Origin of the sequence: Microbacterium testaceum, from assembly GCF_006539145.1 — a bacterium.
In the GTDB taxonomy this organism is placed as follows: Bacteria; Actinomycetota; Actinomycetes; order Actinomycetales; family Microbacteriaceae; genus Microbacterium; species Microbacterium testaceum.
In genome coordinates, this window is the sequence record NZ_BJML01000012.1 from 57,672 (window position 1) to 112,550 (window position 54,879).

Here is a 54,879-nt window from a genome sequence, read left to right on the forward strand (position 1 = left end):
AATCCACATCGCTGACGAGCGATGAACGGATTCGGGTCTTTTTTATTGCCCGAAACACCCGGCAGCGTCGCCACAGAACATTCGAACAGGCCGCATCGATGCGGCGAAAGGCAGGCGGTTCCGATGGCGGATCACGCGAAGACGGCGGCGGGGGTCCTCGCCGGTGTCGGTGGAGAGAGCAACGTCCAATCCCTCGTGCACTGTGCGACGAGGCTCCGGTTCGTGTTGAAAGACGAGGGCAAGGCGGATGCCGCAGCGATCCGCGCCACGCCCGGCGTCATCACCACGGCCCAGGCGGGCGGTCAGTACCAGGTGGTGATCGGCAACGACGTGCCCGACGTGTACGCCGCGATCCAGTCGCAGACCACGCTCGGCGGCGACGCCGAAGGAGGCGAGAGCGGGGCGAAGGGCAACCTCTTCAACCGGTTCATCACGATGATCTCGTCGATCTTCACGCCGATCCTCTGGGCCCTCGCGGGCACGGGTCTGCTGAAGGCGTTCGTCGCCGCCGCCGTCACCTTCGGATGGCTGGATGCCACGAGCACGACCTACACGATCCTCAACGCGCTGTCCGATGCGTTGATCAACTTCCTGCCGCTGGCGCTGGCCATCACCGCGGCCCGCTACTTCAAGGCGTCGGAGTTCACCTCCTTCGCCATCGCCGGCGCTCTGGTGTACCCGACCATCACGGCGCTGAACGGTCAGCCCGACATCACCTTCTTCGGCATCCCGGTCACGATGGTCAGCTACGTCTCGAGCGTCATCCCGGTGATCATCATCGTGTGGCTGCAGAGCTACGCCGAGCGCTTCCTGCTCAAGGTCCTGCCCGGCGCGGTGCGCCGCTTCCTGGCCCCGATGATCGTCGTGCTCGTCGCCGTGCCGCTCGTCTTCCTCGTGATCGGCCCGATCTCGAGCCTCGTCGGCGGCGGCCTCGCGGCCGGCATCGGTTGGGTCTTCGAGACCCTCCCGTGGCTGGGCGGCGCGATCATGGGCGGGCTGTGGCAGGTCTTCGTGATCTTCGGTCTGCACTGGGGTCTCGTGCCGCTGTTCCAGCTCGAATACCAGACCACCGGGCAGATTCTGCTCCTCGGCCCCGTGTTCGCCGCCGTGCTCGCCCAGGCGGCCGCCGTCGCCGGCGTACTGGTGCGCACCCGCAACAAGAACCTGCGCTCGCTCGCCGCTCCGGCCACACTGTCGGGCTTCCTCGCCGGCATCACCGAGCCCGCGATCTACGGCATCAACCTCCCCCTCAAGCGCCCCTTCGCCTTCGGCGTCGTCGGCGGCGCGCTCGGCGGCGCCCTCATCGCGATGGGCGGGGTCTTCTCGAAGGCGTTCGTCGTGCCCTCCGGCCTGGCTCTTCCCGCCCTGCTCGGTAACGGCAACATGATCATGCTCGGCATCGGTCTGCTCGTGGCCATCGTCGTCCCGTTCGTGCTGGTCGTGGTGTTCGGCTTCACGGACCCGGTCGACGCGGCCGCCCCCGCCACCCCGGCGGCCACCACCGACACGGTGGTTCTCAGCCCCGTCGACGGCACCGTCGTGCCGCTCACCGAGGTTCCGGATGCCGCCTTCGCCGACGGCTCGCTCGGCAAGGGCGTCGCGATCCGTCCGACCTCGGGCGCGGTCTACGCCCCCTTCGACGGCACCGTCGTCGCGGCCTTCCCGACCGGCCACGCGGTGGGCCTGCGCGGAGCGGACGGCGTCGAACTGCTCATCCACGTGGGTCTCGACACCGTCAAGCTCGGCGGAGAGCACTTCACGCTGAAGGTGCAGTCCGGCACCGAGGTGAAGGCGGGCGACCTGCTCGTCGAGTTCGACGGCGACGCGATCGAGAAGGCCGGCTACGACCTGATCACGCCGGTCATCGTCACGAACGGCGATCTCTACCCCGACATCGCCGACGCGGCATCCGGTCCTCTCTCGCACGGCGAGACGCTGTTCCGCGCCGTCTCCGTCGATTCCCTCACCCCCGCCCGCTGACCCCTGGAGGCACAGAACATGACGAACACCCCCTTCCCCGACGGGTTCCTCTGGGGCGGTGCCACCGCCGCCAACCAGATCGAGGGCGCATACGACGCGGACGGCAAGGGCCTGTCCGTGCAGGACGTGATGCCTCGCGGCATCTCGGGCCCGCGCTCCGAGACCCCCACCGCCGACAACCTCAAGCTCGTCGGCATCGACCACTACCACCGCTACGCGGAGGACATCGCGCTCTTCGCCGAGATGGGCTTCGGGGTCTACCGCTTCTCGATCGCCTGGAGCCGCATCTTCCCGAAGGGCGACGAGACCGAGCCGAACGAGGCCGGTCTGGCGTTCTACGAGCGCATCCTCGACGAGCTCGAGAAGCACGGCATCGAGCCGCTCGTGACGATCTCGCACTACGAGACGCCCCTGCACCTGGCCGAGCAGTACGGCGGCTGGACGAATCGGGAGCTCATCGGCTTCTACGAGCGCTACGCCCGCACGCTCTTCGAGCGCTTCGGCAGCCGGGTGAAGTACTGGCTGACCTTCAACGAGATCAACTCGCTGCTGCACGCGCCCTTCATGAGCGGCGGCATCCCGATCCCCGAGGGCGGCGTCCCCGAGCAGCAGCTGTACCAGGCGATGCACCACGAGCTCGTGGCATCCGCCCGCGCCACCCGGATCGCCCGCGAGGTCGCTCCCGAGGCGAAGGTCGGCTGCATGGTGCTGTCGATGCCGATCTACCCGCTGACGCCGTCGCCCGACGACGCCGTCGCCGTCATGGAGGCCGACCACGGCAACCTCGTCTACGGCGACGTGCACACCCGCGGCGCCTACCCGGGCTACTTCCTGCGGACGCTCCGCGAGAAGGGCATCGAGCTCGACATCACCGACCAGGACCGCGACGACCTGACCCACACGGTCGACTTCGTCTCGTTCAGCTACTACATGTCGATCGCCGAGACCGCCGACCCCGCGAAGAAGGTCGCCGGCGAGGGCAACATCATGGGCGGCGTCTCGAACCCGACGCTCGAGGCGAGCGAGTGGGGGTGGCAGATCGACCCCGTGGGCCTGCGCCTGGTGCTGAACCAGTTCTGGGACCGGTGGCAGAAGCCGCTGTTCATCGTCGAGAACGGTCTGGGCGCGCGCGACCAGCTCGTCGAGGTCGACGGCGAGAAGACGGTCGTCGACGACTACCGCATCGCGTACCTCAACGACCACCTCGTGCAGGTCGGCGAGGCGATCGAAGACGGCGTCGAGGTGCTCGGCTACACCTCGTGGGGCTGCATCGACATCGTCAGCGCCAGCACCGCCCAGTTGAGCAAGCGATACGGTTTCATTTACGTCGACCGAGGCGACGACGGCACCGGTTCGCTCGATCGCTACCGGAAGAAGTCGTTCGGCTGGTACGCCGACGTCATCCGATCCAACGGCGCGTCCCTCACGCGCTGATCCCCTTCATCGGATCGGCCCCGGGTCCCCAGGTCCCGGGGCTGATCCCCTTCTGGAGTGCACATGACCCGCATCGCCTTCCTCGACGTCGACGGCACGATCCTCGAGCACGGCTCGGTGATCGCCCCCTCGACGGTGACCGCCGTGCGGAAGGCGCGCGAGAACGGCCACCTCGTGTGGCTCTCCACCGGGCGATCGGCGGGCGACATCCACCCCGAGGTGCTGGCGATCGGCTTCGACGGCGCGATCACCAACGGGGGCGCGTACGCGACCCGCGGCGGCGATCCCGACGAGCACGCCCTCATCGTCGAGCAGCCGATGCCCCGCGCCGACGTCGAGGCCCTCGAGCGCTACTTCGAGGCCCACGGCATCCACTACTTCCTGCAGACCCACGGGGGCGTGTATGCGAGCGCCGGCATGGGTCCCGTGATGACCGAGTACCGCCGCGAACGGCACGAGAAGCGCGCAGCCGAGCTCGAAGCCGAGGGCTTGCCGCCCGAGCAGCCCCTCTGGCGCGAGCCGCGCCCGGTCTCGGAGGTCGACCGCGACGCCGTCGCGAAGGCCGTGTTCGTCAGCCCGTCGACCGACACCGTCGCGCACGCGGCGGCCGCCCTCGGCGAGGGCTTCCACGTCATCCCCGGCTCGATCCCGCTGCCCGGCGGGTCGAACGGCGAGATCGGTCAGGCCGGCGTCACCAAGGGCTCCGCGATCACGGCGGTGCTCGACCAGCTGGGCCTGTCGGCGACGGATGCCATCGGTATCGGCGACAGCTGGAACGACGTCGAGATGTTCGAGGTCGTCGGCACCCCCGTCGCGATGGGCAACGCGGCACCCGAGCTGCAGCGACTGGCCGGTCGGGTGACGACCGCGGTGCTCGACGACGGCGTGCACAACGCGTTCACGGAGCTGGGCCTGATCTGAGTCCGGCTCACCTCCTTAAGGGTGCCCGCCTGCTCCGCCCGCGGGGCTGACTCGCTCCCCCGCCGCCCCCACGCACGCAGGAACGCGATCGACTCACGCGAACGCGAGCACAGCGCGTTCCTGCGCGCGAACGGCGTTCATGCGGGGAGAACCCCCGCGATCAGTCGAGGAAGATGTCCGGGTACATCGCCGCGTCCGGAGTCCCCGGCACGGCGGCGTACGCGTCGAAGTCGGTGACTCCGGCGCGCTCGAGCACGTCCTCGACGATCAGCGTCTGCCCGGTCAGCTCACGCGAGGGCGCGGTCAGAACCTCGTATGCGGCATCCGCGTAGATCTCCGGCGTCCGCGACACCGCCATGAGCCGGTCACCGCCGATGACGTTCTGCACGGCGGCCGTCGCGATCGTCGTGCGCGGCCACAGCGCGTTCGCCGCGATGCCCTCCGACGCGAACTCCGCGGCCAGGCCGAGGGTCGCCATCGTCATGCCGAACTTCGCGAGGCTGTAGCCGGTATGCGCGCCGAGCCACTTCGGTGTGACGTTCAGGGGCGGCGAGAGCGAGAGGATGTGCGGGTTCGCCGCGTCGCGAAGCTGCGGGACGGCGGCGCGCGACAGCAGGAACGTGCCGCGGACGTTCACGTCCTGCATCAGGTCGTACTTCTTCGAGGCGAGTTCGAGGGAGCCGGAGAGGTCGATGACGCTGGCGTTGTTGACGACGATGTCGATGCCGCCGAACTCCCCGACCGTCCGCATGACGGCCTCGGTGATCGATGCCTCGTCCCTCACGTCGCCGACGATCGGCAGCGCCTGCCCACCGGCCGCGCGGATCTCGTCGGCGGCGGTGTGCACGGTGCCGGGAAGCTTCGGGTGCGGGGTGTCGGTCTTGGCGAGCATCGCGATGTTCGCACCGTCGCGGGCCGCGCGCAGCGCGATCGCGAGGCCGATGCCACGGCTGCCACCCGACATGAGGAGGGTCTTGCCGGCCAGCGGAGCGCCGGACGAGGGCGTGCTCATGAGCGTCCTTTCGCGGAGGCGGCGGCGAACGCGGCGACACGCGCCTTCGCCTCGGGGGTGTCGAACGACGCGCCGATCGTGGCAGCCTCGTCGGCGAGGTTCTCGGCGAAGGTGCGTCCCGCACCCATCCGGACGAGGCGCGTGGCCTGGCCGAACGCCGCCGTCGCTCCGTCGAGCCAGAATCGCGCGATCTGCTCGACGCGCGTGACCAGATCCGCGGATGCCACGACCTCGGCCACGAGACCCCAGTCCAGCGCCTCCGCCGCGGTGAGCATGCGGTCCTGCAGCAGCAGCTGAAGCGCCCGCCGCTGACCGATCGCCGCGGGCAACAGGGTCGAGACGCCCAGGTCGGGCGTCAGTCCGATGTTGGCGTACCGGCTGACGAAGCGCGCGTTCTCGCTCGCGACGACGTAATCGGCCGCGAGCATGAGCCCCAGCCCGCCGCCCGCGACCGCGCCCTGGACGGCCGCGACCATCGGCAGCGGCGCTTCCGCGAACGTGCGGATGCCGTCGTGGATCGCATCGGCGGTCTCGGTGACGTCGATTCCGGACGCACCCGTCGTCGCCATCGCCACGACGTCGCCGCCCGCGCAGAACGCCGGCCCCGCGGCATCCAGGATCACCGCCCCCACCGCGGAGTCGGAGGTGACCTCGTGCGCAACCTCTTTCCAGCGGCGCGCCATGGGGAAGTCCATGGCGTTCAGGGACGAGGGCCGGTCGAAGGTGACGCGAGCCAGCCCGTTGTCGATGCGGAGCAGGATGCCGTCGGTCATTTCGGTGCCATTCTGATCGCGCCGTCGAGGCGGATGGTCTCGCCGTTGAGATAGCCGTTGTCGACGATCGCGAGCACGAGTCGTGCGTATTCGTCGGGGACGCCGAGCCGCGAGGGGTAGGGCACCTGCTGGCCCAGCGAGTCCTGCGCGGCCTGCGGCAGGCCCTTGAGCATCGGAGTCTCCATGATGCCGGGGGCGATCGTGACGACCCGGATGCCGTGGCGCGCCAACTCGCGCGCGATCGGCAGGGTCATCGCGTGCACGCCGCCCTTGCTGGCGGAGTAGGCGGGCTGGCCGATCTGCCCGTCGAAGGCTGCGACGCTCGCGGTGTTGACGACGACGCCGCGGTCGCCGCTGTCGGTGGGGCCGGTTCTCGCCATGACCGCGGACGTCTGAGCGATGACGTTGTAGGTGCCGATGAGGTTCACGCGCACGACACGTTCGAAGTCGGCGAGCGAAGAGGGGTTCCCCTCGCGGTCCAGGACCTTCGCGGGCGGCGCGATGCCGGCGCAGTTGACGACGACGCGCAGCGGACCCGCTTCGGCGGCGAGGGCTGCCGCAGCGGCGATCTGCTCGGCGTCCGTCACGTCGGCGGCGGCGAACGAGCCGCCCAGTTCCTCGGCGAGCGCGGCGCCGTCCGAGCGGGGGAGGTCGACGATCGTGACGTGGGCCCCGGCCGCGGCAAGCCGCCGCGCGGTGGCGAGGCCGAGTCCCGAAGCGCCGCCGGTGACCAGGGCGGATGCTCCTGCGATGTCCATGCGTTCTCCTTCGAAGCTGAAACCGAGTACCACTTTAGTCGAGACTCAGGACCGCGCCGAGCCCCTCTTCTTCTTGACCCGGACTCGCGGCCGGGTGCGGATCGCCGAGGTGGTCGCTCCGTCGACGAGCAGGATCGTCTGCTCGGGCTCCCACCCGTAATCCCTCCGCAGTCGATCACTGAGCACGGAGACCGCATCCGGCACGAGGGTCTCGGTGCCCCGAGGGACATCGACCGCGGCCGGGTCGAGGTCGCGCGCGGCGGCACGCAGGTCGGCGACGAGGCCGCGCACGCGGTCGGGGCCGTAGGCGGTGGATGCCAGATCCCAGTCCCCCACGACGACCACCGACCCCGCGGCACGCTCTGCGACATCCACGGTCACGCGCGGTCCGAAGCGCACGCGCACCACGGCCGCACCGATGGCGAGCACGGCCAGCGCGCCGAGGATCGTCGCGGGGGCGAACGAGAAGGCGACGCGGTAGAGCACGGAGTCCCATCCGACGACGAGGCCCACGATCGCCCGGAAGAGCGAGTAGACAGCGAAGACCCCGCTCGTGAGGGCGATGACGCGCAGCGGACCGAACGGCTCGACGCGCGAGTGGCTCGCCACCCACCCGCACGCGCCGCAGGTCACGGCGACGGCGACGGCTTTGGCCGCGAGCGACCCGGGTAGCGGCACCGTCGCGGTCACGAGGGCGACCGCGAGCGCGAGCGCCAGGATCGCGATCGACGTGTTGCGCGCCCGTCGCCCCTCGAGCGCGCTCAGCGCGACGATCAGCAGGGCGGGAGCGAGCACCATCGCCACGTCGCCCAGGACGAGGGGCAGGATGCCGCCCCCCGCGCCGTAGATGAAGTACATGGCACTGGAACCGGCCGCCGTCACACCCGCCACGGCGGCGAAGCGCAGGAACAGCGTCATGGGCCCCGGAGTGCCGATACGCGGCATGGCGATGAACATCACGGCACCCGCGACGGCCACGCTGACCGCGAGTATCCCGAACGACAATCCCATGGCATCCCCCGTGATCATTCTGCCGCCGCCGGGGGCGATCGGCCCGTACGCGCATTCCCTCCGGCCGCGGCCCGCACACCCCGGCCCGTGACCGCATCACCCCGCCGCGGCGCGCGCCTAGGCTCGACGGGTGAATCTCCCCGACTTCCGCATCGAGAAGGTCGACGTCGACGATCCGCGAGCGGTCGCGCTACGCGCCGTCTTGGACGCCGACCTCGATGAGCGGTACCGCGACGCCGATGCCGAGGACTCCCCCGAGGTCGCCGCGAAGCGCGCTGAGGCGCTCGCCGTCCACGCCGAGCAGGTCGTCGCCACCCTCTTGGCGATCGACACGGCCGACACCCCGCTCGGGCACGTCATCCTGCGCCGCCTCGGCGACGAGTGGGAGCTCAAGCGCCTCGTCGTCGTGGCCGCGGGCCGTCGACGCGGCATCGGCACGGCGCTCACCGCAGAGGTCGTCGATCTCGCCCGACGCGGTGGTGCCCGACGCGTGATCCTGCAGAGCGGGCGCATGCAGCCCGAATCGCTGCGCGTATACGCCGCCGCGGGCTTCACGCCCATCCCCGTCTACGAGCCGTATCTCGAGACCATGCCGCGCTCGCTCTGCTTCGAGTACGTCTTCTAGACACCCGCTCCGCGTCGGGCATCCCCCGCAGGCCGCATCGCCGCCCGGCCTCGCGGCGCCTTCGGCGCCCTCAGGGGGCTACGTCCCCACGACGCGGAACGCCCCCGACAACACCGCCGCCGCGAGTGCCACGACGATGAGCACGACCGCTGCGCCGAGGGCAGCGGCATCCCGAGCCGAAAGAGACGACGGGCGCGCCCACGTCCGTTCGACGTCGGAGCCGAACCCGCGGGCTTCCATCGCCGTGGCGAGTTTCGTCCCGCGACGCACGGCGAACACGAGCAGCACGAACGCCATCGAGAAGAAGCGGCGGGCCGCGCCGCGGTCACCCAGGCCCCGGGCGCGACGGGCCAGGCTCATCGTGCGCCAGTCATCGACGAACAGGCCGACCGTGCGGGCCCCCGCGAGCACGCCCAGCACGAACCGGCTGGGCAGCTTCGCCACCTGCGCGAGGGCGTCGGCGAGCTCGGTGGGGTCGGTGCGGGCGAAGAGCAGGATGATCGGCATGGCCAGGGCCACGACGCGCACCAGCACGGCGAGCGACAGGGCGATGGAGTCGTCGCTCACCGTGGCGAAGAGGAAGGTGCCGTAGACGGTCCCTCCCGGCCGGGCGTAGAGCAGCATGCTCACCGCGGCGACGGGGGCGAAGACGATCACCGGCACGAGACGTTTCAGGACGGTGGCGTACGCCACTCCGGTCAGCGGCACGCACAGCAGCTCCAGGAGCAGTGCCGTTCCCGCGCTCACCGCATCGATCGACGCGAGCAGGGGGACCGCCAGCACGAGGACCATCGCCACCTTCGTCACGGGATTCACTCCGTCGAGCCAGGCCGTTCGCGGGCGTTCGTCGACGAGGGCGGTCACGCGGCATCCCCCAGCCGGATGCGGTGCTGCCCGAGGTGACGCACCACATCGGCGTCGTGGGTGACCGCCACGACCGTGCGCCCGCGCGCGACCTCCCGCTGGAGCAGGGCGACGAGCTCGACCCATCCGCGGCGGTCCTGACCGAACGTCGGTTCGTCGAGCACGATGACGGCGGGCGAGGCGGCGAGCACCGTCGCGACCGACAGGCGTCTCTTCTGCCCTCCCGACAGCGTGAAGGGGTTGGCCAGGGCGAGGGATGCCAGATCGAGACGCTCCAGCAGTTCGTCGACGGTGCGGTCGACCTCCGCCGGCGGCCTGCGCAGGGCGCGGGGTCCGACGGCGAGCTCGTCGCGCAGGGTCGAGGCCAGGAACTGGTGCTCGGGCTCCTGGAAGACGGTGCCGATACGGGTGAGCAGCTCCGTCGATCGCCAACGCGAGGGGCGCCGGACCCCGCGCGCCGTGAGCTCTTCGGCGGCGACGACCTCGCCCGCGAGCTCGGGGAGCAGCCCCGCGAGGGTGAGCGCGAGAGTGGACTTGCCGGCACCGTTCGGCCCCGTGATCACGGTTGCTGCCCCGCGGGGGAGGACGACCTCGAGCCCGGAAGCGACGGCCGTGCGCTTCTCGCGCCCAATCGACAGGGCGGACGCCCGCAGCACGGCATCCGGCGTCGAGAGGGGCTCGGGCACGGGCAGATCGACCGGGCGTCCGGGCACCCACACCCCCGCCCCGGCCAGCGCGTCTCCGTACGCGGCGAACACGCGGTCGGGAGGCCCGTCCGCGAGCACTCCACCGCCGGGCGCGAGCACGACGACGCGGGTCATCAGGTCGGCCCAGACCGCCGTCCGGTGCTCGATGAGCACGACCGTGGTTCCCTCGCTCATGACGACGCGCTCCACCGCGGAACGGACTTCGGCGACACCCTCGGGATCGAGGTTGGCCGTGGGTTCGTCGAGCAGCAGAAGTCCCGGTCGCATCGCCAGCACGCCCGCCAGGGCGAGGCGCTGCTTCTGCCCGCCCGACAGCGCCTTGGTGGGGCGATCGAGGGGAACGGCGAGACCCACGGATGCCACGGCCTCGGCCACCCGCGCCGGGATCTGCGCCGCGGGGACACCGAGGTTCTCGCACCCGAAGGCGACGTCGTCGCCCACCTTCGACAGCACGATGCCGGCTTCCGGGTCCTGCAGCACGAGGCCGATGCGCCCGCGCTGGGCCTCGGGCACCTCCCCGTCGACGAGGATCCGGCCGCTGACCTCTCCCTCGTCGCTGCCGCCGAGCAGGCCCGCCAGCCCCGCGAGCAGCGTGGACTTGCCGGCCCCCGAGGCACCGAGCAGCAGCACGCGCTCCCCGGGCTCGATGACGAGGTCGACCTCGCGCGTCGCGGGGAGCTTACGACCGGCGTACCGCCACCCCCAGCCCTCGACGTCGACGCGTGCGGGGCCCGTCATCAGACGTCGCGACGCGCTTCCCGGCCCGCGGCGAAGCGGCTGAGCGCCCCGGTGGCGGCGAGGGCGCGCACCAGCAGCCAGCCGACGAGCCCGGCCAGCAGGGCACCCGAGACGGCGAGGGTGCCGAGGTAGATGAGGTTGAACTCGACGGACTTGGCGAGGTTGGGGGTGAGGAACAGCTCCAGCACCCACGCCCCGACACCGGCACCGACGCCCGCGAGCATCGCGACGGGGAGAGTGAACCGCAGGTAGAGGAAGGCCAGGAAGATCAGTTCGGCGCCCAGGCCCTGGGCCAGGCCCGAGAAAATGGTCGTGACGCCCCACACGTTGCCGATCAGGGCGGACACGATCGCCGCGATCAGCTCGACCAGCAGCGCCGCACCGGGCTTGCGGATCACGAGGCCGCCGATGACGCCGCCGATCAGCCAGACGCCGGCGGCGAGACCGCCCAGGCCCGGGGTGACACCGTCCATCGCGGTGAACCAGAGGCCGCCGACGGTGTTCCAGCCCCAGAAGAGCAGGCCGATCGCGACGCCCAGGACGGCGGCGACGACGATGTCGACGACGCGCCATGAGAAGCGGTTCGTCGCGGCGACCGACGAGCGGTTCGCGAGGGCAGACGGGGACGTGTGCATTTCTCTCCTCCCTGCGCCGGCATGATCCGGATCAGGTTCGACGGTCGAAGCGTGGATTCGCTTCCTCTCAGCCCGGCTCACCGGACTCCCGTGGTTGTCGTGATGAGTATAGAGGGGTGTCGCGGGGTAGCGTGGGCGGGTGCACGAGCAGACCCCGGCCTCACGGCGTGCGCTGCGTGCACAGGATTCCTCGCCGCGCGCGGCGACCTCCACCGATCTCGGACCCGCCCTGTCCACGACGGGCGACCTCGGTCCGGCCCTGTCGATTCCGGATACCACGGCCCCGGCCCTTCGTTCCGAGGGGACGGAACACGGTGATGCGGTGGCGGCTGACCCGATGACGCCTGCTGCGACGAGCGAACCGTCGCCATCCGTCAGCTCGCCCGGCGACGCGGGTCGCGCGACGGGTGAGACCGCGGCATCCGACGCCCCCTCCGGCGAGGCTCCCGCCACCGCGACCGGACCCGTCTCGACCGAGCCCACGGCATCCGGCGCCCCCTCCGGCGAGGCTCCCGCTACGCCTCTCCCGGTGGCGCTCGGCGCACTGCTCTGGGTCGATCCCGACACGGCGGGCGCCCCTCGACCGGCGCCGACCTTCGTGGTCTCGGGAGCCACCGCGCGCTCGGCCGACCTGCTCGCGGGCGCGCGTCGACCGATTCTGCGGCCCGGGACCGTCCTCCCCACGCTTCTTCTGGTGCTGATCATCGCCGCCTATGCCGCGACGACGCTGCTCTGGCCGCTGAACGCCGTGATGCCGACGACCCGACCGGTGGCCGTGCAGCCGATCGCCGCAGCGGCAGCGGTTCCGGCGTGGCCGGCCGAGGGCGAAGCGGCCATCGCTCTCGACGGAGTGCCCGGCACCCTGTCGTCGTCGGCCAGCGCTCCCGAGTCCATCGCGAGCATCACCAAGGTCGTCACGGCGCTCGTCGTGCTCGATCGGCAGCCGTTGGCCCCGGGAGAGCAGGGCAAGAGCTACACGTTCACGCAGGCCGACAGCGCCGACTACTGGCAGTACCGGGCTCGTGGGGAATCCTCGCTCGACGTCCCCGTCGGAGGCAGTCTGACGCAGCTGCAGATGCTGCAGGGCATGCTCATCGCCTCCGCCAACAACTACGCGCAGCGCCTGTCGACAGACCTTTTCGGCACGGATGCCGAATTCTCGGCCGCCGCGACCACGTACCTCGCGGAGCGGGGCATCGAAGGCATCACGATCGTGAACCCCACCGGTATCGAAGCCGGCAACACCGCGACCCCGGCCGCCCTCATCGCGCTGGCCGAGCGGGCTCTCGCCAACCCCGTGATCGCCGACATCGTGCGTACGCCGGAGCTGACCCTGCCCGGTGCCGGCACCTTCAAGAACGGCAACGCCCTGCTCGCCGACCCCGGCGTGGTCGGGGTCAAGACGGGCACGCTCGACGCGTGGAACCTGCTGACCGCGAAAGACATCACCGTCGGTGCCGCCACCGTGCGGGCGTACGCCGCCGTGCTCGGTCAGCCCGGTCCCGACAGCCGCAACCAGGCGGCCCGCGACCTCTTCGCCCGTATCGAGCAGGAGCTGCAGCCGAAGCCGTCGGTACCGGCCGGCACGCTCGTGGGCAAGGCCCAGACGCTGTGGGGTCCCGACATCGACCTCGTGACCGCGTCCGACGCGACCGTCGTGCTGTGGAACGGCGGAACGGCACAGACCTCCACGTCGTTCACCCTCGGCGACACCACCGAGGCCGGCTCGACCGTCGGGACGCTCACCGCGACCGGCCCGGTCGACGCCGACACCGTCGACGTGCAGCTCACCGGCGAGATCGAGCCGCCGAGCCCCTGGTGGCGCCTCACGCACCCCCTCGACCTTCTCGGCCTGAACGACTGAGCCATGAATCTCACCGTGGATGCCACCTCCTCGACGCCGCCGTTCGAACAGGTGCGGTCGCAGGTCATCGCGCAGGTCGAGGCGGGAGAACTCGTCGCCGGGACCCGTTTACCGCCGGTGCGCGCGCTCGCGACCGAGCTCGGCCTCGCCGCCAACACGGTGGCGCGCGCCTACAAGGAGCTCGAGGAAGCGGGATACGTCGAAACCCGTGGTCGCGCTGGCACGTTCGTGAAGGGCGCTGACGCGGCATCCGTTCGGGCCGCCGGTGCGGCGCGCGCGTACGTCGAGGCTGCGCGGCGCCTCGGGGTGTCGGCGGAGGACGCGATCGAGCTCGTCCGGGCGGCGCTGCGGGATCGCTGAGGGCGACCGACGCGCCGCGGCGCGGCACCTCGGGGTGACGTCCGAGGGCGCGATCGAGCTCGTGCGACCGGCGCTGCGGGATCGCTGAGGGCGACCGACGCGCCGCGGCGCGGCACCTCGGGGTGACGTCCGAGGGCGCGATCGAGCTCGTGCGAGCGGCGCTGCGGAATTGCTGAGGGCGACCGACGCACCGCGGCGTCGCGCCTCGGAAACACGTCCGAAGACGCCATCGAGCTCGTGCGAGCGGCGCTGCGCGATCGGTGGGAGCGGCCGACGCGCCGCGCTGGCGTTCGCTTTCGCTTTCGCGCGCGGGGGCCGAGCCTGGCGGAACCGCCGGTCGCGGCCAGGGCGGTACCCGCTCACATCCGAGGCGGCTGAGGTCGCCGAGGCCACCGTTCGAGCGCTCACGCGAGGCGGCGGAGTCAGTGATGACCACCGGTCGAGGCGGTTCGCGTCGCATGCGTGCGCCATCGTCCGGTCCTCTCCCTGGGGCCCCGTTCCTCCCCAGGGCGGCACCACGAGAAGTTATCCCCACCTGGGGTTTTCTGCGCGAACCAATGTCGGAGGTCACCGTTAGCATGCACACATGCACGATGGCACCTCCCCACCGAACACCGACAGGCCCCGCATCCTGTCGGCGCTCGTCAACGAGGTCCACCGCGCCAGCACCACTCTCGCCGCCGCGGAAGCCGCCCGCACTCGCGCCCTCGCCGAAGTCGGCCATCTCGCCCTCGACGTGATGGCGGGGCTTTGCGCGTCCTCCCGCGCCGCCGAACTCGCACTCCGCGAAGTGGCATCCGAGATCGCTGCGGCCGAGAACATGTCCGACCGCACCGTGCAGACGCAGATCACCCGTGCGATGACCCTTGTCGACGACTACCCCGAGACCCTGACCGCCTGGGAAGGCGGGCACCTCACCCGAGCCCACGTGGGAGCGATCCTCGACATCGGCTCCCCGCTCCCCGTCGATGTCCGCGGCGAGTTCGACGCCCTCGCGGTGACCACCGCCGAGGGCCTCAGCCCCGGGCGGTTGCGTTCCCGCCTCGCCGCGCTCGCCGAACGCCTGCACCCCACCACCCTCACGGAACGCCACCACCGCGGCCGCGACACCCGCAGCGTTCGCATCACCACCGGCCCCGACGGGATGTCGGACCTCGTCGCCACCCTCCCCACCGTTCTCGCGGTCGGGATCTACGACCGCCTCACCCACCAAGCCCGCGCTCTCATCGAGACCCGGCTCGACGACCCCGTCACCGCGACAGATGAACGCACGACGGCGCAGCTGCGGGCCGACATCCTCACCGACCTGCTGCTGACCGGCTCTCCCGAAGCCGACCCCACCCGCACCGGCGACGGACCCGGCACTCTCGGCGCCATCCGCGCGCGCGTTCAGGTCGTCGTGCCCGCGCTGACAATGTTGGTGCCCGACCGCGAGAACCACGACCCCGCCGAGCTCATCGGCCATGGCCCCATCGACGCCGAAACAGCCCGAACCCTGGCTGATGCCACCACCGTCCCCTGGGACCGGGTCGTCACTCATCCGATCACCGGCGCGGTTCTGCACACGGACACCTACCAGCGCACCACTGCCATCGACCGGCACCTCCGCGCTCGCGACCGCCACTGCCGATGGCCCGGCTGCACCGTCCCCGCCATCCGCTGCGAAGTCGACCACACCCACGACTACGCCCTCGGCGGCCCCACCGACGTCGCCAACCTCGCCCACCTGTGCCAGCGCCACCACACCCAGAAACAATTCACCCGCTGGGGAGTGGAGCAACTCCCGGGCGGAACTCTGCAATGGACCAGCCCCACCGGCCGGACCTACACCGACGAGCCGCTCCCCTACTCCCCCGCCGTCCGGTTCCTTCCCGACGACCCACCCCCGCCCGACCCCGACGCTGACGGATCATCGCCGCCTTTCTGATGCGCGATCGCGTTTTCCTCAGGCTGCCTCTTCGCGCGCGCCCGGGCTTGCGTGGCCATTACTCTCGACCCCATGCCTCTCGCCTTGGTAACCGGAGCAGCGCGCGCTGACAGCATCGCCGCGGGTATCGTGCCGCGTCTCAGAAGCGACGGCTGGGACGTGGTGACGAGCGACCTCGTCGACGGCGACTATCCCTGTGATCTCGCGAGCACCTCGGGCCCCACACGTCTCGTCGAGCGCGTATCGAGCGACCGCGGGCCGATACAGGCGCTGGTGTTGAGCCACGCACACGACATCGAGTCCGGCATTCTCGACACCACCGCCGAGAGTTTCGATCGCCACACCGCTGTGAACGCCCGCGCGTCTCTCCTGATGATTGCCGCGTTCGCCCGACAGGTAGACGCCACCGGTGGCGCGGTCGTTGCCTTCACGAGTGACCACACCACAGGCAATCTGCCCTACGGAGCCTCGAAAGGGGCTCTCGATCGGATCGTCATCTCGGCTGCACGCGAACTCGGTCCGCTACGCATCTCCGCCAATGTCGTGAATCCGGGTCCCATAGACACCGGATGGATGGACGACACCACCCGCGACCAGTTGCCCGCACACCATCCCCTGGGCCGACTCGGGACACCTCACGACATCGCGGGCATCACGGCCTTCCTCCTCTCCGACGAGGGTCGCTGGATCAGCGGTCAGCTACTGCATGCAGACGGCGGGTTCTCCGCGCGCTACTGACCGCATCGAGTGTCCTCTCTCGACGCGGGACCTGAGCAGCGAAATCACTGCCGCTCCGGGCACGTCGACCGCTGTGGATAACCGGCTTGCACATCACTGCACATGCGCCATCATGGAGTCGCAAGCGAAACCGGGGGGCGACGCTCATACCAGTCGTGAGGACCCCGTTCCCGCCCCGCGCGAGAGGAACAACCTGGACATGGTCGGAATGATCCGAGTCGAAGACGGAGTCGGCGATTATCACGTCTCGCGTATCCGCCGAGCAAGCGATGACCTGCCCGGCGACGCCGTGATCACTGTCGTCCACGGAAACCGCGAGGAGGACGCCCCCGAGGCGTACACGAAGAAACTCGAGGGGGTTGCCGCAGAAATCGCCGGGCGCATCCAGGAGGTGCGCGATTTCACCGCGCGCAATGCCGACGCCCTTGCCGACGCCGTGCGCCTGCTGGTAGAGCGCAACCAGATGAGCGCCGACGAGGCCCGCCGCATGACGGCGCTCATCGATGAGGTCGGCGCCGGCGCGTCGGCGACATCTGCACCAAGGCCTGCAGCACCCGATGCTTCCGCGTCCGATGCCGCCGCTTCACGATCCGGGTTCGGCGAATGAGCAGGCGACGTCTGCCCGGTCGGATTGCGGCAGCGACCCTCACTGCTCTGATTCTCGGCTGCGGCAGCGTCTCAGCTGCTGCTGCGGACACCCCGAAGACTTGGTGGTACGACGCCTACGGCATGGAGGCGATCCACGCAGAGGGGTGGACAGGGAAAGGCGCGAAGATCGCTGTGATCGACGGGAACATCAATCCAAATCTCCCCGCTTTCGCCGGTCGAAACCTCACCGTGGATACGCGATCGCTGTGCGCCGAGAACCCGCAGCCCACCACGGCGGAAGTAACTGAGGACTCTGTTCACGGAACCACTCTCGCGGCACAGATCATCGGGACGGGAGACGGTCCTGGAGGCGTCAAGGGGATAGCGCCGGATGCGGAAGTGATGTTCTACAGCTTTGGCACGAGAAACGGCGAGACCTGCACCGCGTCGGAGTACGCCGATTCGCTTAGCCCCGGCGCACTCGGGGTCCAACGCGCCATCGACGCGGGTGCGCAGATCGTCACCACATCTGTCCTCATCGCGGCGCGCCCAGGCGACGCAGACGTCATCGCTAACGCCATCGCGAAGGGTGTCATCATCATCTCCGCGACCCCCAATCCAACCACCGTAAAAGGTGCAGGCAGGGGCCTCGGCGGATTTCGCGGTGTGACGACGGCCGCCGCGGTCGACAGCACCGGAGCCCTTCAGAAGAGCCCCGATGGAACCCCGTTCGCGCTCTCGTGGACGACACTCGTCGCCCCGGGTGTCGACCTCCCGACCGTTGGTGATACCAACGGTTCGTGGAACCAGGCAGAGACCGCCTCCGGTTCCTCGTTCGCTGCGCCGCTCGTCGCCGGGATGCTCGCGCTGGTCAAGCAGAAGTATCCCGACGCCACCGGCAACCAGTTGATACAGAGCGCAATCCACAACACGGGCCAGAAGGACCATGAACTGGCATTCGATGCCGCAAGCGGGTTCGGGTACGGCCTCGCATGGCCGGCGCACTTTCTCCGGGAGAACCCCTCACAGTACCCCGACGAGAACCCGCTACTCGCGGAGGACGATATGCAACCGACCGACGCCAAGATCGCGTCCGCTGTCCAGCGTGGATCGACGTACCCGCCTGCCGTCCAGGCAGACTCCTCTGCGGGCCCGGCCGATCCTCGGTCGGGGGATGCCTCCCCGCAGACCCAGACGACCGACACGAGCTGGCTTCCCGCGACCATCTTCACCACTTTGGTCATCGCTGTCATCGCGGCAGCGGTTATCGCCCTCGTCGCGGTGACGAGGATCAGAAAAAAGCGAGCTGGAGCAGAACAATGACCGGTCCGTACGAGCAGGGTCTGATCAATATCGCGGAAGGCGGTGTACCGTTCGACATCCCTATCGTGAGCGATCTCGTCGCCAAGTTGGTCGATCTGCGTGACGTCGTCGACGCTGCCGCTCAGCAACCAGGAATCGAAGGCGAGTCCGCTGACACCGCCACGGCGACGTTCCATGCTGCGCGAACGACGATTGGAGAACAGATCGCCTACCTCGAGGGGGCTCTGCAGAGTGCGCTCAGGTCGGCCAACGGCGTTCGCGATGAGGCTCGCGAGAAACTCGCGAGCCTCCCTGCAGGCCAGTTGACGCCGGGGCAGGAATCGGCCGTCCGGACCGCCGCGGTGGGCACGACGCTCATCTTCGGGCCGATCGCGCTCTTGGCCGGCGAAGGAGCCCTGCAGGCGTTCAATGGCCAGCTCAGTCAACAACGTGAAGCCCGGGCGAAGCAGTACTTCGAATCCGTCAGCGCAACTCTGCAGGGTTTGAACCCGCCCTCTCCCCCTGGCGCCACATTCCAGAACGGGGCGGGCCCGAACGTCTTCGAAAAGAAGGAAACAAGTGCCGGCCAGACCGCTGGCGGGTCATCCTCCGAAATCAGCCGGCCTTCCCTCGGAGGCGGCCCGTCCGGATTACCGGGTAACTCCCCCACCTACGTTCCCCGCGGATACGACCCGGCAGACCCCGCCAGCACCATGCCTGTGCCAGGGCACCTGATTCCCGATCCCGATAGCCCCCGTGGCCCCGGCATCGACCTCGGACAGGTCCCCCCGCACTACACCCCGCCCACGCCCGACGGCTCGATCTCCGGCATCGGCACCCTGCCCGGACACATCTCCGGCCCCGGCTCCATCGGAGGCTCCTTCCCCGGCGGAATCTCCGGGGGTGGAGCAGGCCTCGGCTCGGGCCTCTCGGCGGGACTGATCGCAGGGGGCGGTGGCGCCGCTGCGTTGAGCCGGTTGAGCTCGGGAACGGGCTCGAGTACCGCAGCCGCCGGACGCACGATCAGCGGCAGCGGAGGCCTCCTGGGCAAGAGCGGGGCCTCGGCCACCGGTGCCGGACTCGGCGGACGCTCGGGCACCGGCTCCCTGGGCGGAGGTGCGACGGGCGGCACCGGCACACCCGGAACCGGCGCGAACGCCGCCGCGGCCGGAGGCCGCGGAGCCGCAACCCCAACCGGCGCCGGTGGAACGGGCGGCGGCACGGCCGGCGCCGCCGGCAGCCGCGGCGCCGGCGGCATGGGCTCGGGCTCCCGGTCCGACCGCCGCGACGAGCGACGCGGTCTCGGCGGCCCCATCGCGCCACGCCTCGAGGACGACGAAGAAACCGCACCGCGTTCCGAGAACGCCGCGGCGGGTTCACGCGACGACTGAGGACCGGCATCCGGAGGCCGACGACCTGCTAGCGTGCCAGGCAGTGACACGGGGTGCCCGCCAGGGCTGAGAACACACCCGTCGAACCTGATCTAGTTCGTACTAGCGAAGGGATGTCGCGAATGGTCGTTCGCACGTCGTCGTCTCCGTCCACCCCCACCGAAGCGCTGCGCGCGCTCCGCGAAGCCGCACCGCTGACGCAGTGCATCACCAACGCGGTGGTGACGAACTTCACCGCCAACGCGCTCCTGGCCCTCGGCGCCTCTCCCGCGATGTGCGACATCCCGGGCGAGGCCGGCATATTCGCCGGTATCGCAGGCGGAGTGCTCGTCAACCTCGGGACCCCCACGCGCGAGCAGAGGGATGCCGCCCGAGAGGCCGTCACCGCGGGAACGCCCTGGGTCCTCGACCCGGTCGCCGTCGGCGCCCTGCCCGTGCGCACGGCCCTCGCGCACGAGCTGCTCGACGCGCGCCCGGCGATCATCCGCGGCAACGCCTCCGAAATCCTCGCCCTCGCGGGATCCGGCGCGGGTGGACGCGGCGTCGATGCCACCGACTCCGCCGAAGACGCCCTCGACGCAGCACGCTCCCTCACGATCCGCACCGGCGGCACCGTCGCCGTCTCGGGAGAGACCGACCTCATCGTGGATGCCACCCGCACGGCGCGCGTGAGCGGCGGCAGCGCCCTGCTGACCACGGTCACCGGCGGAGGTTGCGCCCTCGGGGCCGCGATGGCGAGCCTGCTCGCCGTCACCCCCGCGTTCGACGCGGCTCTCACCGCCAGCGTGATCTGGGCCGTGGCGTCGGAGCGGGCGGCATCCCGAACGAGAGGGCCCGGATCGTTCGCGGTGGCGTTCCTCGACGAGCTCGCCGCGATCGCGCCCGCCGACCTCGACGAACGCGTCCGCGTCGACACCGAGGTCACGCGATGACCGCCGACCTGTCCCTGCACCTCGTCACCGATCACCGTGTGCCGTTCGCGCGCCTGCGCGACATCGTCGACGAGGCCGTCACCGCGGGCGTGAGCGTGGTGCAACTGCGCGACAAGGTCGCGAGCGGCAGAGAGCTGTTCGCCCGCACCCTCGACCTCGCCGACGTCATCTCGGGACGCTGCACGTTCGTCGTCGACGATCGCCTCGACGTCGTCCTCGCCGCGCGCGAGCGCCTGGGCCAAAAGCCCGGCACCCGCGGAGCCGGCGCCCGGGTGGACGGCATCCATCTCGGCCAGAGCGACCTCCCCGTCGACGCCGCGCGCTCCCTGCTCGGCCCCGACGCCCTCATCGGATGGACGGCGAACACCCCGGCGCACCTCGCGACGGCCGAGGCGTTCCTTCGCGGAACCGTCGACTACCTCGGCGTCGGCGTCATTCGGGCGACGACGACGAAACCCGATCATCCGCGACCGCTCGGCATCGACGGGTTCGGCGAGCTCGCGGCATCCACTTCCCTCTCGTGCGTCGCGATCGGGGGGATCGGCCTCGACGACGTCACCGCCCTCCGCCGCTCGGGCGCTGCGGGCGTCGCGGTGGTCTCCCTGCTGAGCGAGGACGACCACCCGGGCGGAGTCGTCCGGGATCTCCGCGCCGCGTGGGAGGAAGGAGCGTGATCCCCCGCGTCCTGAGCATCGCGGGCACCGACCCGACCGGCGGGGCGGGTATCCAGGCCGACCTCAAATCCATCGCCGCGTTCGGCGGCTACGGCATGGCCGCGGTCACCGCGCTGGTCGCCCAGAACACCCTCGGAGTCCGCTCCGTCCATGTGCCACCGACGGCGTTCCTCGACGAACAGCTCCGCGCGGTCAGCGACGACGTCGAGATCGACGCGGTGAAGATCGGCATGCTCGGCTCGACCGACGTCATCGCCACCGTCGACCGCTGGCTCACCTCGACGCGACCGGCGATCGTCGTCCTCGACCCGGTCATGGTGGCCACGAGCGGAGACCGGCTGCTCGAGGCCGACGCCGAAGACGCGGTGCGCGCACTGTGCCGACGCGCCGACCTCGTCACTCCCAACCTGCCCGAGCTCGCGGTGCTGGTGCGCGAACCCGTCGCAACGACCTGGGGGGTCGCGGTCGCCCAGGCCCAGCAGCTCGCCGCCTCGGCGGACACCGTGGTGCTCCTCAAGGGCGGACACCTCGACGGCCGACAATGCCCGGATGCCATCGTCGACTCTTCCGGTGTCCACGAGGTTCCGGGCCGCCGCGTCGACACCCCGCACACCCACGGCACCGGTTGCTCGCTGTCGTCGGCCATGGCGACCCTCGCCGCCCACGGCCTGCCCTGGACCGACGCGCTCATCCGCGCGAAGCGCTGGCTCACCGGCGCCCTCGAACACGCCGAGGCGCTGCACGTCGGCCGGGGCAACGGCCCGATCGACCATCTGCACGAGCTGCGCCCCCACCTCGACCTCGACCGATCCTGGAGCAGCGCACGGTGGGATGCCGCCGCCGCCACCCGCGCCGATGTCGACGCCTGCGCGTTCGTGCGCGGTCTGGCATCCGGGGATCTCGACCGCGACGCCTTCGCCTGGTACCTCGGGCAGGACCTGCTCTACCTGCGCGAATACGCACGGGTGCTCGCGCGCGCGGCGGCCCTCGCTCCCACGGTCGAGGAGCAGCGGTTCTGGGCGACGGCCTCGGTGTCGTGCCTGGTCGAGGAGGCGGCGCTGCACCAGTCGCACGTCGATCCGGCCGGGCTCGAGGCAGCCCCGGCGACCTGGGCCTACACCGATCACCTGCACGCGGCAGCGGCCGCTGGGTCGTACGCGGTGCTGGTGGCCGCGATCCTGCCCTGCTTCGTCCTGTACATCGACATCGGCGTGCGCTGGCGGGGCACCTTCGACGCCGACCATCCCTACGCCGATTGGCTCACGGCCTACGGCGACGAGACGTTCGCCGCGTCATCCGCCGAGGCCGCGCGCATCGCGGATGCCGCCGCACGATCGGCATCCGTTCCCCTCCGGCACGAGATGGCGACGGCGTACGACCGATCCATGGCGCTCGAGCTGGCGTTCTTCGAAGCGCCCCTGAAACGCAGGTGAGGTGCCGGGGACCCTGCTCGCGAGAGGGGTCCCCGACACCTCGGAAGACGATGGGCGGAGGACTCAGCCGCTCTTGCGGCGGAACTCCCGCTTGGTGACCGCTCCGTGCGTGCCCTGCACGGCGGAGTGGCCGTCGAGGTGCGCCTGCCCCGAACGCTGCTGGCCGTTCTTCTTCTCCAACGCTTCCTTGAATTTGCGCTTCATGTCGTCGGATGCCGCGGCACCCGAGGTCTCGTCGGTACTCATGCCTCCACCCTAGGGAGGTGACGGTGACATGTCGCGGGTCAGACGTGCCTGACGCGCTGCTGCAGGCGGGTGCGGATGTCGAACAACTCGGTACCGCCCACCTCGCGGCCCCCGGTGATCCCGCGGCGCAACAACGTCGTGAGTGCGCTGCGCGTGACCAGCGCCACGGGCGTTCCGCGCACCTTCCCGAGCTCGGTGATCGCGTCGAGCACCGCGTCGTCGGGCAGGACGACCATCGCGCCGCTGAAGCGGACTCCGGCCGCCCGAGCGATCACGCGAGCGCGCGACACGACCTCGGTCACGGGCGAGCCGATCACATTCGGACCGGTGATCTCGCCGCGACGCACCCCCACCGGTCCGCCGAAGTCCTCGCTCAACAGGGCGTAGAGACCGCTGGGCCCGAGCACGAGATGGTCGAGCTTCTGCTCCGGGTCGCGCCCGTCTCGATCGGCGAACACGTCGTGCCACACCGTGTAGCCCATGCCCAGCTCCGAGACGAGACGCGCGGTCTCCTCCTCGGCGAGCGCGTCGGCGAGGATGTGCCGGATCTCGGGCGGAGCCGAGCGCACGAGTGCCGGATCGTAGGGATCGGGGATCTCGACGCCGCGCCCCACCCACTCGCGGATGAGTCCGAGGTACCGCTCACGACGCCACCCGCCCGGCTGACCGTGGGAGCGTGCGCGCGGACGCGTATCGGTCGGACGGGCGGGAGTGGATGCCGACACCCCGCCGCCCCATTCCCCGGGCGCCGTCCCGCGGCCCCGGTCGTAGGCGCTGCGCGCCTCGGGCGTTCCCACGAGTTCCCACGCGCGCTGCACCTGGACGAACAACGCGGCGTCGCCTCCGGTGTCGGGGTGCGTCTCGCGCAGACGCACGCGATACGCGCGGCGCAGACCATCGTCGTCGATGTCGGCCGCGACACGGAGCACCTCGTATGCCGAGGACGACATGGGACTGTCGAACACGTACGTCATCCGTTCTGCCGCGCGGATGCGGCGCCACTCAGGCTAACTCGGCTCAGCTGTGCAGGATCCGGACGTCGAGTTCACGCCCGCCTCACCACAGCGCGGGCTCGGGCGCGTAGGCGAAGGCCTCGGCGACACGCTCGGCGGGCAGCTCGTCCAGTCGCGCAGGAGACCACGACGGAGAGCGGTCCTTGTCGACGACCTGCGCGCGGATTCCCTCGACGAGGTCGGGCTGCGTGAACGCGAACCACATGACCAGGCCGTACTCCTGCGCGAGCGCCGCCCGCAGCGAGGGCAGCTCGCGCGCCCGGCGGACCGCTTCCAGCGTGAGCGCGACCGCGGTGGGCGCCGACGACGACAGCAGCTCGGCCGTCTCGCGCGCCTCGGCCTCGGGACGTCGACGCAGGCGATCCAGGATGCCGAAAACGTCGTCGGCCGCGAAGGCGTCGTCGACCCATTCCCGGGCGTCCTCGAGTCGCGAACGCTCCGTGGTCTCATCGAAGAGCAGCACCAGCTCGGTGGGGCTGGAGGGGTCGGCGCGGTTCTCGAGGGCTTCGTAGAGCGCCTCGAGGTGCGCGCTCGGCACCAGGTGGTCGGCGAAGCCGGCGTACACCGCGTCAGCGGCATCCATCGTTCCTCCGGTGAGTGCGAGATATTCGCCGAGACGGCCAGGGGCGCGACCCAGCAGCCACGATCCGCCCACGTCGGGGGTGAATCCGATGCGGGTCTCGGGCATGGCGAGCTTCGACCGCTCTGTGACGATGCGGATGGCCGCGTGCCCGGCCAGGCCTATGCCGCCGCCCATACACACACCGTCGGCGATTGCGACCACGGGTTTGCGCGAGATCGCGATGCGATGGTCGAGCGCGTACTCCTCGCGGAAGAAGGCGTGCACGTCGTCGGTGCGGCCGCCCGTCACCATCTCGTGGAGCGCGCGCACGTCGCCGCCGGCGCAGAAACCGCGCTCACCGGCGCCGTCGAGAAGGATGACGTCGACATCGGTGTCGTGCTCCCAGCGGTCGAGCGCGAGGTTCAGCGTGCGGATCATCTCGAGGTCGAGGGCGTTGATGGCATTCGGTCGGTTCAGCGTCAGATGGCCGAGGCCACCGCGCCCCCCGACCAGGACGCTGTCGGCGACGGTGTCGCCCGCGCTGACGTCTTCGGATCGCTGTGCGTGCACGGTGCCACGTTACACAGCCCGTCCACCGTGCCATCGGCTGTGGATAACTGTGTTTTCGCCCCCGGATCGGGGAAGATGGAAAGAACGCTCGCAGAACGAAAGGTGCCGTATGCCCGACGGACAGGTGCTGGAGCTCGCCGGGCTCACCAAACGCTTCGGCTCGGTCTCCGCCGTCGACGATCTCTCCGCCCGCATCGAACCCGGGCAGGTCACCGGCTTCCTCGGTCCCAACGGCGCCGGGAAGACCACCTCACTGCGCATGCTCCTGGGGCTGGTGCGCCCCACCTCGGGCACGGCGACGATCGGCGGCAAGAACTTCAGCGAGCTGTCGTCGCCGCTCCAGACGGTCGGAGCCGCTCTCGAGGCCTCCAGTTTCCACCCGGGCCGTTCCGCGGCGAACCACCTCAAGGTGTACGCCCGCGCCGCGGGCCTGCCGACCTCGCGCATCGACGAGGTGCTGGGCCTCGTGGGGCTCGCCGACGTCGCAGGCCGACGGGTCGGCGGCTTCTCGCTCGGCATGCGCCAGCGCCTCGGACTCGCCACGGCGCTCCTCGGCGACCCCGGGGTCGTGGTGCTCGACGAGCCGTCCAACGGTCTCGACCCCGAAGGCATCCGATGGATGCGCTCGCTGCTGCGCCACCTCGCGGAAGAGGGCCGCACGGTCCTCATCTCCTCGCACCTGCTGGCCGAGGTACAGCAGACGGTCGACGCGCTGCTGATCATCTCGCGCGGCCGCCTGGTGTTCCAGGGCGGTATCGAGGACCTCGCCGACCCCGATGAGTTCGCCACCGTCGTCGACTCCCCCGACCGCGCGGCCCTGTCGCGCGTGCTCGATGAGCGCGGCATCGACTACCAGCTGCTGCGCAACGGCTTCACGATCCGCCACCACGACCCGGTCGAGATCGGCGGACTGGCCGCGGGCGCGGGGATCGCCCTGTCGAACCTGCAGAGCAAGGGGGCGAGCCTCGAAGACATCTTCCTCGAGCTCGTCAGCGGCGTGCGCGTCCACGAGAGCGCGGGCGCGGTTCCTGCGGTCGAACCGGTACCGGATGCCGAGCCCCCGACGCCCCTGACGGGACTCGACGCTTTCCCGGCACCGACCGGTGAGCCCGCGCCGGCCGTGAGCCACGACGCGCTCTCTGCGGAAGCGCCGACCGCCCACGACGACACCCGTCCTTCGACCGCCCTCGTCGCGGTCCTGACCCCTCCGCGCACGTTGCGCACCGAGGCCGAGGCGCCCGAGGCGGGTCCACGCCCGTCGTACGCCGTCGCCTCGACCGGTGTGATCGACATCGTCGCGATCGCCGGGTCCGACGGCCAGGCCGCGGGCCCGCCCGCTAGTCAACCCGACGGACAGCCCGCCGAACAGCCCGCCGCTCAGGAGGTGCAGCGATGAGCCTCGTCGCCGCCACACGCTCGGAGTACACCAAGCAGTTCAGCACCGCCGGTTGGTGGGTGCTCGCGATCGTGCTCGTCGCCTACGTCGGGTTCACCGCCGCGGCCCTCGCCTTCGTGTTCGGCGGGCTCGCCTCGGGCGAGCTCACGGGGGCGAACGGTCCCGCGATGTCGAGCGCCGGCGTTCCGCCTCTCGTCTACAGCTCGGCCACCGCGGTGGGCTACGTCTTCCCGCTGCTCATCGGAACGCTCATGGTCACGACCGAGTTCCGCCACAAGACGCTGACCCCGACGTTCCTGTCGACCCCGCGCCGCGGCGTCGTCCTCGTCGGCAAGTTCGTCGTCGGCATCGTGGTCGGGCTGCTCTACGGCATCCTGGGTTCGATCGCCGCGGTCGCCGCCGGCGCGGGCGTGCTGAGCATCTTCGGTATCGACGCCGAGCTCGGCTCCTCCGACACGTGGGTGCTGATCGGGCGCATGCTGCTGGCGTTCGCGCTCTGGGCCCTGGTCGGCATCGGCGTGGGCACGGTCGTGCGCAATCAGGTCGCCGCGATCGTCATCGTGCTGGCCGTGACCCTGTTCATCGAGCCGATCGTTCGTACCGTCGGCGGGCTCGTCGAGGGCTTCGGCGATGTGGTCAAGTGGTTCCCGAGCGCCGCGAGCGACGCCCTGGTGGGGCAGACGATCTTCGGCACCATGGGCACGGGCAGCAACAGCGCACTCGAGTGGTGGGCCGGGGGGCTCGTGCTGCTGGGGTACGCGGTCGTGTTCCTCCTCATCGGCCTCGTCACCACCTGGCGCCGCGACATCGACTGAGCGGGGCGCACCCGCGACGAGTGCGCTCATCGTCCCCGCATTTGGCCGGCTGCTCCGGGGTCGGTGAGAATCAACCGTGCTCGATGGACCGGTGATCGCCGAGTGGCTCCCCGTCTCGGTGGCCGCCCTCGTGCTGCTGTTGATCGCCGCGGGAGTCGCCGGCTGGGTCGACGCGGTGGTCGGCGGAGGCGGGCTCATCCAACTTCCCGCGCTCGTCATCGCCGTCCCGAAAGACGTCGCGACGCCATTCATCCTCGGCACGAACAAGCTGTCGTCGTTCTTCGGAACGCTCTCGGCGAGCTGGGTGTACCTGCGCAAGATCAGGGTGCAGCTCGTCCTGTTGATCCCCCTCGTGGCGGGGGCGTATGCGGGTTCCACCGCCGGCGCCGCGCTCTCGCGGTTCGTCCCCCGCGAGGTGCTGACCCCGATCGTTCTCGTGGCCGTGATCGCGGTCGCGCTGTACACCCTGCTCAAGCCCCGGATGGGCCTTCACCACGAACCGCGCCATGACAAAGCGGTGGCCATCGCCTGGCGGGCGGCGGCGATCGGTCTCGCGGTGGGGTTCTACGACGGCATCCTGGGTCCGGGCACCGGCTCGTTCTTCGTCATCCTCATCGTGAGCGTGCTGGGGTATGGCTTCTTGCAGGCGAGCGTCAACGCCAAGATCGCCAACCTCACCACCAACCTCGCCGCCCTCGCCGTGTACGGCGTGCACGGCGAGATCCTGCTCGTGCTGGGATTCGCGATGGCGGCGATGAACATCACCGGAGGCTTCATCGGTGCCCACATGGCGACCCGACGCGGCAGCGGCTTCGTGCGGATCGTGTTCCTCGTGACGCTGTCGATCCTCATCGTCAAGCTGGCGTGGGACACCGTGGTGCAGTTCACGTCCTAGCGCTGGCTCGCGGAAGCCGCGTCTCAGGCGTCGTGGTACCCGTTGAGTGTCCAAAACACCCGGGCGCTTGAGAAATTCGTCCGGGTGTTTTGGACACTCAACGAGCGGAGGGGGGCGCGGGTGCCGGCGGGCGACAGCCCGAGCGTGGGCGCGGGCCCGCGCGGGCGTCAGCGGACGATGTCGGCGACGTTCTCGGGTTCGGATGCCACGTCGAGACGCAACGCCTTGAGCAGCGCGACCCCGTGCTTCGTCGTCAGCACCAGGCGCTCGAACTCGTCGTGGCCCGAGAGGTCGATGACGACACTGGGCTTGCGGCCTCGGATGATCACGAAGTCATTGCCCCCGGCCGACTTCCAGGTACCCGCGCCCACCGCGACCGGCAGGTTGATGCCGGGGTTCGGCACGCCGCGGATCCAGGTCCACGCGTCGTCGGTGAGCTGCACCCGTTCGATGTGCTCGCGGGGGACGACGATGTTGCTCTTGCGGAAAGACATCGCACGCTCGGTCGGCGAGAGCACGACCTCGAGCTGCGTCGAGTCGAGCAGCAGGGTCACCATGCCTTCCATCCTGCCAGCGTCCGGCGGCACCGACGGGCCCCTCACCTCACAGGAGCGCAACGATCGCGCGGGGTCCGCCGCCGCGACCCGGATGTGGGAGCCACGGGATAGCCTGGACAGATGAGCACGGGCAGTGTTGCGCCGCGAGTCGCACCGGCCCGAGGCGCCTCGATCGACGACCTTCTGGCAGCGATCTCGGCGGGTCACCGCCCCGACGTCGACGAGACCGAGGTCCTGCTGGCCGCCCCGCTCCCCGCGCTCTTCCGCGTCGCCTCGGCGTTGCGCGACGAGGGTCTCGATCGCGCCGGACGCCCCCGCGTCATCACGTACTCGCGCAAGGTCTTCGTGCCGCTCACGACTCTCTGCCGCGACCGGTGCCACTACTGCATCTTCGTCGACACCCCCGGTCAGCTCGCTCTGCTGCGCAAGCCCGCGTACATGAGTCCCGACCAGGTGCTCGCCGTCGTGCGCCAGGGCCAGGCCCTCGGCTGCAAAGAAGCACTGCTCACGCTCGGCGACCGCCCCGAAGAGCGCTGGCCCGAAGCGCGCGCCTGGCTCGATGAGCACGGTTTCGCCTCGACCATCGACTACGTCGCCCACGTGGCCCGGCTCATCACCGCCGAGACCGGCATGCTCGTGCACGCCAACCCCGGCGTCATGCACCCCGACGAGCTCGCTGCGCTCCGCCCGGTGTCGCCATCGATGGGCATGATGCTCGAGACCACCTCGCGGCGCCTGTACGAAGAACCCGGACAGGTGCACTTCGGCTCCCCCGACAAAGACCCGGCGCTACGCCTGAAGGTCATCGACGACGCCGGGGTCGCCGGCATCCCGTTCACGACCGGCATCCTCGTGGGCATCGGCGAAACCGTGCGCGACCGTGCCGAGTCGCTCGTCGCCCTGCGCGAGATCGACGATCGCCACGGTCACGTGCAAGAGGTCATCGTGCAGAACTTCCGCGCCAAGCCTCGCACGGCCATGCAGGGCGCACCGGATGCCGACATGCACGACTACCTGGCGGCGGTCGCCGTCGCACGGCTCGTGTTCGGCGCCGACATGCGCATCCAGGTCCCGCCGAACCTCTCCGACCCGCGCGAGCTGGGGCTGCTGATCGAGGCGGGTATCGACGACTGGGGCGGAGTCTCGCCCCTCACCGCCGACCACGTGAACCCCGAGCGCCCGTGGCCGCAGATCGACGACCTCGCCGCCCAGACGGCGACCCGCGGTTTCGTCCTGCGGGAGCGTCTCACCGCGCACCACGAGTACGTCGTCGATGCCGCGCGCTGGATCGACCCGGCGCTGCACGAGCCGGTTCGAGCGTTGGCGGATGCCACAGGGCTCGCGGCCGACGTGATCCCGCGGGGGACGAATCCCCGTGCGACGAGCACGGATGACGCCTCGACGGGAGGAGATTCTGCAGAGGGAGGACCCCTCTCCGCCGAGGCATCCTCCCGTCGCGGATTCTCCTCCGCTCACGGGGGCGCCTCCGGCCGCGACCCCGGCGTGAAGCGGCTGGCCGAGCGGGCGGCATCCCGAGCCTCCGATCTCGACGACGACGACTGGGTACGACTCCTGCGCGCCGAAGGCGCTGAGCTCGACGAGCTCACCGCGGCCGCCGACGACGCCCGCCGGTACACCGTCGGCGAACCCGTGACCCTCGTGCAGAACCGCAACCTCACCTCGACGGGGTTCCGACGCGGCGGCCGCACGAGCATCGGCGAGTTCGACCTCGAGGACGCAGCGGAGATCGCCGCCGACGCCGCGGCCCTCGGTGCCACCGAGATCTGCATCCAGGGCTCGCTCGTGCCCGCCGAAGATCCCGGTGCCTACCTGGACCTCGTACGCACGGTGAAGCGCGCAGCTCCCGGCATCCACGTCCACGCCTATCGCCCCGCCGATGTCCGTGACCTGGCCGAGCGCGGTGGTCTCGGTCTCGACGGCGCCCTCACCGCGATGCGCGAGGCCGGGGTCGACACCGTTCCCGGTACGGGCGTGAAGATCCTCGACGAGCGCGTGCGCGCCCTCGTCGCACCGCTCGACCTCGAGATCGACAGGTGGATCGAGGGGATCACCGCGGCTCACCGCTCGGGGTTCCGCTCCACCTCCGTGCTGTTCTACGGCCACGTCGAGACCGCCGGGGAGCGCATCGCGCACCTGCGACGCCTGCGCGAGATCCAGGCCGAGACGGGCGGCTTCGCGGAGTTCGTGCCGATCCCCCTGCCCGGCGGCGATGTCGCGCTGGTCGAAGGCCGTAGCCCGGTCGACGAGCACCGCGCGATGGTCGCCGTGTCGCGACTCGCCCTGTCGGGGAGCATCTCGCACGTGCAGATCCCGTGGACCCGCGTCGGGCGCGAGACGGCCGCCGTGCTGCTGCGCTCCGGCGGAGACGACCTGGGCGGAACGCTCTACGACGGACGCGTCCTGCCCGATACCGGTATCGAGCAGGGACGCGAACTGCCGGTCTCCGTGGCCGAGCGCGTCGCGCGAAGCCTCATGCGTCCCTTCCGGCTGCGGACGACGGACTATCGGGTGGCGGTGGCGCTGCCCGACCCGTCCGCCCCGTACATCGAAACGAGCGGGGCCACCCGCTTCTCCCTCCCCTCCGACGGGCCGCGCACGTGAGGATCCTCGACGCCGCGATCGTCGGGGCAGGGTTCGCCGGCCTGGCCATGGCCGGCACCCTCCGCCGCGCCGGACGTGACGACTTCGTCGTGCTCGAACGCGCCGACGACGTGGGCGGCACGTGGCGCGACAACACCTACCCGGGTGTCGCCTGCGACGTGCCGGCACACCTGTACAGCCTGGCCGCCCACCCGAACGCGCGATGGTCGCGCACCTTCGCCCCCGGCGGCGAGATCCAGGCGTACCTGCGCGGCGTCGCCGAGCGCGAGGCCCTGGGCGATCGACTGCGGCTGCGGACCCCGATGCTCGGAGCGCGGTGGGATGCCGACGACGCGGTGTGGCGCATCGACACCGGTGCCGAGGCGCTCGTCGCCCGCTCCCTCGTCCTCGCGTGCGGTCGCCTGACCGAGCCGAACGTCCCCGCCATCGCCGGGCTCGAGTCGTTTCCCGGGCCGCTGTTCCACTCGGCCCGATGGGATCACGACGTCGACCTCACCGGCAGGCGGGTCGCGGTGGTGGGTACCGGCGCGAGCGCCGTGCAGCTCGTGCCCGAACTCGCCCGCACCGCCGCCCACGTCACCCTCTTCCAGCGCACCCCCGCGTGGATCGTTCCGCGCGGAGGCGGCGACATCCCGCCCGCCGAGCGCGAGCGTCTCGCCGACAACCCGGGCGCTCTCGCACGCCTGCGCGCGCGGCTGTACGCCGAGGGTGAGGGGCGTTTCGCGTCGCGCTCCGGTGACGCCGTGGCATCCATCGCCGCCCGTGACCTCGCACTGCGCCACCTGCACGCGCAGGTCGCCGACCTCGGGCTGCGCGCGGCGCTCACCCCCGACTACGCCTTCGGGTGCAAGCGCGTGCTGCTGTCGGACGCGTTCTACCCCGCGGTCGCCTCGGACGCCGTCACTCTCGAGCCGACGGCCCTCTCGCGCGTCGACGGCTCCACGCTCACCGCCGCCGGCGGAGCGACTTACGAGGCCGACGCGCTCGTGCTCGCCACCGGATTCGCCGCCGCCCAACAGCCCTACGCCGATCTCGTCCACGGTGAGGATGAGCCCCTCGCCGCGCACTGGTCGGAGGGCATGACCTCGTTCGGGTCGACTGTCGTCGCGGGTTTCCCGAACCTCTTCGTCCTCAACGGCCCCAATGCCAGCCTCGGGCACAACTCCGCGGTGCTCATGGCCGAGGAGCAGGCCGCGTACGTCGTGCGGGCGCTCGCCGAGCGTGATCGTCGTCCCGACCGGGTGCTGCGCGTCCGCCCCGAGGCCGAGGCGGACTACACCGACGAGATCGCCGCCGCCGCGGCATCCACCCCCTGGATGACCGGCGGATGCCGCAACTGGTACGTCGACGAGCGCTCGGGGCGGCTGACCCTGCTGTGGCCGGGCACCGTCCAGGCGTTCCACGAGCGGCTCGCCGGCACCGACGGTTCGGAATTCGAACCCGCGCACAGCCCCGTGCGCGGCTGATCCCCAAGGAGACAGTTCATGAGCGTTCCGCTGAGATTCGGTTACAAGGCCTCGAGCGAGCAGTTCGGGCCGAACGAGCTGCTCGAGTTCGGCGTGCTCGCCGAGAAGGTGGGCTTCGACTCCGTCTTCCTCTCCGACCATCTGCAGCCGTGGATGCACGACGGCGGCCACGCCCCCAACGCCCTCCCCTGGCTCGGCGCCCTCGGCGCGCGCACCGAGCGCGTCATCATCGGAACGTCGGTGCTGACCCCCACGTTCCGCTACCACCCGGGCGTCATCGCGCAGGTGTTCGCGACCCTCGGCGTGATGTATCCCGGCCGCGTGGTGCTCGGTGTCGGCACCGGAGAGGCGTTGAACGAGGTCACCCTCGGTCTCGAGTGGCCCGAGCCGCCGGAGCGCTTCCAGCGACTGAAGGAAGCCATCACGATCATCAACGAACTGTGGGCGGGCGAGCGCGTCACCTACGAGGGCGCGTACTACTCGGTCAAGGACGCCACGATCTACGACCGCCCCGAGCAGAAGGTGCCGATCTACATCGGCGCCTCGGGCCCCGCCGCCACGCGCCTGGCCGGTCGCATCGCCGAGGGCTACATCACCACGAGCGGCAAGGACCCCGAGCTCTACACCGAGAAACTCCTCCCCGCCCTCGACGACGGCCTGTCGAAAGCCGGCCGCTCACGCGACGACGTCGACACCCTCATGGAGGTGAAGGTGTCGTACCACCCCGATCACGACACCGCGATGGAGAAGACACGCTTCTGGGCGCCGCTCGCCCTCACCGCCGAAGAGAAGATGAGCGTCCACGACCCCATCGAGATGCAACGGCTCGCGAACGAACTGCCGATCGAGCGGGCGGCGTCGCGCTTCATCGTCTCGACCGACCCCGACGAGCACGTCGAGCGCATCGCGCAGTACGTCGACCTCGGCTTCCGCCACCTCGTGTTCCACGACCCGGGCCACGACCAGGAGGAGTTCCTGCGCATGTACGGCGAGGAGATCCTCCCGCGCCTGCGCAAGCGCTTCGCCTGAGGCGGGCAGCGCGGGCTGGGCGGGAGTGCTGGGCGCTGAAGTCGGGGCGGGGCGCGGCATCCGCACCGGCACCGTTCACCGAGATGACCCGCGTGCACGTTTCGCGGCACCCCGCCACCCCCGAGCGGAAATGTCGGGGGTTCGGCACACAATGGAGGCGATGAGCACCCCTGACACCTCCGGCTGGACGATCATCGTGCCGGTGAAGCCCGCCGCGGTCGGCAAGACGCGTCTCACCGACGTCGGCACCGACCGCGAGGCGCTCGCGCGCGCCATCGCGCTCGACACCATCGCGGCAGCAGCCGCGGCCGACCTCGTATCGCGCGTCATCGTCGTCACCGACGACGAGGGCGTCCGCGCCGAGTTCCGGCGGTCCCGCACCGTCGAGGTCGTGCCCGAGGGCGACACCCGCGGCCTCGACGCCGCCATTGCTCTGGGGGCAGCCATCGCAGGTGTTGGTTCGCCCCGCGCCGCCCTGCTCGGCGACGTGCCCGCCCTGCGGCCCGCCGATCTCGACGCCGCGCTCGAGCTCGCGGCATCCGTTGAGCGGGGTCTGGTCCCGGATGCCGAGACCACCGGCTCCACCCTGATCACCGCTCGCGCGGGAGCCGTGTGGGTCTCGGCCTTCGGCCGCGACTCGGCCGCCCGTCACCGCCTGCTCGGCTGCACCGACCTCGCCGTCGCGCGCGACTCGACGCTGCACCGCGACGTCGACACCGCCGCGCAGCTGTCCGAGGCCGTGGCGCTGGGTGTGGGCCCGCGCACGTCGGCCGTGCTGGCGGCGGCTGCGGCCTGAGTGCCGCGCGACGCGGGAGCGCCCGGCACTCGAATTCGGTGCGATTCTCCGATTCCGCGGCCGTCTGAGCTTGTGTCAGGCCCCCAGCGCCGCCTCGGTGATCGCTGCCGACGACTCCTCGTCGCGCATCCACAGCGGCGCCACCACGGCCGGGATTCCCGCCGCCTCGACCTCGGGCGCCGCGGCCGCATCCTCTTCGGCCACCAGCCACGCGTCGAGCACGCCGCCCGCCGACCGCGCGCCGTAGTGCCGCGCGACAGCCGCGGCCGAGGTCTCGACCCCGATCGCCGTCAGGCACACGTCGGCCATGCCGCGCACGACCCGCCCGCCGATGATCGGCGAGACGCCGACGACTTTCGCCGACGTCTCCCGCACGGCATCCCGAATCCCAGGCACAGCCAGGATCGGCCCGATGGACACGACGGGGTTCGACGGCGCGATGAGCACCACGTCCGCCGACGCGATGGCATCCGTCACGCCCGGCGCGGGTGCGGCATCCGCTATCCCCGGGTTCTCGAAGGCGAGCGGGGTGAGCTTCGCCCGGTGGCGCGTCCACCACTCCTGGAAGTGCAGACGCCCGCCGTCTTCGAGCAGCACGTGCGTGTCGACCTCGCTGTCGGTCATGGGAAGCATCCGGATGCCGAGCGGCCACCGTTCCGCCATGCGCGCGAGCACCTGGGTCGGGGTGTGTCCGTCACGAAGCCACCCGGTGCGGGCCAGGTGGGTGCCGAGGTCGAGGTCGCCGAGCGTGAACCACGGCCAGCCCGCGCCCCACGCCTGGAGTTCTTCGTTGACGCGCTCGGTGTCGCCCGCGCGACCCCAGCCGCGCTCGGTGTCGTTCACCCCGGCGAGGGCGTAGGTGATCGAGTCGACGTCGGGCTGCAACCGCACGCCCGAGAGCCACAGGTCGTCTCCCGTGTTGACGACGACGGTGGCCTCGGGAGCGTTCAGCCGGCGAAGGGCGGCGCGGACGCCGAGGGTGAACTTCGACCCCCCGACTCCACCGGCGAGCACGACGACACGGGGCTGGGAGAGAAGCATTGGTTCAGTCTTTCACCCGCGGGGCGGATGAAATTGTTCACATGGTGCTGCTCGCTCATGAGGAGAACGACTACGCTCGCGGGGGTGACAGACCTCTTCTCTTCGGGTGAAGCCGAGGCGGCCATCGCCCGGATCGAGCAGCAGGTGGCCGAAGCGCAGGTTCGGGCAGCCCAGGCGCAACAGGTGCAGGCCGACATCGACGCCGTCCGCGCGTCGGCGACGTCGCCGCGTCGGGAGATAACCGTGACCGTGGATGCCGCGGGTCGACTGGCCGGCATCCGCCTCGCCGACGCGGCTTACGACCTGCGCACCGACGCGTTGGAGCAGTTGATCGTGGAGACGGCCGGGCGGGCCCAACGTCTCGCCGGCGAGCAGGCGTTGGAGATCTCGCGCGCCGCTTTCGGTGCGGACTCGCCGATCGTCGAGCGGCTCGCGGGAGAGATCGATCGCGAGCCGCCGTCCGCACCGCCCGCCGGATTCCGGGTCTGAGTCCGATGGCCGATCGCATCGCCATCGATGCCGAGCTGATCAGCTCGCACGCGTCTCGGCTGGGTGCCGTGGCATCCGATATCTCCGTCGCCCGCGACGCGGGTTCCTCGGGCGGGCTGAACGCGGAAGCCTTCGGCGTTCTGTGCTCGTTCCTCGTTCCACCCGCCACGATGGTCGCGGACGCCGCACGGTCGATGATCGGCGCCGCCGAAGACATGGTGCGACGCTCGGCGACCGAGATTGTGGGGGTGGGAAGCGACATGGAGGCTTACGAGCAGAAGGTGCTCGAGACCGTCCGGGCACTGGAGGCGGGCCTGTGAGCAACGCCCTGATCGCCGGCCCCGTCGACACCGCGACGCCGTTCAGCGGGGCGGGTCTGCTCGATTCCGGGACTCAACTCGTCGCGTCGATCGAGTCAGGCAACTGGGTCGAGGGCGGGCTTGCAGCGTTCGGAGCGGTGGCCGACACCGTCGCCGCCGTGATGGACCCTCTCGGCTCGCTGATCGCCGCGGGCCTGGGCTGGCTGATCGATCACTTCGAGCCCATCAAGGGCTGGTTCAACGACCTGACCGGCGACGCCGGAGCGGTCGCCGGCTTCGCGCAGACATGGACCAACGTCCAGAACCAGCTCGACGCTTCCGCCGACTACCTTGAGCGCGTCATCACCGACCTCGACGACATGGCCGGCGAGGCGATCGAGGCATATCGCCGGTTCCAGGCCGACGCTGCCGCCCACATCCGCGCCTCCGCGTCATGGGCCGGAGCCATGTCGACCGGCCTGCAGATCGCGTCGACCATCGTGCAGGTCGTTCACGACCTCGTGCGCGACATCCTGTCGCAGCTCGTGGGCTCGGCGATCTCGTGGGCCACACAGGCCGTGGTCACCGTCGGCATCGCCACCCCCTGGATCATCGCGCAGGTGTCGTCGCGCGTAGCGAGCTGGACCGCGAAGATCAGCTCCAAGCTCACCGGTCTGCTGCGCTCGTGCGGCAAGCTCGGGGATCTGCTGACGGAGCTGCGGGCGCTAATGGCTCAGGTCGCCGAGAAGTTCTCCGCAGTGCTCGACAAGGGGAAGACCGCAGTTCATAACGCGAAAGAAGCCGTTGTCGCCCTACCGGGTGTGCGTCGGCTGGACCCACGTCGAGACCAGCTTGTGAGTGATATGAAACAGTGGGCGGCAAATGCGCATCTGCCTGACTACAGACCATTCGGGAACCTCGACGGAAATTCGTTCATCGATACTCACTTGCGGCGCTTCACTCGAGAGGGTCACGCGGATTGGAGATGGCCAGAATCAAACGGCTTCGATACCTCGCTCCCCATAGACCCGGCCAGCACGGTACTCAGCAAGAACGATACGATAACGCGCCTTACTCCGGCTCCGATCCTGAAGGACATCGGTGAGTACGCGTCCCCTCCGGGCACAGCATTCGTTACTCAAAGCCTCCCACCAGATCGCCTCGCACCAAGCTTCAAAACACACGAGCTCATCGTCCTCAAGGAACTCCCCGAGGAAGTCAAAGTGGGGAACATTCAAGCAGACTTCCAGCAGCCCGGCGGAGGGACTCAATTCTATTTTCCTGGCGGAATATCGAAGTGGATTGAAGCCGGCTACTTGAAGCCGAAGTAGGAAAGAGCGAATAGTGGATTACGAAAAATTGAAAGAACTCGTGAGAGAGAGAGTGGGCGTCGAGGGGGTGCCGCGGATCATTTCCTTAGCTCATGACGGCAAGCCAATCCCTACGGTCATCTGTCTCGTGAAGCATGAGGGCGGACGATTCACTGCCACGCGGGGTGACCTACGGACTATAGCGCGCCCTGTCCTCAACGAGGCGGGGGAGGAACTGACGTTCGCCAGCGAGGCGGATGCCTGCGCGTGGGCGTGGCAAGATCTCGAGCCCGGACTGGGCGTGACGCCTACATATTCACCGGAGGAGGAGCGAGAATCACTCGCAAGTGGAGATAGACAGCGCGCGCGGCGGGAACAGCGTCTTCGGGAGTGGAAGGCCGCGAGCGGAGCCATCTCCGACTGAAAATACCGCCCAGACGGTCGCATGCCTCAGGCCGAGGATCAAGCAAGGCCACTGCCTGCCGCCCGCTGGCCTTGCCGACCGCGGGGCGGAATTTTGTCGATACACATCTCCGGGGTTTCTATGAGAACGGATACCCGGAGTGGACATGGCCGCCTGATGGCGGGTTCGACACCTCGCGGCCAATAAGACCCGCATCGGAAGTTCTTTCCGAAGGGAAATGATCACCCGAATATCACCTGCCAGGCCAGAGGAAGACACAGGAAAGTTTGCTTCCCCTGCGTCGGTCACGTTCCAGGAACGCAGCATTCCCCCGGAATGCCTGTCGCCGGCTTCTCCTCGTATACCCTGAAGGTGGACAAGGAGCTTCACACCCGAGAGCCACAGGTCGTCGCCCGTGTTAACGACGACGGTGGCCTCGGGAGCGTTTCAGTCGGCGAAGGGCGGCGCGGACGCCGAGGGTGAACTTCGCCCCCCGACTCCACCGGCGAGCACGACGACACGGGGCGGGGGAGGAAGCATTGGTTCAGTCTTCCACCCCGACCTGGCGTGCTCACCCGTCGGTTTTACCGGTGATGGGCCCGGGGTACGATCGCCCGCATGACCGAGGCTGCCCGCGCCGTTGACCAGACGGTGATCAGCGACGCCTTGGTGCGCTATATCGGTGAGGGGCGTTCACCCATGCCGGTCGACGACCCTTCGTCAGTGATCACGACATGTCCGCGCGAGGCGCTCTCTCTGCAGCAGGAGATCCGCCGGATTCTGGCAGTTTCTGAAGCGATCACCCTTCATGACGTGGGCCCGTTCGACCAGTCGCTGCGGCACCGGCTGCATGCGCGCATCCAGGAGCTTTTTCCTGGACTGTCGGGAGACGCGGTCAGGGCCATCGGCTGGCGCTGGGGCTTCCTCAATCTGCGCTGACCGGTTCGGTCGAGGCGTGATGAGCGGCGCAGCCAGCCTCAGACAGAAACGTGAAAGGAGTTGTGTATGGGCAATGATCTTGGATGCCAGATCTGTCTGTCGCACTCCGAAAAGCCGTATCAACCGCGATTTGTCCTCGCCACGTCTCCGTCCGACCTGTTGTATCGGTGTGACTTCTGCCGGACGTGGTGGATCGGAACGCAGCGCTACCAGAACCCCGTGTCACCGGATGCCGCTCGAGCGGCATTCCCCGAAGCGCGCATAGAAGACTGAAACACCTCACCCAGATGGCGCCAGCACGAACGGCGCGAAAATGAAAGTTCTCACATCTTTGACCCAGGTCATGGACTTGAGGGCTACGATCACCCGAGTGACAGACCTCTTCTCCTCTCGTGAAGCCGAGGCGGCCATCGCCCGGATCGAGCAGCAGGTGGCCGAAGCGCAGGTTCGGGCAGCGCAGGCGCAGCAGGTGCAGGCGGACATCGACGCGGTCCGCGCTTCGGCGACCTCTCCGCGTCGCGAGGTCACGGTGACCGTCGACGCAGCGGGTCGACTGGCCGGTATCCGCCTCGCCGATGCGGCGTACGAGCTGCGTCCCGATGCGCTGGAGCAACTGATCGTCGAGACCGCCGGGCGCGCTCAGGTGCTGGCGGGTGAACAGGCTCTGGAGATCACGCGGGTCGCGTTCGGCGCTGATTCCCCGATCGTCGGTCACCTCGCGGGCGAGCTCGATCGTGAGCCCCCGTCTCAGCCCATGGGCTTCCGGGTCTGACGCGCGTGGCCGATCGCATCGCCGTCGACTCCGAGCTCATCGGCTCGCACGCCTCGCGGCTGAGCGCCGTGGCATCCGACATCTCCGTCGCCCGTGACGCGGGATCGTCCGGCGGATTGAACGCCGAGGCGTTCGGGGTGCTGTGCTCGTTCCTCGTGCCGCCCGCGACGATGGTGGCCGACGCCGCGCGGTCGTTGATCGGTGCCGCCGAAGACATGGTGCGCCGCTCCGCCACCGAGATCGTCGGCGTCGGCAGCGACATGGACGCGTACGAGCAGAAGGTGCTCGAGTCGATCCGCGCGTTGGAGACGGGCCTGTGAGCAACGCGCTCGTCGCCGGTCCGGTCGACACGGCGACGCCGTTCAGCGGTGCCGGCCTCCTCGATTCCGGGACCCAGTTGGCATCCGCCATCGAGTCCGGCAACTGGGTCGAGGGCGGCCTCGCGGCCTTCAGCACCGTCGTCGACACCGTCGCCACCGCCATCGACCCCCTCGGATCGCTCATCGCCGCCGGCCTCGGGTGGCTCATCGACCACTTCGAGCCGATCAAAGGCTGGTTCAACGACCTGACCGGAGACGCCGGCGCCGTCGCCGGGTTCTCGCAGACGTGGACCAACGTCCAGAACCAGCTCAACAGCTCCGCCGACTACCTCGACCGCGTCGTCAGCGACCTCGACGACATGGCCGGCGAAGCGATCGAAGCCTACCGCCGCTTCCAGACCGACGCCGCCGCCCACATCCGCGCGTCGGGCCAATGGGCGGGCGCCATGGCCACCGGACTGCAGATCGCCTCGACCATCGTCCAGGTCGTCCACGACCTCGTCCGCGACATCCTTTCGCAGCTCGTCGGTTCGGCGATCTCGTGGGCCACCGAAGCCGTCGTCACCGTGGGCCTCGCCACCCCCTGGATCATCAGCCAGGTCTCTTCCCGCGTTGCGAGCTGGACCGCCAAGATCAGCGGCAAGCTCACCGGCCTGCTGCGCTCGTGCGGCAAGCTCGGGGACCTGTTGAACGAGTTGCGGGCGCTGATGAGCAAGGGGGCGAGTCTCCTCGAGAAGGTGCCCCGCCGTGCCGCCGGCGGCAGGCCCGCCGCCGACGCGCCTTCCGCACACCCGCACGAGCCGACCTCGCCGCTTCCCGATCCGCCGCCGGTCGCCCGGAATCCATCGGATCACCTCGGTCCCTCGGAAGTCACCGACGCAACCCCGGGGCACACCAACATCCCCGATTCATATCAGCGCTTCGGCGACCTCTCGGAGTCTGAGTTCGTTGAGAAGTACTGGAACCCTGAAAGCGTCAACTACGACAAATCGACGGGCGGATGGCGCTACCCGCCGGATGACGGGTTCGACCTGTCGGCGGGGAGGGCCCCGAAGGAAGTCGACCTCCCCGAGGGCTACATCATGGACCGCTACGGCGAGCCGTACGGTAGATACACGTCGCCTTCGGGCACGCCGTTCCCGGAGCGAGCGATCCCGCCGGACTCGGTCGGTCAGCCTTATTTCCAGTACCGGGTGACCAAGCCCTTCGACGAAGAGTCCGGGATGCCGCGCGCCGGTGCCATCGCGCCATGGTTCGAGCAGCCCGGTGGAGGCGTTCAGTTCCACCTCCCGAAGCCCGTCCAGTGGCTTGAGGAACACGGGTACCTCACGAAAGTCGAGAATTGAGCATGCAAGACCTGACATTCGAGCAGTTGTGCGGTCTGCTCCGCGATGAGTTCGGCTCTGCTCCCATCTCGAGCCCTCAACACCCACGCGTGGGCGACGGCGATCCTGTTACCGGTGATCTGATCCTCCGGGAAGACGGGCCGTCCTCCTTCGCGGTTGGGGCGCAGGATCGTGGCCAGTGGTCTGAACTGGCGCGTTTCGCATCGGAGTCGGAGGCGTGCGCCTTCATCCTCGAACAAGTACGCAGGACGCATCGCCCGGGGGTGCGCCTGACTCCCGGAGAGAAGGCAGAATCCGAACGCGTCACGCGCAACTTCGACGACGAATTGCGCCGGTCGCTGGGGCTGTAGCCGCACCGCTGACGAACACGCACGAAACACGAGCACTCATGTTCGATCCCGCAGAAGCGGCGACGCGCTTCCTGCAAGCGCTCGAGAAGCTACCGACTTACACAGGAATCGTGTTCCACGGACTCCCCTCGGTCCCGCAGCTCGCGCCTGCTCGATGGACCCGTGGCGTCACCGCCACCAGTAAAGACCCGCGGATCGCGACCGAGAACTTTTCCACGCCTGCGATTGCCGCCATCGTCAGCCGTACCGGACGCGACATCGCGGCGTTCTCCGCGCATCCCGCGGAGCAGGAGGTGGTTCTTCCCCCGGAGGTCGTCCTCCTCGAGGTGGCCCACACCCGTCTCCCGGACGGTCGTCCGGTGGTCATCGTCGAGCAACTGGCGGAGCCGGACCCGAGGGCTGATCTCCCTCCGACTCTCGATGCCCTTGTCGCCGCCGTGCATGAGCTTTTGCAGCTGGCACAGGCTGGTGAGCCGTCAACCATCACCACCCCGGGCAAGTTCGTGGAGCCATTCTTCTTCCTCGACGAAGAGAGCGGCGCCCACACCGAGTCCTAATGCGATCTTTCTCCGCCCGCATTCACGACCCGGAGCAGCCGAAACCCCTCGGCTGCCCCGCGTGCCTCGACCTGGCGATGCGCGAAGGTCAGCCCGCCTTCATCGTCGCGACGTCACCCGACGATCTCCTGTACCGGTGCGACTACTGCCAGACCTGGTGGACCGCCAACAGCAGGTTCCGCAATCCCGCCACGGTCGCCGACGCCCAGGCGCGCTTCCCCGAACAGCGCATCGCGTCCTCGCCCGCCGTCGACGACGCACAGCTGAGCGAGGCGATCGTGCTCTTCACCGGATGGGGCGCGACGCCGGAACCCATCGACGACGTCGCCCGCGTGGCGGCGCGATTCCCGAAAGAGTTCCCGGCGCTCGAGCCGGTCCTGGCCGCGTTCGTCCGTGGTTCCACATCGATCGTCTTCCACGAGGTGGCGCCCTCCGACGACGGGCTCCTCGGCCGGGTCCGGGCACGTCTGAGACTCATCATGCCCCGCCTTTGCGATGATGCACTGGACGCCCTCACCTGGCGCTGGCCCTTCGTGGTGCCGCAGACCTCTTCGTTCTAGACCGCTCGTAAGACCCATGACCCTCGACACCGCCCTCACCGCCTACATTTGGGCCGACGGCTCCGCCGTCCCCGGCCGGCATCCCGAGTCCGTCCCCGATCGAGCCCTCCGCGCCCGTGTCGAGGGCCTGATCGAGCGAATGGATGCCGTGACCCCCGGCGCCGACGCCACGGATCTCGCCGCGTGGGCCGACCGCACCGTCCGCGCGCTCGTGGCCGAGCGCGATGACGTCGGTGAAGCCGGCATCCGGGCCCTCTCGGCCCTGCTCAGCTGGACCTGGCGCTGATCAGACCTGACCGCGCGGGCACGGCTGCCAGGTCGCACGACGGCGCCGCGGGGCCATCGATGTCGGCCACCAGGCCACGAATCGCGAGAACAGCTGCGAGAAGGCGGACGGCGCGGGGCGTGCGGGGAGCATGACTCCAGCCTCTCGACCGGGCCTGCGCCCGCGCATCATCGCAGAGGACGAAACGCATCCCCCTCAGGGATGATCCCTACTGCGCGAGCAGCGTCGGATCCAGCGCTTCGGCCGCCGCTTTCGCGGCCACGGGCAGCGCCTCGAGCACGCGACCGAGAGCGACCTCGTCGTGCGCCGCGGTGAGGAACCACGCCTCGAACACGCTCGGGGGCAGCGAGACGCCGGCATCCAGCATCGCGTGGAAGAACGGCGCGTACCGGTACGACTGCTGCGTGAGCGCCGTGGCGTAGTCGAGGGGCACCTCGGGCAGGAACGCGACACCGAACAGCGAGCCCGCGCGCGGGACGGTGTGCACGACGCCCTCGGCCGTCAGGGCGGCGTCCAGCGCATCGGCGAGCTGCGCGGCCGCGGCGTCGACGGCGGCGTAGACCTCGGGAGTCGCGAGCCGCAGCGTCGCGAGACCCGCGGCGACTGACAGCGGGTTCCCCGACAGCGTTCCCGCCTGGTACACCGGCCCCAGCGGCGCGAGGTGGTCCATGATCTCGGCGCGACCGGCGAGAGCGGCCAGAGGCATGCCGCCGCCGATGACCTTGCCGTACGTGAGGATGTCGGGCAGGTAGCGCTCACCCTGCGACGCCTGCAGGCCCCAGAAGCCGGCGGGGTGCACGCGGAAGCCGGTGAGCACCTCGTCCATGATCAACAGGGCGCCGTGGCTGTGGGCGATGTCGGCCAGCGCCGCGTTGAAGCCGCGGAGCGGCGGAACGACTCCCATGTTGGCCGAGGCGGCCTCGACGATGATCGCGGCGATGTTCTCGCCGTGCACCGCGAACACCTCGCGCACGGCGTCGAGGTCGTTGTACGGCAGCACGAGCGTCTGCGCGGCGATCGGAGCGGGGACACCCGCCGAACCGGGCAGCGCGAGCGTGGCGACCCCCGAGCCGGCCGCAGCCAGCAGACCGTCGGAGTGCCCGTGGTAGTGCCCGGCGAACTTGATGAGCAGATCGCGACCGGTGACGCCGCGCGCCAGACGGATCGCCGTCATGGTCGCCTCGGTACCGGTCGACACCAGACGCACCTTCTCGATCGGCTTCAGATCGCCGACCTGCACGCGCTGCGCGACGAGATCGGCGAGCTCGACCTCGGCTCCCGTGGGAGCGCCGAAGGACAGACCTCGGGATGCCGCGGACTGCACCGCCCCGACCACCTCGGGGTGCGCATGGCCGAGGAGCGCCGGACCCCATGAAGCGACGAGATCGACGTACTCACGACCCGCGGCATCCGTGATCCGCGGGCCGGACGCCGACTGGACGAACCGCGGCGTTCCGCCGACTGAACCGTACGCGCGCACGGGCGAGTTCACGCCACCCGGGATGACGTCCTTGGCGCGGGCGAACCACTGGTCGTTGAGATCGGTCATGGCATCCATTCTTCCGGGCAGCACGGGGAAAGGGGTCGGATCCCGACGCTTCACGGCCACCCGACAACCCCGCAAGACAGGGCTCAGAGCTCGGCGCGCAGCCAGCGGGCGGCCTCGACGGCCCAGTACGTCAGGATCGCGTCGGCGCCGGCACGGCGGATGCCGAGCAGGCTCTCCATGATCGCGCCCCGACGGTCGATCCAGCCGTGAGCGGCGGCAGCCTCGACCATCGCGTACTCGCCCGACACCTGGTAGGCCCAGACCGGCACGTCGACCGACGCCTTCACGTCTGCCAGCACGTCGAGGTACGGCAGGGCCGGCTTGACCATGACGACATCGGCGCCCTCTTCGACGTCGAGCAGCGCCTCGCGTACTCCTTCGCGACCGTTGCCGGGATCGAGCTGGTACGAGCGGCGATCACCCTTCAGCTGCGAGTCGACGGCCTCGCGGAAGGGGCCGTAGAACGCGCCCGCATACTTGGCCGAGTACGCCAGGATCAGGGTGTCGGTGAATCCCTCGGCATCCAGCGCCTCACGCACCGCACCGACCTGGCCGTCCATCATGCCCGACAGGCCCAGCATGGCCGAGCCCGCGCGCGCCTGCGCCAGACCCATCGCCGTGTAGCGCTCGAGCGTCGCGTCGTTGTCGACGGCGCCGTCCTCGCGCAGCACGCCGCAGTGGCCGTGATCGGTGAACTCGTCGAGGCACAGGTCGGTCTGCACGACCACCGCGTCGCCGACCTCGGCCACGACGGCCTCGGTGGCGAGGTTCAGGATGCCGTTCGGGTCGTCGGCCCCGGAACCCACCGCGTCACGCGTCTCGGGCACGCCGAACAGCATGACGCCGCCGATGCGCTGCTCGGCCGCCTCGGCCGCCGCGCGGCGCAGGGAATCGATCGAGTGCTGCACGATGCCGGGCATGGAGCCGATGGGGCTCGGCTCCGTGATGCCCTCGCGCACGAAGAGCGGCAGGACCAGCTGCGAGGGGACGAGGTGCGTCTCGCGGGCGAGACGACGGACGGCGGGGGTGCGGCGCAGACGCCGCGGGCGGTGCTCGGGAAAACTCATGGGGTCGATTCGTCGGAGTTCAGGGGGAAGCGGGCGACGGCGTCGATGAGGGAGTCGACCGTCTGGGTCTCGGCCACGACGTCGACGCTGAGTCCGGCGCGCTTGGCATCCTTGGCGGTACGCGGCCCGATGGCGGCGATGACCGTGGATGCCGGGATCTCGGGGAACTGATCGACGACCTGCTCGGCCACCGAGCCACTGGTGACGAGGATGGCGTTGATACGCCCCGACTGCACGTCGCCCGCGATCTTCTCGGTGACGGGGACGCCGACCGTGCGATAGGCGACGACGCTGCGCACGTCGTGCCCGGCCTCGATGAGCAGGCGCGTGAGCACCGGCTTGGCGATCTCGCTGCGGAGGGTGAGGACCGTGCGCGGCTCGGTCTCGAGCTCGATCATCTGCTCGGCCATGCCCTGGGCGGAGTTGTCACGCTCGGGGACGAGGTCGACGCGATAGCCGACAGCCTGCATCGCAGCCGCCGTGGTCTCACCGACGACCGCGACCTTTGTCGCGGCGGGGATGACCGCCTTGTAGGCGTACAGCACGTCGACGGTGGTCGCACTCGTCAGCGTCAACCAGTCGAAAGCTCCGGCGGCGAGATCGGCGAGGGCCTCATCGAGCGTCGCCTGGTCGTTCGTGGGGGCGAAGTTGATCAGCGGCGCGATCACGGGCACGGCGCCGAGCTGTCGAAGGCTCGCGGCGACGCCGTCGCCCCAGGGGCCACCTCGCGGCACGAGGACGCGTCGACCGGCAAGGGGTTTCGGCACGCTGCCCGTCGAGGGGTTCGGCGTGTGCTGATGGCCTTCGTTCATGTGGTCGACTCTCGTGGTACCAGATCGGCCGCCCCGCGTTCGAGCAACCGACGCGCGGCTTCTTGGCCCGCTCGCGTCGCTTGCGCGATCGGTCCCCCGTCGTCGGCAGCATCCGCTCCATTGCCACTGCCCGTAGTGTCCCCACCATACCCCGGGTCGAGACGCACCGTCCGGTCTATGCCGATCCGTTGCGTTCCATCGAGAGCGTAGACGACCGCGCGCAGGCGAAGGTCGCCCTCCACGAGGGAGGCGTGCGTGCCCACGGGTGCGCTGCACCCGGCATCGAGTGCCGAGAGAACCGTGCGCTCGGCCGTGATCGCCACGCGCGTACGTTCGTCGTCCAACTGGGCGAGGGCGGCGTAGATCTCGGCATCGATATCGTCGCGCGTCTCGACGGCGAGCGACCCCTGCCCCGGAGCCGTCGGCCACTCCGACAGACCCAGCTCTTCGGCGAGAAGGCCGCCGAGGTCTCCGCCCAGCCGCGAGATGCCCGCGGCCGCGAGGATCACGGCATCCAATTCTCCGTCGCGTACCCGGGCGAGACGCGAGTCGACGTTGCCGCGGATGTCGTGGATATCGACCCGCGGGTTGTGACGCAGCGCCTGGGCGATGCGGCGGGGCGACCCGGTTCCCACGCGCGCCCCCGCGCCGAGGGCGCCCAGAGGCGTGCCGTCGCGGGTGACGACGACGTCGCGCGCGTCCGCACGCGCGGGCGTCGCCGCGATGACGAGACCGTCGGGCTGCTGGGTCGGCAGGTCTTTGAGCGAGTGCACGAGGAAGTCGCAGCGATCCGCCGCGAGAGCCTCGCGCAGACCGTTCGCGAACACCCCGCGCCCACCCAGCTGCGACAGCGAGGCGCGGTTCACGTCGCCCTCCGAGACGATGGGCACCAGTTCGACGGGACGACCGGATGCCGCGGACACGGCGTCGGCGACCATCTGCGACTGGGTCATCGCCAGATTGCTGCGGCGAGTGCCGAGACGCAGGGGCGCGGTCACTGAAGGATCTCGGGGATCTCGTCGAGAGTGACCAGCCGACCGGTGTAGAACGGCACCTCCTCGCGCACGTGGCGACGGGCCTCGGTGTACCGCAGGTCGCGCATCATGTCGACGAGGTCGGTGAGCACGTCGGCTTCCATGGGCAGGAGCCACTCGTAGTCGCCGAGGGCGAAGGACGCCACCGTGTTGGCGATGACGCCCTTGTACGCCGAGCCCTTCTTGCCGTGCTCGATGAGCATCTCGCGGCGCTCGGCCTCGGGCAGGAGGTACCACTCGTAGCTGCGCACGAAGGGGTACAGGCACAGCCACTGCTGCGCCTCGATGCCCCGGAGGAAGCCGGGCACGTGCGAGCGGTTGAACTCCGCGTCGCGGTGCACGCCCATGGCGTTCCACGTGGGGAGGAGGTTCTTGAGCAGGTCGGTGCGGCGCAGGCGTCGCAGGTCGCGCTGGAGCGCCTGGGGATCTTCGCCGTGCATCCAGACCATGAGGTCGGCGTCGGCGCGCAGACCGCTCACGTCGTAGAAGCCGCGCACCGTGACACCGTCGGCCTCGATGAGCGAGACGAGATCGGCGAGTTCGGTCGCATCGGCGGCGGTGACCGCGTTTTCGGGATCGCGGCGGAAAACCGCCCACAGCGTGTACACAGAGGAGGAGCTGTCGTCGGACATACTCCCAGTCTCGTCCGCTCGGGGCGGCGGTCCAAACCGGTTGACTCGCCGACGAACCACCGCCACGTGCGCACGCCGCTCCCCCGTTGGTACTGTGCGACGACGGCGTCGGAGGACGTCGAGCGAAAGGCGTGCCGATGTGGTTGTACGACCTGCCTATGTACCTGGGGCTGCCGCTGTTCATCGTCCTGGTGGTCGGAGGCTCGTGCGCGATTCTGCTGGCGCTGCGGAAGTGGGTTCGCCGGGCGGCACCTCGCGGTGAGGAATGGGACCGCGTCCTCAGCTACGCGGTCGGCGTCTACGGCGTCTTCTACGGTGTCACCCTCGCTCTCATCGCCACGGCGGCGTACAGCAACTTCACCGAGGTCGACGGCGTGGTCCTCGAGGAGTCGTCGTCGCTCGCCTCGCTGTATCGCACCGCGGCCCTCCTCCCCGACCCTCAGGGCGACGAACTGCAGGCTCAGATCACCCAGTACGCCCGCAACGTCATCGACCTCGATTGGCCACGACAGCGGCGTCTGGAGATTCCAGCCGAGACGGATGCCAATGTCTCGGCCATGCAACGGGCGATCGGCGCCGTGCAGCCGACGACGGCCGCCGAGACCCTCTACGTGCAGCAGTCCCTCGATCAGTTCCAGCTGCTGGTGGAGAACCGCCGCGACCGCATCGCGCTCACCCACCTCGCGCTGCCGAGCGTGCTCTGGATCGTGCTGGGCGTCGGCGCGGTGCTCAACGCGATTCTCCTCGGGCTCATCGAGGTGCGGAACCTGCGGGTGCACCTGTTGATGTCGAGCATGCTCGCGCTGTTCGTGGCCCTGCTGCTGTACGCGATCGCCGGGTTCGACCACGCCTACGCGGGCCCGATCGCCGTGACACCGGAGTACTTCGAAGACCTGTTGAAGGGTCTCTTCGCGAACGAACCGTAGGCGGGGCCGGGCGCCGGGTCACCGGTGGGTTGCCGGGGTCACGGCATCCGTTCAAAGACCGTCCCTCGGAGACCACGGCCGACACACCGCTGGATCACCCCCGATCCGGCGCGTCGCGGCCGAAGTCCGCAGGACGGCGGCGCTCGGGCCCCGGGAACGGCGAAGCGGCCCGACCTCCGGAGGGAGACGGGCCGCTTCGGACGATCTCAGCGCGTGTAGGCGCGGACGATGCCCCAGACGGCCAGGCCGACGAGAGCGGCGACGCCCGCGACGGCGGCGGCAGCGACAGCGGGGTTCTGCTGAGCCTTCTCGCGGATCTCCCGCACCTTGCGGTCGACGGCTTCGCTCGCGCGACGCGGGGCGTTGGCCTTGACCTCGATGGCCGCGAGAGCCGCCTTGAGCTCGGCTCGGGCCGATTTCACCGGGTCGGTGATGCCCAGGGGCACCGCCGTACGCGGGACGGGGACGGGACGATCAATACTCATCGCGGGCCTCCTTCACGATCCGGACGTCTTCGGAGATGGCCTGGCCGGGGTTCTCGCGCTTCGAGAGCTTCTTGAATCGCGAGTAGCCCAGCAGGGCGAGGATCGCGGTGATGACGATCATCACGCCGAAGACGACGAGTGCCGACAGCCAGACGGGCCACCACGACGACAGCCCCGCGATCACGAAGGCGAAGAACACCGGAATGGCCCAGAAGACGACGATGAGGGCGCCGACGAACCATCCGGCGCCGATCCCGGCGTCTTTCGCCGTGCGCTGCGCCCACGCCTTCGCCCCGTTGATCTCGGCGACGACGAGGTTGCGCACCAGCTCGGGGATGTCGCCGATGAGGGTGAACAAGCTGTCGTCGGAACGATCGCGGAATCCGCGCGGAGTGGTCATGCGTCAGCTCCCGGACGAGGTGGAGCCGCTCTTGGCCGCACGCGCGCGCGTGGTGGCCGACTTCTCCGCCTGCTTCGCGTCGTCGACGGAGTCCTCGACGACATCGGCGACCTCGTGGGCCGACTGCGTGGCGGCGCGTCCAGCGCGCTCGACGCGCTCCTGCACGGTGCCGGAGTGGCTGGCGGCGCCGGTGACCGACTTCGCGCCCTTCCACACCACGCCGGGGACCGACTTGAGGGCGGAGACACCGAACGCCTTCACCTTCTCGACCTGTCCCTGGACGACGGGCTGGTCCCAGACCTTCGCGGCCTGAGTCTTGATCTGCTCGTACCGGTCGCGGCCTGCCCGTGCGCCGAGCACGTAGCCCGCCACGAGTCCGACGACGAGTGCTGCTTTGCCCCTCATGGGGTCTCCTCACGCTCGAACGAGTGCTGGTCGAGTCTCACAGTAGTCACGTATGCCGCGATCGGCATCCGCCCTTGACAGGGCGACCCGGTCGAGTAGGGATCGCGGTCAGCTCGACCAGAGCGCATCGCTGCGCACACGGTCGGCCTCATCGCGAGCGTCGGGGACGACCTGGGCGAGTCCCGTGCCCGAGATCCACGCGCCGGTGACGCCGAGACCCGGCACGGCTCGCACGGCGCCCCGCGCGGCAGCGGTCTCAGCCGCCCGCCCGATGGTCGCCGCGGGCTGCGACTGCACGTAGCGCACCCGATGGGCGTCGCGGAGAGCGGATGCCGACAACTCGACACCCAGCATCGTCGAGGCCTCCGAGAGGGCCAGGGCGGCGGCCGCGTCGTCGTCGAGAGCGGCGGTCGCGGGCTCTTCGCCCTGCGCTCCGAACGAGACGCGGACGACGTGGATACCGGGCTCAGCGGCATCCCGAACCCAATCCCACTTCGCCGTGGAGTGCGTGAGCGCCTTCGCGACGTGGCTTCCGGGAACGGTGAGCACTCCGGTGCCGCGCGGAGCCCGGTCGAGCGCGGGGGCATGGACGACCAGGGTGACCACCTCGACGACGGGAGCGACCGGGTCGCCCACCTCGAGACCGGGGACGACGGGAGCGAGAAGTTCGCGCGCCGGCCCCTCGGGGAGGGCGACGATCACGGCCCGGGCCGGCAGCGGCTCGTCGTCGGCGGAGGTCGCAACCGCCCAGCCGTCGTCGGTGCGAGCCAGGGAACGGGCGGAGACCCCGGTGCGCACCTCGACGTCGCTGTCGCGCAGGTGCGCGACGAGAGCGTCGACGAGACGGGACATGCCCCCGGCGATCCCCTCGACCGCGCCGCCCGGGGCGGCGGGCTTCGCGGCACCGCCCGACACGATGGGGACGTCGGAGGCCGGAGCCTCGGCGGGACGCGTGGCCGCGCGGCTCGCACGGAGGTCGGCGACGGCACCCGTGAGCGACCCGGTCCGCGTGAGCGCGGCGTTCAGCCCCGGGGCCGCCAGATCGACGTCGATGTCGTCGGGGCGAGCCGAGTAGACCCCGCTCGTGACCGGAGCGACCAGGCGTTCGAGCACCCGCGCACCCAGCCGCGACCGCACGAGCTTTCCGAGGCTGTGCGCATGACCGATCGTCAGCGGAGGACGGAGACGATCGAGGTACGCCCGCCACGAACCCGACCAGCCGATGACGCGTCGCACATCGGGGGCGAAAGGATTGTCGGGGATGCCGAGCACCCCGCCCTTCGGTAGCGGCGCCGCCCCGACTCCCGGGACACCCGCGACCCACGCGCCCGCGGGGTTGGGCGAGACGATGTCGTCTGACAGACCGAGTTCGTCGAGGAGCTTTCGCACGATGCCGCCGCGCGTCGCGAAGCTCTCGGCGCCGACGTCGAGCGTCATCCCGCCGACCTCGGCGCTGCGGAGGACTCCGCCGAACACCTCGGACGCCTCGAGCACCGTGACCTGCAGGCCGACCTTCGCGCACTCGCGCGCCGCGACCAGACCCGAGATGCCGCCGCCGACGACGACGACCCGCGTCTCGTGAGCGTGACGGACGAGCCGGTCGAGGGGCTCGCTCACGCGTCTTCTCCGTGGGCGCGGGCGACGATGCGGGTCAGCACCTCGGGGTCGGTGTCGGGCGGCACGCCGTGGCCGAGGTTGAGGATGTGCGCGCGCGCCGCGCGACCACGGGCGAGCACGTCGTCGACGTGCGCGGCCAGCACGGGCCACGGAGCACCCAGCAGGGCCGGGTCGAGATTGCCCTGCAGAGTGACGTCGGGGCCGACGATCGTCGCCGCCTCGTCGAGCGGCATCCGCCAATCGACGCCCACCGCGTCGGCGAGACCGCCCAGGCGCATGTCGTCGAGAAAGGCCCCCGTGCCCACGCCGAAGTGGATTCGGGGCACCTCGATGCCCTCGAGGGCGGCGTGCGAGTGCGGGGCGATGAACTCGCGGAACGTCGCGGGTGACAGCGACCCCGCCCACGAGTCGAAGAGCTGCACGGCCTGCGCTCCGCCCGCGATCTGCGCATCGAGGAAGGCGCGCGAGACCTTCGAGAGCCAGCCGGCCAGGCGGTGCCACGAGGCGGGGTCGGCGTGCATCATGCCGCGGGCGCGCAGGTGCTCCTTGCTCGGCCCGCCCTCGACGAGGTAGGCGGCGAGGGTGAAGGGGGCACCGGCGAACCCGATGAGGGGAACCGCCTCGTCGAGCTCGGCGGTGACGCGCCGGGCCGCCTCGCGCACCGGCTCGGCCGCGGCGGCGACGTCGTCGGGGTCGATCGCGGTGATCCGCGCCACGTCGTCGGCAGTGCGGACGGGGTCGGCGAACACCGGGCCGCGACCCGGCTCGATCACGACGTCGACGCCGGCCAGACGCAGCGGCACCACGATGTCGCTGAAGAAGATGGCCGCATCCACCTTGTGGCGACGGATGGGCTGGAGGGTGATCTCCGCCGCGAGGTCGGGAGTCAGACACGCGTCGAGCATGCGGGTGCCCACACGAAGCTCGCGGTACTCGGGCAGCGAGCGCCCCGCCTGACGCATGAACCACACCGGCTGCCGCTCGGGACGATCGCCACGGAGGGCACGGAGCAGGGGCGCGTCGAGGGAGGCCATGGCATCCATCCTTCCACCCGCGCCTGGGGAAGACGGGGGATGCCTTGACGTCGAGAGGCCGCCCGGAATACCCCGGGGAACGCGAGCGTAGAATATAGATGTGCTGCTGTGCGTCAGCGCGAGTCACAAGACCGCGTCCTTCGATCTCCTCGAGCGGCTCAGCGTACCCGCGACACCCGTCGCCCCCCTGATCGCCGAGCACGACGAGTGCGTCCAGGGCGCCGTCGTCGTCGCGACCTGCAACCGCTTCGAGGCGTACGTCGACATGGACGAGCCCGTCACCGCCGCGGTCGCCCTGGGTATCGAGGCCACCCTCGCGGCGATCGAGTCCGCCACCGGCGTCCCCGCCAGCGAGCTCGAAGGCTCCTACACCGTCCTCGGCGGCAGCGACGTGGCCGAGCACCTGTTCTCGGTGGCATCCGGTCTCGAATCCGTCGTCGTCGGCGAGGGCGAGATCGCGGGCCAGGTTCGCCGCGCCCTCAACGAATCGCGTCAGCTCGGCACCACCTCCGCCGAGCTCGAGCGCCTGTTCCAGCGCGCGTCCGAAGCCCAGCGCGGCGTCAAGAACTCCACCGCGATCGGTCGCGCCGGACGCTCCCTCGTGCGCCTCGGCCTCGAGCTCGCCGACAGCCGGATCGCCGACTGGTCGACCCAGCGTGTGCTGCTCGTCGGCACCGGCGCCTACGCCGCCGCCACCGTGGCAGCCTTGCGCGACCAGGGCGCCGAAGACATCTCGGTCTACTCACCGTCGGGCCGGGCCGCGAAATTCTCGGTCAAGCACGGCCTGCGGGCCGTCTCGGCGGAGACCTTCCCGAGCGCCGTCGCCCACGCCGATCTCGTGATCACCTGCACCACGAGCGAGAACCACGTGCTCAGCGCCGCGACCTTCGCCGCGGGTCGGGGCGCGTACGAGACCGCCGTCGACGGCGCCGCGGGCGTGTGCCCCGTCGACCACACCGCGCGCCGACTCGTGATCGACCTCGGTCTGCCCCGCAACGTCGACCCCGACGTCGCCACCGTCCCGGGCGTCGACCTGCTCGACCTCGAGACGATCCGCCTGCACGCCCCGCTCGAGGAGCTGCAGGCCACCGACGCCGCGCGCGACCTCGTGCGCGACGCCGCCCGCCGCTTCACCTCGGTCGGCGAACGCAAGAACATCACGCCCGCCGTCGTGGCCCTGCGCGCGCACGTCTTCGGTGTGCTCGACGCCGAGGTCGCCCGCGTGCGCGCCCGCGGCGACGAGGGCGGCCAGACCGAGCAGGCGCTCCGCCATCTCGTCGGCGTGCTGCTGCACACCCCGACCACCCGCGCGCACGAACTCGCCGAGACCGGTCGCGCCGACGAGTACATCGACGCCCTGTCGGCACTGTTCGGCATCGAGGTCGCCGACCCCGCCGGCTCGGCTGCCTCGGTCGCCGAGCGTCGCGGTATCGCCGACGCGGGCTGAGGGCCCCGCCTTCGCGCACTCCGCCCTCGGGCGTTTGTCGCGCGCGCGTGTCCGCCTGGGCTGCGGAGGACATGCGGCGGGCGGAGGACCGCACACGCGGCATCCACCCTCCGCTCCCGCAATCTCCTCCCCCCGAGCAAACTCCCGCGCTGCGGCACGCGTCCC

At 70.2% G+C, this 54,879-nt stretch carries 57 protein-coding genes and 2 riboswitches; of the genes, 34 read left to right on the forward strand and 23 right to left on the reverse strand.

The genetic code is table 11. The features are described from left to right. The first annotated feature begins 123 nt into the window (after positions 1–123). The 3 genes from MTE01_RS15135 to MTE01_RS15145 all read left to right on the forward strand — a co-directional run bounded on the left by MTE01_RS15135 (position 124) and on the right by MTE01_RS15145 (position 4,335). Positions 124–1,980 carry a beta-glucoside-specific PTS transporter subunit IIABC gene (locus MTE01_RS15135; RefSeq protein WP_141378252.1) on the forward strand — a complete coding sequence of 619 codons (1,857 nt, stop codon included), beginning with the start codon at positions 124–126 and terminating at the stop codon, positions 1,978–1,980. A gap of 18 nt (positions 1,981–1,998) precedes the next feature. Then, positions 1,999–3,414 carry a glycoside hydrolase family 1 protein gene (locus MTE01_RS15140; RefSeq protein ID WP_103208164.1) on the forward strand — a complete coding sequence of 472 codons (1,416 nt, stop codon included), beginning with the start codon at positions 1,999–2,001 and terminating at the stop codon, positions 3,412–3,414. 63 nt (positions 3,415–3,477) lie between these two features. Further along, positions 3,478–4,335: a Cof-type HAD-IIB family hydrolase gene (locus tag MTE01_RS15145; protein WP_141378253.1), complete on the forward strand. Its 858-nt coding sequence runs from the start codon at positions 3,478–3,480 to the stop codon at positions 4,333–4,335. A gap of 160 nt (positions 4,336–4,495) precedes the next feature. Here the strand turns inward: MTE01_RS15145 and MTE01_RS15150 are convergent, their stop codons facing one another. Genes MTE01_RS15150 through MTE01_RS15165 form a run of 4 tightly spaced genes read right to left on the reverse strand, consistent with a single transcriptional unit; the run spans position 4,496 to position 7,889 of the window. After that, on the reverse strand, positions 4,496–5,347 hold the full coding sequence (locus MTE01_RS15150; protein ID WP_141378254.1) for an SDR family oxidoreductase: 852 nt from the start codon (positions 5,345–5,347) through the stop codon (positions 4,496–4,498). Beyond that, positions 5,344–6,120, reverse strand: a complete 777-nt coding sequence (locus MTE01_RS15155) for an enoyl-CoA hydratase/isomerase family protein (protein WP_141378255.1) — start codon at positions 6,118–6,120, stop codon at positions 5,344–5,346. Before MTE01_RS15155 ends, MTE01_RS15150 begins: the two co-directional genes overlap by 4 nt. After that, positions 6,117–6,878 (reverse strand): SDR family NAD(P)-dependent oxidoreductase, encoded by a 762-nt coding sequence (locus tag MTE01_RS15160; RefSeq protein WP_116239471.1) that lies wholly within the window; start codon positions 6,876–6,878, stop codon positions 6,117–6,119. Before MTE01_RS15160 ends, MTE01_RS15155 begins: the two co-directional genes overlap by 4 nt. Positions 6,879–6,923: 45 nt before the next feature. Continuing rightward, positions 6,924–7,889 carry a hypothetical protein gene (locus tag MTE01_RS15165; RefSeq protein ID WP_141378256.1) on the reverse strand — a complete coding sequence of 322 codons (966 nt, stop codon included), beginning with the start codon at positions 7,887–7,889 and terminating at the stop codon, positions 6,924–6,926. Positions 7,890–8,019: 130 nt separating this feature from the next. Here MTE01_RS15165 and MTE01_RS15170 point away from each other — a divergent pair, with 130 nt between their 5' ends. Then, positions 8,020–8,514 carry a GNAT family N-acetyltransferase gene (locus tag MTE01_RS15170; protein ID WP_141378257.1) on the forward strand — a complete coding sequence of 165 codons (495 nt, stop codon included), beginning with the start codon at positions 8,020–8,022 and terminating at the stop codon, positions 8,512–8,514. A 78-nt stretch (positions 8,515–8,592) separates the two neighbouring features. On the opposite strand, the gene MTE01_RS15175 is transcribed toward MTE01_RS15170, so the two are convergent. The 3 genes from MTE01_RS15175 to MTE01_RS15185 form a co-directional block, all read right to left on the reverse strand. Then, a complete protein-coding gene (locus MTE01_RS15175) occupies positions 8,593–9,378 on the reverse strand; it encodes an energy-coupling factor transporter transmembrane component T family protein (protein ID WP_246078332.1) in 786 nt (261 codons plus the stop codon). Beyond that, the gene (locus tag MTE01_RS15180) at positions 9,375–10,823 is read right to left on the reverse strand and encodes an ABC transporter ATP-binding protein (RefSeq protein ID WP_174799711.1); all 1,449 of its coding nucleotides are present in this window, start codon (positions 10,821–10,823) and stop codon (positions 9,375–9,377) included. The genes MTE01_RS15175 and MTE01_RS15180 overlap by 4 nt, the downstream gene beginning before the upstream one ends. After that, positions 10,823–11,458, reverse strand: a complete 636-nt coding sequence (locus MTE01_RS15185; protein ID WP_103208146.1) for an ECF transporter S component — start codon at positions 11,456–11,458, stop codon at positions 10,823–10,825. The genes MTE01_RS15180 and MTE01_RS15185 overlap by 1 nt, the downstream gene beginning before the upstream one ends. Then, positions 11,450–11,560, reverse strand: a riboswitch (TPP riboswitch). It overlaps the preceding gene by 9 nt. 37 nt (positions 11,561–11,597) lie before the next feature. Here MTE01_RS15185 and MTE01_RS15190 point away from each other — a divergent pair. From MTE01_RS15190 to thiD, 10 genes are all read left to right on the forward strand, one after another. Then, entirely contained in the window at positions 11,598–13,322 is a 1,725-nt protein-coding gene (locus MTE01_RS15190) for a D-alanyl-D-alanine carboxypeptidase family protein (protein ID WP_246078333.1), read from the forward strand. 3 nt (positions 13,323–13,325) lie between these two features. Beyond that, positions 13,326–13,682, forward strand: a complete 357-nt coding sequence (locus tag MTE01_RS15195; RefSeq protein WP_141378258.1) for a GntR family transcriptional regulator — start codon at positions 13,326–13,328, stop codon at positions 13,680–13,682. Between the two features lie 586 nt (positions 13,683–14,268). Next, a complete protein-coding gene (locus MTE01_RS15200; RefSeq protein ID WP_141378259.1) occupies positions 14,269–15,609 on the forward strand; it encodes an HNH endonuclease signature motif containing protein in 1,341 nt (446 codons plus the stop codon). 72 nt (positions 15,610–15,681) lie between these two features. After that, the gene (locus MTE01_RS15205; RefSeq protein ID WP_141378260.1) at positions 15,682–16,347 is read left to right on the forward strand and encodes an SDR family oxidoreductase; all 666 of its coding nucleotides are present in this window, start codon (positions 15,682–15,684) and stop codon (positions 16,345–16,347) included. Positions 16,348–16,636: 289 nt separating this feature from the next. Further along, positions 16,637–16,954: a hypothetical protein gene (locus MTE01_RS17125; RefSeq protein ID WP_170210722.1), complete on the forward strand. Its 318-nt coding sequence runs from the start codon at positions 16,637–16,639 to the stop codon at positions 16,952–16,954. Beyond that, on the forward strand, positions 16,951–18,258 hold the full coding sequence (locus MTE01_RS15215; protein ID WP_141378262.1) for a S8 family peptidase: 1,308 nt from the start codon (positions 16,951–16,953) through the stop codon (positions 18,256–18,258). Before MTE01_RS17125 ends, MTE01_RS15215 begins: the two co-directional genes overlap by 4 nt. After that, positions 18,255–19,628, forward strand: a complete 1,374-nt coding sequence (locus tag MTE01_RS15220; protein WP_141378263.1) for a hypothetical protein — start codon at positions 18,255–18,257, stop codon at positions 19,626–19,628. The genes MTE01_RS15215 and MTE01_RS15220 overlap by 4 nt, the downstream gene beginning before the upstream one ends. Positions 19,629–19,667: 39 nt before the next feature. Next, positions 19,668–19,759, forward strand: a riboswitch (TPP riboswitch). Continuing rightward, the gene (gene thiM / locus MTE01_RS15225) at positions 19,751–20,560 is read left to right on the forward strand and encodes a hydroxyethylthiazole kinase (protein ID WP_141378264.1); all 810 of its coding nucleotides are present in this window, start codon (positions 19,751–19,753) and stop codon (positions 20,558–20,560) included. Its footprint overlaps the riboswitch before it by 9 nt. Further along, positions 20,557–21,234 carry a thiamine phosphate synthase gene (locus MTE01_RS15230; protein ID WP_141378265.1) on the forward strand — a complete coding sequence of 226 codons (678 nt, stop codon included), beginning with the start codon at positions 20,557–20,559 and terminating at the stop codon, positions 21,232–21,234. The genes thiM and MTE01_RS15230 overlap by 4 nt, the downstream gene beginning before the upstream one ends. Beyond that, positions 21,231–22,667, forward strand: a complete 1,437-nt coding sequence (thiD, locus tag MTE01_RS15235; RefSeq protein WP_141378266.1) for a bifunctional hydroxymethylpyrimidine kinase/phosphomethylpyrimidine kinase — start codon at positions 21,231–21,233, stop codon at positions 22,665–22,667. The genes MTE01_RS15230 and thiD overlap by 4 nt, the downstream gene beginning before the upstream one ends. A 63-nt stretch (positions 22,668–22,730) precedes the next feature. Here thiD and MTE01_RS15240 read toward each other — a convergent pair whose 3' ends face one another. The 3 genes from MTE01_RS15240 to MTE01_RS15250 all read right to left on the reverse strand — a co-directional run bounded on the left by MTE01_RS15240 (position 22,731) and on the right by MTE01_RS15250 (position 25,058). After that, positions 22,731–22,913 (reverse strand): DUF5302 domain-containing protein, encoded by a 183-nt coding sequence (locus tag MTE01_RS15240; protein WP_103208115.1) that lies wholly within the window; start codon positions 22,911–22,913, stop codon positions 22,731–22,733. Positions 22,914–22,951: 38 nt separating this feature from the next. Next, complete coding sequence (locus MTE01_RS15245) at positions 22,952–23,878, reverse strand: DnaJ domain-containing protein (RefSeq protein ID WP_141378267.1); 927 nt, start codon at positions 23,876–23,878, stop codon at positions 22,952–22,954. 91 nt (positions 23,879–23,969) lie between these two features. Next, positions 23,970–25,058, reverse strand: a complete 1,089-nt coding sequence (locus MTE01_RS15250; RefSeq protein WP_141378268.1) for an enoyl-CoA hydratase/isomerase family protein — start codon at positions 25,056–25,058, stop codon at positions 23,970–23,972. A 109-nt stretch (positions 25,059–25,167) separates the two neighbouring features. Here MTE01_RS15250 and MTE01_RS15255 point away from each other — a divergent pair, with 109 nt between their 5' ends. The 3 genes from MTE01_RS15255 to MTE01_RS15265 all read left to right on the forward strand — a co-directional run bounded on the left by MTE01_RS15255 (position 25,168) and on the right by MTE01_RS15265 (position 28,164). Beyond that, complete coding sequence (locus tag MTE01_RS15255; RefSeq protein WP_141378269.1) at positions 25,168–26,454, forward strand: ABC transporter ATP-binding protein; 1,287 nt, start codon at positions 25,168–25,170, stop codon at positions 26,452–26,454. After that, positions 26,451–27,269, forward strand: coding sequence for an ABC transporter permease subunit (locus tag MTE01_RS15260; RefSeq protein WP_116239486.1), 819 nt, complete (start codon positions 26,451–26,453; stop codon positions 27,267–27,269). The genes MTE01_RS15255 and MTE01_RS15260 overlap by 4 nt, the downstream gene beginning before the upstream one ends. A 76-nt stretch (positions 27,270–27,345) precedes the next feature. Then, complete coding sequence (locus MTE01_RS15265) at positions 27,346–28,164, forward strand: sulfite exporter TauE/SafE family protein (protein ID WP_141378270.1); 819 nt, start codon at positions 27,346–27,348, stop codon at positions 28,162–28,164. Positions 28,165–28,331: 167 nt separating this feature from the next. On the opposite strand, the gene MTE01_RS15270 is transcribed toward MTE01_RS15265, so the two are convergent. Beyond that, a complete protein-coding gene (locus MTE01_RS15270) occupies positions 28,332–28,721 on the reverse strand; it encodes a hypothetical protein (RefSeq protein ID WP_103208103.1) in 390 nt (129 codons plus the stop codon). A gap of 120 nt (positions 28,722–28,841) precedes the next feature. Here MTE01_RS15270 and cofG point away from each other — a divergent pair, with 120 nt between their 5' ends. The 4 genes from cofG to cofC all read left to right on the forward strand — a co-directional run bounded on the left by cofG (position 28,842) and on the right by cofC (position 34,634). Then, positions 28,842–31,343, forward strand: a complete 2,502-nt coding sequence (gene cofG, locus MTE01_RS15275) for a 7,8-didemethyl-8-hydroxy-5-deazariboflavin synthase CofG (RefSeq protein ID WP_141378271.1) — start codon at positions 28,842–28,844, stop codon at positions 31,341–31,343. Beyond that, positions 31,340–32,809: a flavin-containing monooxygenase gene (locus MTE01_RS15280; RefSeq protein ID WP_141378272.1), complete on the forward strand. Its 1,470-nt coding sequence runs from the start codon at positions 31,340–31,342 to the stop codon at positions 32,807–32,809. The genes cofG and MTE01_RS15280 overlap by 4 nt, the downstream gene beginning before the upstream one ends. Positions 32,810–32,827: 18 nt before the next feature. Next, positions 32,828–33,838 carry a glucose-6-phosphate dehydrogenase (coenzyme-F420) gene (gene fgd, locus MTE01_RS15285; RefSeq protein ID WP_141378273.1) on the forward strand — a complete coding sequence of 337 codons (1,011 nt, stop codon included), beginning with the start codon at positions 32,828–32,830 and terminating at the stop codon, positions 33,836–33,838. A gap of 160 nt (positions 33,839–33,998) precedes the next feature. After that, positions 33,999–34,634, forward strand: a complete 636-nt coding sequence (gene cofC, locus MTE01_RS15290) for a 2-phospho-L-lactate guanylyltransferase (protein WP_103208593.1) — start codon at positions 33,999–34,001, stop codon at positions 34,632–34,634. Between the two features lie 75 nt (positions 34,635–34,709). Here the strand turns inward: cofC and cofD are convergent, their stop codons facing one another. Beyond that, on the reverse strand, positions 34,710–35,675 hold the full coding sequence (gene cofD, locus MTE01_RS15295; protein ID WP_141378274.1) for a 2-phospho-L-lactate transferase: 966 nt from the start codon (positions 35,673–35,675) through the stop codon (positions 34,710–34,712). 84 nt (positions 35,676–35,759) lie between these two features. Here cofD and MTE01_RS15300 point away from each other — a divergent pair, with 84 nt between their 5' ends. From MTE01_RS15300 to MTE01_RS15350, 11 genes are all read left to right on the forward strand, one after another. Then, positions 35,760–36,164 carry a YbaB/EbfC family nucleoid-associated protein gene (locus tag MTE01_RS15300; protein ID WP_170210723.1) on the forward strand — a complete coding sequence of 135 codons (405 nt, stop codon included), beginning with the start codon at positions 35,760–35,762 and terminating at the stop codon, positions 36,162–36,164. A gap of 5 nt (positions 36,165–36,169) precedes the next feature. Next, positions 36,170–36,484: a hypothetical protein gene (locus tag MTE01_RS15305; protein WP_141378276.1), complete on the forward strand. Its 315-nt coding sequence runs from the start codon at positions 36,170–36,172 to the stop codon at positions 36,482–36,484. Further along, complete coding sequence (locus MTE01_RS15310) at positions 36,481–37,794, forward strand: TNT domain-containing protein (RefSeq protein ID WP_141378277.1); 1,314 nt, start codon at positions 36,481–36,483, stop codon at positions 37,792–37,794. Before MTE01_RS15305 ends, MTE01_RS15310 begins: the two co-directional genes overlap by 4 nt. A gap of 1,000 nt (positions 37,795–38,794) precedes the next feature. After that, positions 38,795–39,115 (forward strand): hypothetical protein, encoded by a 321-nt coding sequence (locus MTE01_RS15315; RefSeq protein WP_141378278.1) that lies wholly within the window; start codon positions 38,795–38,797, stop codon positions 39,113–39,115. A 370-nt stretch (positions 39,116–39,485) separates the two neighbouring features. Beyond that, positions 39,486–39,887, forward strand: coding sequence for a YbaB/EbfC family nucleoid-associated protein (locus tag MTE01_RS15320; protein WP_170210724.1), 402 nt, complete (start codon positions 39,486–39,488; stop codon positions 39,885–39,887). 5 nt (positions 39,888–39,892) lie between these two features. Further along, entirely contained in the window at positions 39,893–40,207 is a 315-nt protein-coding gene (locus tag MTE01_RS15325; RefSeq protein ID WP_056224595.1) for a hypothetical protein, read from the forward strand. After that, positions 40,204–41,553 carry a TNT domain-containing protein gene (locus tag MTE01_RS15330; protein WP_141378280.1) on the forward strand — a complete coding sequence of 450 codons (1,350 nt, stop codon included), beginning with the start codon at positions 40,204–40,206 and terminating at the stop codon, positions 41,551–41,553. Before MTE01_RS15325 ends, MTE01_RS15330 begins: the two co-directional genes overlap by 4 nt. A 2-nt stretch (positions 41,554–41,555) precedes the next feature. Then, entirely contained in the window at positions 41,556–41,903 is a 348-nt protein-coding gene (locus tag MTE01_RS15335) for a hypothetical protein (RefSeq protein WP_141378281.1), read from the forward strand. Positions 41,904–41,941: 38 nt separating this feature from the next. Then, positions 41,942–42,460, forward strand: coding sequence for a hypothetical protein (locus MTE01_RS15340; protein WP_141378282.1), 519 nt, complete (start codon positions 41,942–41,944; stop codon positions 42,458–42,460). Beyond that, on the forward strand, positions 42,460–43,020 hold the full coding sequence (locus MTE01_RS15345; RefSeq protein WP_141378283.1) for a hypothetical protein: 561 nt from the start codon (positions 42,460–42,462) through the stop codon (positions 43,018–43,020). Before MTE01_RS15340 ends, MTE01_RS15345 begins: the two co-directional genes overlap by 1 nt. Positions 43,021–43,036: 16 nt before the next feature. Next, the gene (locus tag MTE01_RS15350; protein WP_141378284.1) at positions 43,037–43,306 is read left to right on the forward strand and encodes a hypothetical protein; all 270 of its coding nucleotides are present in this window, start codon (positions 43,037–43,039) and stop codon (positions 43,304–43,306) included. Here MTE01_RS15350 and MTE01_RS17450 read toward each other — a convergent pair whose 3' ends face one another. The 6 genes from MTE01_RS17450 to hemQ all read right to left on the reverse strand — a co-directional run bounded on the left by MTE01_RS17450 (position 43,307) and on the right by hemQ (position 48,400). Then, positions 43,307–43,438 carry a hypothetical protein gene (locus tag MTE01_RS17450; protein WP_258027907.1) on the reverse strand — a complete coding sequence of 44 codons (132 nt, stop codon included), beginning with the start codon at positions 43,436–43,438 and terminating at the stop codon, positions 43,307–43,309. 76 nt (positions 43,439–43,514) lie between these two features. Then, the gene (gene hemL / locus MTE01_RS15355; protein WP_141378285.1) at positions 43,515–44,855 is read right to left on the reverse strand and encodes a glutamate-1-semialdehyde 2,1-aminomutase; all 1,341 of its coding nucleotides are present in this window, start codon (positions 44,853–44,855) and stop codon (positions 43,515–43,517) included. 83 nt (positions 44,856–44,938) lie between these two features. Beyond that, complete coding sequence (hemB, locus tag MTE01_RS15360) at positions 44,939–45,922, reverse strand: porphobilinogen synthase (RefSeq protein ID WP_141378286.1); 984 nt, start codon at positions 45,920–45,922, stop codon at positions 44,939–44,941. Then, entirely contained in the window at positions 45,919–46,734 is an 816-nt protein-coding gene (locus MTE01_RS15365; protein ID WP_141378287.1) for a uroporphyrinogen-III synthase, read from the reverse strand. Before MTE01_RS15365 ends, hemB begins: the two co-directional genes overlap by 4 nt. Further along, positions 46,731–47,732, reverse strand: a complete 1,002-nt coding sequence (hemC, locus tag MTE01_RS15370) for a hydroxymethylbilane synthase (RefSeq protein ID WP_141378288.1) — start codon at positions 47,730–47,732, stop codon at positions 46,731–46,733. The genes MTE01_RS15365 and hemC overlap by 4 nt, the downstream gene beginning before the upstream one ends. Then, entirely contained in the window at positions 47,729–48,400 is a 672-nt protein-coding gene (gene hemQ / locus MTE01_RS15375) for a hydrogen peroxide-dependent heme synthase (RefSeq protein ID WP_103208063.1), read from the reverse strand. The genes hemC and hemQ overlap by 4 nt, the downstream gene beginning before the upstream one ends. Before the next feature lie 137 nt (positions 48,401–48,537). Between hemQ and MTE01_RS15380 the strand changes: the two genes are divergently transcribed. Continuing rightward, the gene (locus MTE01_RS15380; RefSeq protein WP_103208060.1) at positions 48,538–49,326 is read left to right on the forward strand and encodes a bestrophin-like domain; all 789 of its coding nucleotides are present in this window, start codon (positions 48,538–48,540) and stop codon (positions 49,324–49,326) included. A gap of 206 nt (positions 49,327–49,532) precedes the next feature. Here MTE01_RS15380 and MTE01_RS15385 read toward each other — a convergent pair whose 3' ends face one another. From MTE01_RS15385 to hemE, 5 genes are all read right to left on the reverse strand, one after another. Then, positions 49,533–49,811 carry a hypothetical protein gene (locus tag MTE01_RS15385; protein ID WP_103208057.1) on the reverse strand — a complete coding sequence of 93 codons (279 nt, stop codon included), beginning with the start codon at positions 49,809–49,811 and terminating at the stop codon, positions 49,533–49,535. Next, on the reverse strand, positions 49,801–50,211 hold the full coding sequence (locus tag MTE01_RS15390; protein ID WP_103208054.1) for a phage holin family protein: 411 nt from the start codon (positions 50,209–50,211) through the stop codon (positions 49,801–49,803). Before MTE01_RS15390 ends, MTE01_RS15385 begins: the two co-directional genes overlap by 11 nt. Before the next feature lie 3 nt (positions 50,212–50,214). Next, entirely contained in the window at positions 50,215–50,616 is a 402-nt protein-coding gene (locus MTE01_RS15395) for a hypothetical protein (protein WP_174799712.1), read from the reverse strand. 108 nt (positions 50,617–50,724) lie between these two features. Next, positions 50,725–52,233, reverse strand: coding sequence for a protoporphyrinogen oxidase (hemG, locus tag MTE01_RS15400; RefSeq protein WP_141378289.1), 1,509 nt, complete (start codon positions 52,231–52,233; stop codon positions 50,725–50,727). Continuing rightward, entirely contained in the window at positions 52,230–53,267 is a 1,038-nt protein-coding gene (gene hemE, locus MTE01_RS15405; protein WP_141378290.1) for a uroporphyrinogen decarboxylase, read from the reverse strand. The genes hemG and hemE overlap by 4 nt, the downstream gene beginning before the upstream one ends. A gap of 100 nt (positions 53,268–53,367) precedes the next feature. On the opposite strand from hemE, the gene MTE01_RS15410 reads away from it, so the two are divergent. After that, positions 53,368–54,714, forward strand: a complete 1,347-nt coding sequence (locus MTE01_RS15410) for a glutamyl-tRNA reductase (protein ID WP_103208591.1) — start codon at positions 53,368–53,370, stop codon at positions 54,712–54,714. The last annotated feature ends 165 nt before the right edge of the window (positions 54,715–54,879 follow it).

Coding starts and splice junctions, on each gene's coding strand:
- MTE01_RS15165 (WP_141378256.1), bottom strand. CDS start 7,889: ATGGGATTGTCGTTCGGGATACTCGCGGTCAGCGTGGCCGTCGCGGGT.
- MTE01_RS15335 (WP_141378281.1), top strand. CDS start 41,556: ATGCAAGACCTGACATTCGAGCAGTTGTGCGGTCTGCTCCGCGATGAG.
- MTE01_RS15380 (WP_103208060.1), top strand. CDS start 48,538: ATGTGGTTGTACGACCTGCCTATGTACCTGGGGCTGCCGCTGTTCATC.
- MTE01_RS15155 (WP_141378255.1), bottom strand. CDS start 6,120: ATGACCGACGGCATCCTGCTCCGCATCGACAACGGGCTGGCTCGCGTC.
- MTE01_RS15215 (WP_141378262.1), top strand. CDS start 16,951: ATGAGCAGGCGACGTCTGCCCGGTCGGATTGCGGCAGCGACCCTCACT.
- thiM (WP_141378264.1), top strand. CDS start 19,751: ATGGTCGTTCGCACGTCGTCGTCTCCGTCCACCCCCACCGAAGCGCTG.
- MTE01_RS15160 (WP_116239471.1), bottom strand. CDS start 6,878: ATGGACATCGCAGGAGCATCCGCCCTGGTCACCGGCGGCGCTTCGGGA.
- MTE01_RS15395 (WP_174799712.1), bottom strand. CDS start 50,616: ATGAGGGGCAAAGCAGCACTCGTCGTCGGACTCGTGGCGGGCTACGTG.
- MTE01_RS15260 (WP_116239486.1), top strand. CDS start 26,451: ATGAGCCTCGTCGCCGCCACACGCTCGGAGTACACCAAGCAGTTCAGC.
- MTE01_RS15390 (WP_103208054.1), bottom strand. CDS start 50,211: ATGACCACTCCGCGCGGATTCCGCGATCGTTCCGACGACAGCTTGTTC.
- MTE01_RS15270 (WP_103208103.1), bottom strand. CDS start 28,721: ATGGTGACCCTGCTGCTCGACTCGACGCAGCTCGAGGTCGTGCTCTCG.
- MTE01_RS15350 (WP_141378284.1), top strand. CDS start 43,037: ATGACCCTCGACACCGCCCTCACCGCCTACATTTGGGCCGACGGCTCC.
- MTE01_RS15340 (WP_141378282.1), top strand. CDS start 41,942: ATGTTCGATCCCGCAGAAGCGGCGACGCGCTTCCTGCAAGCGCTCGAG.
- MTE01_RS15140 (WP_103208164.1), top strand. CDS start 1,999: ATGACGAACACCCCCTTCCCCGACGGGTTCCTCTGGGGCGGTGCCACC.
- hemB (WP_141378286.1), bottom strand. CDS start 45,922: ATGAGTTTTCCCGAGCACCGCCCGCGGCGTCTGCGCCGCACCCCCGCC.
- cofG (WP_141378271.1), top strand. CDS start 28,842: ATGAGCACGGGCAGTGTTGCGCCGCGAGTCGCACCGGCCCGAGGCGCC.
- MTE01_RS15230 (WP_141378265.1), top strand. CDS start 20,557: ATGACCGCCGACCTGTCCCTGCACCTCGTCACCGATCACCGTGTGCCG.
- cofD (WP_141378274.1), bottom strand. CDS start 35,675: ATGCTTCTCTCCCAGCCCCGTGTCGTCGTGCTCGCCGGTGGAGTCGGG.
- MTE01_RS15305 (WP_141378276.1), top strand. CDS start 36,170: ATGGCCGATCGCATCGCCATCGATGCCGAGCTGATCAGCTCGCACGCG.
- MTE01_RS15345 (WP_141378283.1), top strand. CDS start 42,460: ATGCGATCTTTCTCCGCCCGCATTCACGACCCGGAGCAGCCGAAACCC.
- fgd (WP_141378273.1), top strand. CDS start 32,828: ATGAGCGTTCCGCTGAGATTCGGTTACAAGGCCTCGAGCGAGCAGTTC.
- MTE01_RS17450 (WP_258027907.1), bottom strand. CDS start 43,438: ATGCTCCCCGCACGCCCCGCGCCGTCCGCCTTCTCGCAGCTGTTCTCG.
- MTE01_RS15385 (WP_103208057.1), bottom strand. CDS start 49,811: ATGAGTATTGATCGTCCCGTCCCCGTCCCGCGTACGGCGGTGCCCCTG.
- MTE01_RS15145 (WP_141378253.1), top strand. CDS start 3,478: ATGACCCGCATCGCCTTCCTCGACGTCGACGGCACGATCCTCGAGCAC.
- MTE01_RS15195 (WP_141378258.1), top strand. CDS start 13,326: ATGAATCTCACCGTGGATGCCACCTCCTCGACGCCGCCGTTCGAACAG.
- hemE (WP_141378290.1), bottom strand. CDS start 53,267: ATGGCCTCCCTCGACGCGCCCCTGCTCCGTGCCCTCCGTGGCGATCGT.
- MTE01_RS15150 (WP_141378254.1), bottom strand. CDS start 5,347: ATGAGCACGCCCTCGTCCGGCGCTCCGCTGGCCGGCAAGACCCTCCTC.
- MTE01_RS15365 (WP_141378287.1), bottom strand. CDS start 46,734: ATGAACGAAGGCCATCAGCACACGCCGAACCCCTCGACGGGCAGCGTG.
- MTE01_RS15315 (WP_141378278.1), top strand. CDS start 38,795: ATGACCGAGGCTGCCCGCGCCGTTGACCAGACGGTGATCAGCGACGCC.
- MTE01_RS15135 (WP_141378252.1), top strand. CDS start 124: ATGGCGGATCACGCGAAGACGGCGGCGGGGGTCCTCGCCGGTGTCGGT.
- MTE01_RS15255 (WP_141378269.1), top strand. CDS start 25,168: ATGCCCGACGGACAGGTGCTGGAGCTCGCCGGGCTCACCAAACGCTTC.
- hemQ (WP_103208063.1), bottom strand. CDS start 48,400: ATGTCCGACGACAGCTCCTCCTCTGTGTACACGCTGTGGGCGGTTTTC.
- MTE01_RS15240 (WP_103208115.1), bottom strand. CDS start 22,913: ATGAGTACCGACGAGACCTCGGGTGCCGCGGCATCCGACGACATGAAG.
- hemL (WP_141378285.1), bottom strand. CDS start 44,855: ATGACCGATCTCAACGACCAGTGGTTCGCCCGCGCCAAGGACGTCATC.
- MTE01_RS15220 (WP_141378263.1), top strand. CDS start 18,255: ATGACCGGTCCGTACGAGCAGGGTCTGATCAATATCGCGGAAGGCGGT.
- MTE01_RS15185 (WP_103208146.1), bottom strand. CDS start 11,458: ATGCACACGTCCCCGTCTGCCCTCGCGAACCGCTCGTCGGTCGCCGCG.
- cofC (WP_103208593.1), top strand. CDS start 33,999: ATGAGCACCCCTGACACCTCCGGCTGGACGATCATCGTGCCGGTGAAG.
- MTE01_RS15180 (WP_174799711.1), bottom strand. CDS start 10,823: ATGACGGGCCCCGCACGCGTCGACGTCGAGGGCTGGGGGTGGCGGTAC.
- MTE01_RS15205 (WP_141378260.1), top strand. CDS start 15,682: ATGCCTCTCGCCTTGGTAACCGGAGCAGCGCGCGCTGACAGCATCGCC.
- MTE01_RS15200 (WP_141378259.1), top strand. CDS start 14,269: ATGCACGATGGCACCTCCCCACCGAACACCGACAGGCCCCGCATCCTG.